We start from the raw sequence: 57,671 nt of genomic DNA on the forward strand, positions 1-57,671 counted from the left end.
CGATAGCGAGAAGGATACACCTGTAACCATGCCGAACACAGAAGTTAAGCTTCTTAGCGCCGATTGTAGTGAGGGGTTGCCCCTTGTGAGAGTAGGACGTCGCCACGCAAAGGTAAAAAGATGAACTAGAAATAGTTCATCTTTTTTTATTTTTATTAAGTTAAAGAACGGATTCAATTGCAGTAGTCATTTTCAATGGAGAAGTTTGTGGTGCAAATCGTTCAATTACTATTCCATTTCGATCAATCAAAAATTTAGTGAAATTCCATTTTATGGCTTTAGTGACCGTACCAGGAGCTTCATTTTTAAGATAAGTAAAAAGAGGATCTGTATTTTCTCCATTTACATCAATCAATTGATGCATAGGGAAGGTAACGCCATAAGTGGCTTTACAAACTTCTGCTGCTTCAGTCGCTGAAGCTAGTTCTTGTTTAAATTGATTCGAAGGAAAGCCTAATATAACCAAACCTTGTGACTGATAAGTTTGATAAAGTTTTTCTAATTGCTCGAATTGCGGTGCTAGGCCGCATTTTGTTGCAGTATTGACGATGATTATTGGTTTGCCGGCATATTTTTCCAATGAATAAACTGTGCCGTCTTCTAAAGCAACTTCAAAATTATAGATAGACATAAAATTTTCTCCTTTCTATTATATGATAAAAAGAGTGCTAAACTGAAAACTAGCTATTTGTTTTCTCGTTTAGTACTCTTTTCAGACAATAAATAGTTAATAAAACGACTACGAAGATAAGATAGCTTTATTGCTTCTCACCTTTACGTTCTTTTAGAAACTATGCTTCTACTTCAGACCATTCATCGCGTTTTGCTAAAAATTCACGAGCTAAGGCTTGTGCACCTTCTAATGTATGGCTAGCAGCCCAGCCGCATTGTGTTTCATTGCTTGCTGGTACTTCAGTAGCTTCAAGGACATCTTTCATTGTTGCTTCCAGAACATCTAAAATATCTTCGTAACTTTCATGATTCAATACAGTCAAGTAAAATCCTGTTTGGCATCCCATTGGTGACCAGTCTACGATATAATCTGCATGATTACGGATTAGTTCAGCAGTCAAGTGTTCCAATGAATGCAGACTTGGCATATCCATGTGTTCTTTATTTGGTTGTTTAAAGCGGACGTCGTATTTAATGATGACATCGCCATGTGCACCTGTTTTTCGATCGGCTACACGTACATAAGGTGCTTTGACTTTCGTATGGTCAAGATTAAAACTTTCGACATTCATTCTCATTTATAAGACTCCTATCTATTTGTTCATTTGTTTTGATGTTTTCCACTAAAGAATTATTTAGTGAAATTTACAAAAACGTCTTTCTACTTGATTCTAACACTTATCGTTTCCAAGGTGTAGCAATCTGAAATATTTTTTAGATTTTTCTGCTAAACCGTTTATGCGGACTTTCTAGTTCTTGATTGTGTCAAATGCCTGAGCTAAATCGTTTATGAGATCCTGACCATACTCAATTCCTACAGAAAGACGGATCAAGCCGTCCTTTATGCCAGCCTCTTCACGTTTTTCTTTTGGAATAGACGCATGAGTCATGACAGAGGGAATTTCTACTAAACTTTCTACGCCACCTAAACTTTCTGCTAAAGTAAATAGTTGGAGAGATTCAACAAAAGGAATAGCAGTTGCTTCATTTTTTAAAGTAAAAGAAACCATTCCGCTAAAGCCACTCATTTGTTGCTTAGCAATTCCATAAAGTTCATGATCGGGTAATCCTGGATAGTAGACCTTTTCTACTGCTGGATGAGAGAAAAGAAAATCAGCTACTGCAAAAGCATTTTTTTGATGTTCCTCCATACGAACACTTAGAGTCTTGATTCCACGCTGAAGTAACCAGCTATCTTGAGGACCAAGAACGGCACCGATAGCATTTTGATAAAATCCGATCTGCTCAGCCAGCTCTTTATGTCTAGTAGTCACTAGACCAGCTACTACATCGCTGTGTCCGCCTAGATATTTGGTGCCGCTGTGGACAACGATATCAGAACCAAGATCTAATGGTCTTTGAAAATAAGGAGTAGCAAATGTGTTGTCAGCAATAACTATCAATCCATGTCGATGAGCCAGAGTGGCACTTTTTTCTAAATCAGTAATCTTTAGAAGTGGATTGCTAGGTGTTTCAAGATAAAGTGCTTTTGTATTGGGTTGGATGGATTGTTCTATTTTATCAAGATTGCTCGTATCTATGATCGTGTACTCGAGACCATTTTTAGTAAGAACCTTGTCAAATAGACGGAATGTTCCTCCATAGACATCATCTCCTAATAAGATATGATCGCCAGCTTCAAAAAGAGAAAAAACGGCATGAATCCCAGAAAGACCAGAAGAAAAAGCGAATCCTCGAACACCCCCTTCCAAATCAGCAATCAGTTCTTCCAATGCAAAACGAGTAGGATTACCAGATCTTGAATATTCATATTGTTTAGGATGACCGACTCCATCTTGCCGATAAGTGGATGTTTGATAAATAGGTACACTGACAGCTCCTGTTGTGGAATCTTCACTGATGCCTCCGTGGATCAATTTTGTTTGAATGTGCATGTTTCTTTCCTCCTATAAGTAAATGTTTTTTGATAAATAGCGGTCTGCTGCGTCTGGAAAAATCGTAACGACACGATGACCAGGTGGTAAACGACGAATTTCTCTTAATGCTGCTGCAAAAGCCGCACCACTCGAACTTCCAACTAATAGTCCTTGTTCTCGTGCTAATTGCCTAGTATAGTTAAACCCTTCTATATCAGAGATTGTCTCGATCTGATCGATTGAAAGGGGAGAAAGAAACGGCGGAATGAATTCTACACCGATACCCTCAATTTCATGAGGGGCTGGATCTCCGCCATTTAACACAGAGCCCTCTGGTTCTACACCGATTATTCGAATGTCGGGATATTTTTCTTTCAAAAAGGTAGTAGTTCCAGCAAAGGTTCCACCGCTACCGATCCCCGCCACAAAACTATGGATATCTTCTTTGATTTCATGAAAGATTTCCGGCCCTAACGTATGATAGTAAGCAGCGGGGTTATCTTTATTTTCAAATTGAAGAGGCAGATAGCTGTTCGATATCTCTTCTGCAAGTTTTTTACTTTTGCTGATGGCACCGACGATTCCTTTCTCACTAGGAGAATGGATGATCTTTGCTCCCAATGCTTTCATCAATTGTTGTTTTTCTAAGCTGAACTTCTCTGGAACAACAAAAATCGTTCTTAACTGATGCGTGAGTGCGGCCAGAGCAATCCCAATCCCTGTGTTTCCGGCAGTCGGCTCGATGATCGTCGTTTTTTCATTGATTTTTCCTTGGGCAAGTCCTTCTTTGATTAAATAACTGCCCAATCGATCTTTGATACTTCCTCCTGGATTTAAATATTCCAGTTTTGCATAAATAGCAGAACCTTTAGGCATAGAATAGTGCTGATTGTCAAAGCGATAAAGCGGTGTAGAACCAATAGCTTCTGTAATTGTCGAGATAATCATATGGACCTCCTAAAAAAGATAATAAAAAAAGGAGCTGACTATTAAATCAGCTCCTTGAAAGACATAGAGAAAAATTGAGTAGACAAAAAGATAAGTTATCTGGTACTCATTCTATGAAGGGCAATTAATAGACATGACAAATAGTATGCTGCTTTTACGCACCATACAACAGCAACGATTCAATTGTTTTTGGTTGCTGACTGTCATGTGTATCCCTCCAAGTAAAATTTTTATTAACGATAGCATAAAAAAAAATAAAAGTCAAAGGCTTGAAAGGAAAAAATTTTCGATAGTATCGTTTACCCGTGTTTATTTTTTTTTGACAAATAGTCATGAAACCTTAAAAGATAGAGAATACTCTAGTTTTCTGACCGGTTGTCTGATACAATAAAGTTGATTATGATAAAGAAAAGAAGGAGCAAAAATAATGATCTCAGCAAGTGATTTAAGAGCCGGTATGACATTCGTTCAAGACGGTAAATTGATTAAAGTTCTGGATGCAAGCCACCATAAACCTGGTAAAGGAAATACAGTTATGCGTATGAAACTGAAAGATATCCGTTCAGGCGCAACATACGACACAACATTCAGACCAGAAGAAAAATTTGAAAAAGCACATATCGACACAAAACCTGTGCAATATTTGTACACGATGGACGATACAGCTTTCTTCATGGATTTGGAAACATATGAACAATATGAAATTCCTGTAGAAACAGTAGAAGAAGAAATGAAATATATTCTAGAAAACATGGAAGTAAAAATCCAATTCTTCGGTAGCGAAGTTATCGGTGTTCAATTACCAACAACTGTCGTGTTGCGTGTCGTGGAAACACAACCTTCAATCAAAGGTGCAACAGTTACTGGTTCAGGTAAACCAGCGACAATGGAAACTGGCTTAGTGGTCAATGTTCCTGACTTCATCGAAACAGATGAATTATTGGAAATCAATACAGCAGAAGGTTCTTATGTAAAACGTGCGTCAAAATAATGAGCTGACGAATTGATAAGAAGTTGAATAACATAGCTTGTCCTCTTGAAAAGTGGATCATCCGATCTGCCTTTCAAGAGGTTTTTTGTAGAATCAGCCGATTGAAAAATAAAAAAGTATTTGTTTTATTTACACTTTGAAATACAATTTAATTGAAAGATGTGATCTGTCGAATATTTTGAAAGAGAGGAATCTTTATGGGATTCATCCTATTACTGTTTTTTTATCTTTTGATTTTTTTGTTGTGGGAAATAATTGTAACGCTTGCATTTCCAGAAGTGGCTTTGTACATAATTGTTGTTTTGTTTTCGATGTTCCTTCCGAATGAAATAGGTGGGCGATATATTGAATTATTGGAATTTTTTCAGCCTATCATCCATTATTTTCAACGATTTACAGAAGCGCATCTATCTGTAAAATTATTTATTCTTTTAAGCATTCCACTGAGTTACCTGCTGTTGTCTAGTCTATTACAATTTTATGGTATTTATCCATTGCAGATCATAGGATCATGTATGACGATAGTTACTGTTTTTTATTTATTAAATGTTATTTTTCAATTAGCTTTGATTTGGAATATTTTGCTGACAGTTCCGGTCTCTCTCGTAGCAATTGGTATCCGTTTAGTTGTTTATCATTCTTTGAATAAGTATTTTCGTAAGTGTACGTATTTATTCACTTTTTTACTCAAAGAAAAAAATGAAAAGAAAGATACTTCTGAGCATACGCAACAATCATCTGATCAAAATAGGAACAACGAAAAAACTTCTTTAGTAATCAACGAGCCTTTTGAACTGGAAGCTTATTTTAGGCTGATCTTAGGTGTAGATGAACAGGCAACAAAAGAAGAGATCAAACATGCCTATCGACAAAAAGTCATGAAGTATCATCCAGATAAATCCGTAGAAGAAAATGCGAAAGAAAAGTACGAAGAGATTATCGAAGCCTATAAATATTTGAAATAGTTTCAAATTGCCATGTTTCCTTTTATTTTCCTACTGCTTGTATAACCAAGACAGCGTGTTCTTTCTCTTTATATTAAAATAATATTATAATTAAATTAGTTTAAAAAGAGAAAACGGAGGCTGAATAATGGAGAAGCATACGACGAAAGAGACACAGAAAGAAAATAGCAACGTAAAAAAACAATTGAACTTTGCGGATAATCATGAATTTATGTTAGCTAGCCAGAATTGTGTCGCTCCCTTTAACCATTTAGAGATTATTCAAGACGGAAAAGTTATATGGAGCCAGAAAGCTTATGCATTTTTAGAAGAGGAATGTCCAAACTGTGCGAATCCAAGTCTTTGGGAAAATGCGCGATGTAACCATCAAACGGGTCTCTTTCGTGTCACTGAGCAAATCTTTCAGTTACGGGGATTTGATATGGCCAACCTCACACTGGTTCTTACTCCAAACAATAAATGGATTGTCTTTGATACATTGATGAGTATCGAATGTTCAAGAGCATCGATTGAGTTTGCGGATCGCTGGTTTAATGAAAACGGGTATCCAGAAGTGGAGGGGAATCTTGCAGGAATCATTATCAGTCATTCCCATGTCGATCATTTTGGTGGCATACGCGGTTTGTTTAAAGACTTCAACGTAGATCCTTCTGTTCCGATTTATGTACCTGAAGGATTTACGGAAGCTGCTATTTCTGAGAACCTTATGGTAGGGAAGGCCATGGGAAGAAGAGCAGTCTTTCAATATGGCTCTTCCTTAGAAAAAAGTCCATTTGGTTCCTTATCTGTTGGGATTGGACAAGGACAATCTACAGGCACGATCAGTTTTGAGCTTCCTACTTGTGAGATCACTGAAAATAAAATAATCGCTATCGATGGATTAGATCTGGATTTCCAATTGACCCCTGGCACAGAAGCCCCTGCCGAAATGAATACGTATATTCCAGCATATCAAGCGCTTTGGATGGCAGAAAACTGCACTTGTACGATGCATAATCTTTATACTCTGCGAGGGGCACAGATACGAGATGGAAAAAGCTGGTCAAGATACCTTATCGAGGCACAACGGCGCTATGGACCAAAAGCAAAAGTATTGTTCCATGCGCATACTTGGCCGCGGTACGCCACTGAGGAGGAACCAGATGCTATTAACAGGTATTTACTAGACCAAGCACGGTTATATAAAGGAATTCATGATGAATCACTTAAAGCTGTCAATGCCGGGTATACCATAAACGAATTAGCAGAACAAGTCGCTTTGCCAGAAGAGCTGACAAACCAGTGGTATCTAAGACCATATTACGGAACGATTGCTCATAATAGCAAGGCGGTTTATCAAAAGTATATCGGTTGGTATGATTCAAATCCGGTGAATTTAAATCCGCTTCCTCCTGAACAGGAAGCGAAACAAATGGTAAAGTACATGGGTGGAGCAGAGGCCATCTTAGAAAAAGCACATGAAGATTATGAAAAAGGAAATTATCAATGGGCGGCAAAAGTTACGAATTTGGTCATTTACGCAGATCCTGAAAATAAAGAAGCAAGAGCGCTTTGCCGACGATCGTTGACACAATTGGGGTATCAATCGGAATCTGGGGCTTGGCGAAATGAGTACTTGACTGGAGCACTGGAATTAAAGGAAGATGTGGACTTGTTTTCAATTGAATCGGCTGATTCGTCAGAGTTATCGGCACAGATGAATGGAGAAATGTTGCTGGATTATTTAAGCATCCATACTATTTCGACCAAAAAACAACAGACGGGCATGGTAAAGTTCACAGATGATTGGCAACTTTCAAATGGTCAAATCCATTCATTGACAACGACTTATTTCATCGATTACTGGCAAGGAATTTTGACTTATTATCCTATTTCTTCAGACAAAGAGGAGGTCACGCTCATTTATGAAGGAAAAAGATTAACATTCCTCCAGCAAATGCTTGATTCCTCGGGTGAACCACGAAACTGGTCCATGTTTTTTAAAGCAGATACAAACAACTATTTCAATATCATGGAACCGTGAAAATAGTTGAAATAACTCATAAATTTAAGATATCCGAACGATATGGAAGTAAAAAGGGTTTATCATCGCTAAACAGCGATAAACCTCTGCTGGTATGCAGGAATATTCTTCTGATAGTTCGGATATTTTATTTTTTGTACCCATTTTTATTTTTGTTTTAAAAAAATGTTTCAAAATATACTAGACAATTCAGAAAATTTTGTATAATATTATTCCAATAAAATTCAAATCTTTATCAAATGAAATTCCAATAAAAACGGAAAAAATGTGAAAAGAGGAATGAAAAAATGGCAGAATTGATAATTGGCGGAGTCACAGCAAGCACATTAGCAGAAAAGTATCAGACACCTCTGTATGTGTATGACGAAGAAAAGATGAGACAAACGATGCTGTCATTCAAGCGAGGCTTTGTATCGAAGCATTTTGATACAAAAGTGCTTTACGCCTCTAAAGCATTCCAAACGATTGAGATGCTACGTTTAGTCCATGAATATGGATTTGGGCTGGATGTTGTCAGCGGTGGGGAAATCTATACCGCTTTGCAAGCTGATTTTCCTAGAGATGCTATTTATTTCCATGGTAATAACAAGACCCCAGAAGAACTGATCTATGCACTTGAAAATGAGTTGTTGCATGTTGTTGCCGATAACTTGATGGAAGTCGAGTTATTAGAAGAATTAAGCCAACGCTATTCTAAAAAAGTCGATGTCATGCTTCGGTTGAATGTCGGTGTAGAAGCCCATACTCATGAATATATCGTCACTGCACATATTGATTCAAAATTCGGCATGAGCTATGAAAGTAAAGAGTGTCAGCAAGCTCTCCAATTGATAAAAGAAAGCAGTTATCTAGAGTTAGAAGGTTTTCATGCCCATATTGGGTCACAAATTTTTGATGTTACTGCTTGGCTAGCTGAAATCGACAAATTGACGAGTTACTTAACCGATTTTGAGCAACCACTTTCCTTGAATCTCGGGGGAGGATTCGGGATTCGTTATACACAAAATGATCAGCCAATCCCAATCGAAGAGGCACTAAAAAAGCTGATTGAATATACGGAAGAAGCTTTGGACAAACGAAAACTGACGATTCGTCAACTACTGATCGAACCAGGAAGAAGTATTGTTGGGGAAGCTGGTACAACACTATACACGATTGGCTTCATCAAAAAGACACCACATAAAAAATATTACTTTGTAGATGGCGGGATGACAGATAATATCCGCCCAGCTCTTTATCAGGCAGCATACGATTGTGATTTAGCAGAAAAACTGTCGGAAGAAAAAACAGAAAAAGTGACGATTGCAGGAAAAATGTGTGAATCAGGAGATGTGGTAATCAAAGAAACTTATTTGCCGAAAGCAAAATCAGGTGATCTTTTAGCTGTTTATTCCACGGGGGCTTACGGATACTCGATGAGCAGCAACTACAATCGAGCGACACGACCAGCAGTTGTTTTTGTCAATAATGGTCAATCGAGACTGGTTGTTCGCAGACAAGCATTTTCTGATCTACTAAGGGGGGAAGTTTCTTATGATCCTTCATAAATATAATGGCTGTGGAAATGATTTTATCTTATTAGATTACACAGAGGATACGGATTATAGTCAATTAGCCGCTTCTTTATGCGCAAAAGAAAAATATGACACAGACGGATTGATCGCCGTAAAAACCGATCCGTTGGAAATGATCTATTACAACAAAGATGGTAGCCGTGCCCCTATGTGCGGAAATGGTATTCGCTGTTTTGCTCGATATGTGAATGATCAAAATAGGATGGATGAACAGGAATTCAACGTAGAGACGTTAGCAGGCACAAGAAAAATTACGGTGTTGGATCCCTCACCTTTTTATTGCAGCGTAGATATGGGAGTGCCAGATGATTCTCCAGAAAAAATCAAAGCTGCACAATCTTATCCAATAAAAAACCAGGAAATAGAGATTGGTGGCGAAAAAGTAACGATCACTAGTTTATTTTTAGGGACGATCCATACCGTTGTTTTTGTTGAAAATGCGCGTGAGGAAATCTGGAAAAAAAGAGGCGAACTGATCTGTCATCATCCTTTATTCAAAGAAAAAACCAATGTCAACTTTGTAGAAGTAGTCAATGAACAAGAATTGACCGTCCGTACCTATGAAAGAGGAGTAGGGTGGACACTTGCTTGCGGTACAGGTTGCTGTGCCTCTTATGCGGTTGCGAAGGAAACTGGGAAGATTTCAGCAGATCAGGTAGTCGTTCACTTGGAACAAGGAGACTTGATGATCTCTGGTGAGGATACGATACAAATGGCTGGTCCAGCAGTTCATGAATGGACAAGAATATTGGAGGAATGAAGATGATAAAAGGTTCGATCGTGGCGCTAATCACGCCGATGAATGAAGAGGGATCAGTAGATTATGCTGGTTTGGAAAAATTGATCCAATTCCATTTAGATGAACAAACAGACGGATTATTAGTTTTGGGTACAACAGGAGAATCTTCTACACTCACACAATCTGAGGAGGAGAAGATCCTTCAACTGACAGTAAAGAAAGTGGCTAGCCGTGTGCCGGTGATTGCAGGAGCTGGAACGAATAATACGAAAGAAACGATTGAAAAAGCGAAGCATTTTGCTTCTTTGGGCGCAGATGCACTTTTGGTCATCACTCCTTACTACAACAAAACAAGTGATGCAGGATTAGCTGCTCATTTCACAGCAATTGCAGAAGCTTCACCAATTCCGCTTATTTTATATAATGTCCCTTCTAGAACAGGCATGTCGATTCCAATCCATGTACTAGTAGATTTAGCAGAACATCCTAATATCATTGGTTTGAAAGAAGCCTCAGGAGATATGGCTTATGTGATGGATGCCGCTCGATTGATTAGCGAAAAATTCAGCCTTTACAGCGGAAATGATGATTTGATCCTGCCAGTAATGAGTGTAGGAGGGAGCGGTGTAATCAGTGTATGGGCAAATATCCAGCCTACAATAGTCCATGAGTTAGTAAAAGATACGATGGAGGGAAGATGGCAGCAAGCAAAAGAAAAACAATTAAATGCACTTGAGCTGATCCATGCCTTGTTCAGTGAGACCAATCCTATTCCTGTCAAAGCAGCTATGTCATTATTAAATTTACCTTCAGGACCTCTACGCCTGCCTTTAGTGTCCCTTTCGGAAGAGAAAAAGAAACAATTAGCTCAGCTTTTGCTAAGAGAAAGGACGGTTGAAAAATGAAAATCGGACTGATTGGCAGTGGACAGATGGGGAATAGAGTCGAAGAAGTTGCACAAGAAAGAGGAGATACGGTCCTTCTTTTACGGACGGCACCTAAAGAAGCAACTACGCTTGCTTTTACGGAACTGCCAGAACTGCTTATTGATTTTTCTCATCCAGATAATTTAGAGATGATCCTTTCGTATAGCTTGTCTTATCAACTTCCGTTAGTCATTGGCACGACAGGTTATACACAATCACAGCTCCAAGAAATGGAAGAACATGCCAAGCAGGTACCCGTGATGTATAGTGCTAATTTTTCGTTAGGCATCATGGTGATGAACCAACTGATCAAGCAAGCAGCTGCAATGTTGCAAGGCTGGCAGATCGAACTGATTGAAAAACATCATAGTCGTAAAAAAGATGCACCATCTGGTACCGCGAATATGCTGCTTCAAACAATCCAAGAAGTACAAAAGCTTCAGCCTGTATACAACTGGCAAGGACAAAAAAGAGAAGAAAATCAAATTGGTGTACACAGTATTCGTGCAGGTTCTTTACCTGGTGAACATGAGGTAATGTTTGCAGCTCCCGATGAAGTATTTACGGTCAAACATGAATCTTTTTCTAATCGAATCTTTGCTGCAGGTGCAGTAGAAGCAGCGGACTGGTTGAAAAATCAGCCACCAGGTTATTACAAATTAGAAGATTTATTAATGGATAAAGGGGTGTAAGAAACGTGGAAGCTCAAGAAATCATCCGCTACATCCAAACGGCATCTAAAAAGACGCCTGTGAAAGTCTATCTGAATGTAACCGAGCCAATCAAATTTAAAGACAGCAAAGTTTTTGGTGAAGGAAACAGCTTCGTTGTTTTTGGTGACTATGAGTCGATTGCTCCGGTTTTAGAAGCTGAAGCGGAAAAAATCATTGAAATCGAAATCGAAACTGCTGCAAGATACAGTGCAGTTCCTTTGCTGGATATCAAAAAAATCAATGCCCGTATCGAACCAGGTGCTATTATCAGAGATCAAGTGTCCATCGGCAACAATGCCGTGATCATGATGGGAGCGATTATCAATATCGGTGCAGTAATCGGTGAAAACACGATGATTGATATGGGTGCTGTCTTAGGTGGACGAGCGACAGTGGGCAAAAACTGCCATATTGGTGCAGGAGCTGTCTTAGCAGGTGTAATCGAACCCGCATCGGCTAAACCGGTTATCGTAGAAGATGGCGTGCTGGTAGGTGCGAATGCAGTGATTGTTGAAGGTGTCCATATCGGAAAAGATGCAGTCGTGGCAGCAGGAGCAGTGGTTTTAGAAGATGTGGCAGCAGGCACTGTTGTCGGTGGAATACCTGCACGTGTCTTGAAAATAAGTGATGATCAGACAAAAGAAAATACAGCATTGATTGCTGCGTTACGCGAATTATAGAGGAGATGGAGAAAAATGCGCGAAATAGATACCTGTATTGTGGGGGCAACCGGATTAGTCGGACAAACGATGCTCAAAGTGTTAGAAGAATATGATTTTCCAGTAGGACGATTGAAATTATTAGCGTCAAAACGTTCAGCTGGCAAAGTTTGTGTATTCAAGGGGAAGAAACACACTGTACAGGAATTGACAGAAACTTCATTTGAAGGATATGATTTAGCGCTATTTTCTGCAGGTGCTTCTGTATCCAAAGAGTTTGCGCCAATCGCAAGAAGTCAAGGATTATTTGTTATAGATAATTCCTCGGCATGGCGAGAAGATTCGGATATTCCATTGATCGTTCCAGAGGTCAATCTTGAAGACTATACATTGAATCGGCTGATTGCGAATCCAAATTGTTCAACCATTCAAGCGGTACTACCGCTTAAAGCTTTACAAGAAGCCTTTGGAATCCAACGAGTCAATTATTCGACCTATCAAGCAGTTTCTGGTTCTGGACAGAAAGGTATCCAAGATCTTTACCGCACGCAAAATGACGAGGAACCAGCTTTGTATCCTTATAATATTAGTCAAACAGTGATTCCAGAAATCGATCAGCCTTTGGAAAACGGCTATACCAAAGAAGAACAGAAAATGATAAATGAGACCCGTAAGATTCTGCATCAGCCTGATTTGCCAGTATCAGCAACCTGTGTACGTGTGCCAATCGAGAATGGACACGGAGTCTCGGTGGCCGTTCAGTTGCAAAAAGAGTTTACGATTGAAGAAGTTAAAGAGTGTCTCAGTCAGTTTCCAGGAATCCAATTAGAAGATGATCTAGCAGCACATAAATATCCAACGAGCATTCTTGCTAGAGGAACAGATACGGTTTATGCTGGGAGGATCAGAAAAGACACCTCTTTAGAGAACGGACTGTTGTTCTATACAACTGCCGATAACATACGCAAAGGAGCCGCTGCGAATGCCGTACAGATTGCTGCAGCTTTAATGCAGAAAATAGCGGAGGTGGCAAGATGAGTAATACGCTGAAAATAGCAAAATTCGGCGGAACATCGATGTCTCATGAAGAACAATTCAAAAAAGTCCGTACAATTGTTCTTTCAGATCCCAATCGTCAAGTGATCGTTGTTTCTGCTTTAGGCAAACGTACATCAGATGATGACAAAGTAACAGACTTACTTTATTTGATTTATGCCTACCTTCAGCATCATGTTGATTGGACACCCCTTTGGGAAAGGATCTGTGAACGTTTCATTCAAGTAAGAGACCTTCTTGACCTGCAGTTACCTATGGAAGAGGAACTGGCACGCATACAAAAACAACTGGAAGATGAAAAGATAACTGAAGATTATTTAGTAAGCAGAGGTGAATATCTGACTGCTCGACTGATGGCTGAGTATCTTGGTTACCAGTTCATTGATGCAAAGGACCTGCTGTTCTTTGACTATGATGGAAAAATCGATGAGGAAAAAACAGCACAGGAAATCACAAAAGCATTTAAAAGATATCCGAAAATGGTTGTTCCAGGATTTTACGGGGCAAACCCTGCAGGCAAAGAAAAATTATTGGGACGTGGGGGAAGCGACATTACTGGCGCGTTACTGGCGAAGATGCTACAAGCGGCGAGTTATGAGAATTGGACAGATGTTTCAGGAATCATGATGGCTGATCCGCGAATCATCGATCATCCTAAAATCATCGAGGAAATCTCTTTTAGAGAACTGAGAGAGATGGCTTATATGGGGGCTAATGTTCTTCATGAAGCAGCTGTTTTCCCAGTTCAAGAGGCGGATATCCCCATCCAAATAAAAAATACCAATGATCCTTTCGCTCAAGGAACAAAAATATCGAATCACGAAGTGGAAAAGGAAAATGGACTGACAGGAATAGCTGGACGCAAGGATTTTCTTTCGATCACTTTATTCAAACGTCATATGTCCGATGAAATCGGGTTTATCTGGAAAGCAATGAGCATTTTTGCTAAACATGAGATATCAATCGAACATATTCCTTCAGGGATCGACAATATCGGAGTGATCGTCTCAGCAGAAGCGATTGCCGATAAATTATTTCTCATCACAAAAGAATTAAAAGAAACACTTGGCGTGGAAGAAATCGTCGTGATCGAAGACTTAGCTTTGATCTCTGTCGTTGGCGGACCGCATAAAGAATTGATCGGTTTATCTGGAAAAGTGTTATCGATATTGAATAAATTAGAAATTCGCACATCGATCTTATCACAAGGAGCACAGGAGTTGAATCTAATCATCGGTGTACCGAATGATCAGTATGAAACCGTAGTGAAGGGTATCTATGAAGGGATGGTGAATACGGATGCTGAAAGAATATCGAATGGCACTCCATCAAATTCCTGAAATCGGATTTCATGAATTCAAAACAAAAAAATATTTATATGAACAAGTAAAAAATAGTGGAGCCGTTATCCATGAAATCGGCGAAACAGGACTGCTTCTTTATTTTGATAATCAACAAGAAGAAACGATTGCTTTTCGAACAGATATCGATGCACTGCCAGTCAAAGAAGAAACAAATCTCTCTTTTGCTTCTAAGCATGAAGGGTACATGCATGCATGTGGTCATGACGGACATATGGCGATGCTTTTAGGGTTGACCGACTTTATAACTGAACACATCGAGGAGCTTATTTATAATGTAGTACTGATCTATCAGCCATCAGAAGAAATTTCCGGCGGCGCACAAAGTGTTATTCAGTCAGGATTGTTAGATAAATATGAAGTACAAGCAATATTTGGCTTTCATCTATGGCCTGGACTAGCGAAAGGAGAAGTTTTTTCTCGACCAGGACCTTTGATGGCACAAAGCAGTGAAACAGACATCATCATCAAGGGCCAGTCCGCGCATATTGCTTCTAGTGAAAAAGGAATCGATAGTCTGGAGGCAGCTGTACGATTTTTGAAGAATGTTTATGATTTTGATCGGCAATTACCGGCAGAGTGGAATCATCTAATGAAATTTGGTCAAATCCAAGGTGGAACGATCCGGAATGTTTTAGCTGGAGAAGTTATTGTATCCGGAAGTATCCGTTCTTACAGTTCAGATATGCAAAATTATTTGAAGAGGGGATTAGCTCATTTAGCAGAACAGTTTCACTCTGCAGCTACTATTTCTTTCCGCTATAATGACGGCTATCCAGCTGTAATCAATCATAGAGGCTTATACGCAGCATTGTCGGATTCAAACAAACTACATGAATTAGAGGATCCAGTTCTTCAAGCCGAAGATTTTGGCATATATACGCAACAATATCCATGTGTATTTTTCTTTTTAGGTGTCGGTGATACCCCTGCTTTACATGATCCGACGTTCGATTTTGATATGGATGTTTTAGAAAATGGTGTAGAATGGTACAAAACGATTCTTTTTACAGAAAATCTTCTTGAAGAAATCGACAGCAGTTCAAAAGAGGAGCGAGTAAATAATGATGAATTTATCCAATCAATTTAATCCTAGGCTTTCTAGAATAGAAGTATCTAAAATACGGCAATTCGATCAGCAAATATCGTCGATACCAGATGTGATCAAGCTCACCTTGGGAGAACCGGATTTTCCGACTCCCGAACATGTCAAACAAGCCGGAATAGCAGCGATTGAAGAAGACTTTTCTCACTATACCGGAATGAGAGGACTGGAGGAACTGCGGGAAGCTGCTTGTATGTTTCAGCAGCAGCGTTATGGATTAACTTATGATCCGCAAACGGAAGTTTTGACGACGGTTGGTGCAACGGAAGCGATTGCCTCTGCATTGTTATCTGTTTTAGAAGAAGGAGACAAGGTTCTTATTCCAGCGCCTGCTTATTCAGGATATCAGCCATTAGTGGAACTAGCTGGTGCTGAATTGATCCCGATAGATACTTCTGACACAGGGTTTGTCTGTCAGCCGGAACAATTTGAACGAGCATTTGAACAATATGGATCAGCTATCAAAGCAGTCATTTTAAATTATCCTAACAATCCAACTGGGACGACATTGTCTGCAAGCCAGTTGGAGGCAATCGCTGAAGTTTTAAAAAAATATCCGGTATTTGTTATAAGTGATGAAGTATATGCTGAATTGACTTACACTGGAACGCATATGTCCATAGCTTCTTATCTTCCGGAACAAACAATCGTGATAAGCGGGCTATCCAAGTCACATGCGATGACTGGTTGGCGAGTGGGGTTTATTTTTGCTCAAAAAGCCCTTATTGACGAACTAATTAAAGTCCATCAATATCTGGTGACTGCGGCTACAACGATGTCGCAAAAAGCTGCGGCTGAAGCGCTAATAAATGGAGTAAAAGATAGCGAGAACATGAAAGAGCAATATCAAACACGAAGAGACTATCTGGTCCAGCAATTGGCGCCTTTAGGATTTGAAGTGACTCAGCCAAACGGTGCATTTTATTTATTTTGCAAACTCCCAGTTGTCATTCAAACCGACTCTTGGCAGTTTTGTGTAGACTTAGCGGAACAGGCAAAAGTTGCGTGTATCCCTGGCATTGCATTTGGCCCAGAAGGAGAAGGCTATATACGAATTTCTTATGCTAGCAGTATGGAAAACTTACATGAAGCGTGCAAACGGATCAAAGACTTTTTAACAGAACAGTGATTCATGAATTTTCTCAAAAAACAATCGGCATCTTTGCGGTATATTCTGCAAATTGCCGATTGTTTTTTAAATTTGGTTCAAATGAACGCGTTTCTTTTGATTCATAACTGATGTAATGTTAAGTTTAAATTGTTTAGAATGATTTTAAAAGAATATTCAAGGAGGTTTCATCAATGGAAAAAATCAAAGTTGTCATTGTAGGTGCATCTCATGGAGGGCATCAATCGATCTTGGAACTATTGACACGATACGGTGAAAATGTAGATATCACGCTATTTGAAGCAGGAGACTATGTTTCCTTCATGTCATGCGGTATGGAGCTGTATCTAGAAGACAAGGTAACAGATGTAAATGATGTACGTAATTTCAGACCAGAAAACTTTCCGCAATCCAATGTTCATATTTTAAATAATCACGAAGTAAAAACGATCGATGCAGATAAAAAAACAGTAACGGTTACTAGCGCATCAGATAACGAAACAAAAGAATATCCTTATGATAAATTGATCTTGAGTTCTGGTGTCAAACCAAACAATTTGCCAGTACCAGGGGCAGATTTAGAAAATGTCTACTTGATGCGTGGATACAATTGGGCAACCAAACTCAAAGAAAAATTAAATGATCCGGCTATTAAAAAAATCGCTGTCGTAGGTGCTGGTTACATTGGGATCGAAGCAGCAGAAGCAAGCCGAAAAGCTGGGAAAGAAGTCGTCTTGCTTGATGTGATCGACAGACCCTTAGGCACATATTTAGATGCTGAGATGACAGACATTTTAGAACAACACCTAAATGAAAACGGTATTGAAGTTTTGACAAACGTCAAAATCGAAGCCTTTACCGGAAACGGAAAAGTGGAAGCAATCAAAACAAGTGAAAAAGAAATCCCAGCAGATCTAGTCATCCAAGCTGCTGGTGTGAAGGCAAATACTGAATGGTTAAAAGGGATCGTCGACTTAGATGAACGTGGCTGGATCCAAACGAATGAATACTTGCAAACAAATCTTCCAGATGTGTATGCAGTAGGAGATGCTACACTTGCTTATTCTATCCCAGCACGCAAAAAAATGCCGATTGCTTTAGCGACTGTTGCACGTAGAGAAGCACGTTATGTAGTAAAACATCTTTTTGAAGAAGTACCAAATAAACCGTTCGGCGGAGTCGTAGGTTCCTCCGCATTAAGTGTCTTCGACTACCATTTTGCAGCAAGCGGATTGAATAGCTTCACTGCAGCAAAAGCAGGAGTAGATGTACGAGTGTCTTATTATGAAGATACGTTACGACCAAAATATGTACCAGAAGAACAAGGAAATCCAAAAGTGTCCATCCAATTATTCTCAGATCCAATGACCCATCAATTGCTAGGAGGAGCAGTATTATCTACCTATGATGTTACAGGTCAAGGAAATGTGTTGGCACTAGCGATCCAAAATAAACTGACTTTAGAAGAACTGGCAGAAGCCGACTTCTTCTTCCAACCAGGTTTTGACCGACAATGGAGCATGTTGAATCTAGCCGCTCAACAAGCACTAGGAGAAGAACCATTTGTAGAATAAGGAAACGAAATATTTGAAAAGAGGTTGTGACAGAAGTGGTCAGCTTCAAGAAATAAGTAGGAATTTACGAAAATTGTTTCTCAAATTTTTGTGAAATTTCGGCTTATTTTTCGAAGAAGCTACTTCTGGAACACCCTTTGTTCGGAATAAGGAACTGTGACACGACTCGTGTCACAGTCCTTTTTTTAGTGAAAGGATGCATTTCTTCCTTGTATATTCCATGCGTGTTTGAGAGAAAGCATATATAATTTAATTAACAGATAGTTAGGGGGAGAAAGAATGGTTTTTTCAATCACAATGAAACTGGTATTCGGATTGATCGGCTTGTTATTAGTGGTGCGTTTGCTTGGGAAGAAATCCATGTCGGAAATCACACCATTTGATTTAGTCTATACGCTTGTTTTAGGGGGGATCTTAGAAGAATCAACCTATGATGACAATGTCCATGTAGGCCATGTCCTATTTGCCATTGCGCTTTGGGCAGTAATGATTTATGGTATCGAACGTATCGTCCAAAAAAATGAAAAAGTCAATCGCTGGGTTAAAGGCGAGCCCTCTGTTTTAATCAAAGACGGCGTCATCAACATGACAGAGTTGGCAAATAACCATATCGAGATGGAGCAATTGCGAGCAATCTTAAGACAGCAGGAATGCTTTTCTCTTGAAAATGCCAAACATGTTATCCTAGAGAATGCCGGTCAAATGAGTGTATTGAAAAAATCAGATGATGACAAAGCTTTGTCGATCCTGCTAGTGGATGAAGGACAAATCCAGCATAAAGTACTTCAATCCAATCAACTAGATGAATCGTGGCTTCTGGAGAATTTAAAGAAAGAAGGCTATGCAGACGTAAAACAGCTGATTTATGTCGAATGGTCAGAAGAAAAAGGGTTCTACGTACTAAACAAAGAAGACGTGATGCATGAATCTTACCGGATAGATGGATAGAGAGAGGTTGTGAAATCAGCTCTTTGACTTGATACTCAAAACTAAGCGACTTTTTCGCAATCTCCACTAAACGATGTTCAATCAGCTAATAATAAGATCAAAACGCTGATTGAACAGCCTCTCATGTCACAAACCATTTTTTTGTTTCTTTTAACTCAATATGCCGTACGTCTTCCCAAACTATCGGCTGATGGTCGATCATAAAATAATCTTCATAGGCTTCACCAATGAAATGACCTTCAACCTCATCTAAGAGTCTTCCAAATTCATCTGTTAAATTGAGCTGGATGATTACTGCTTTACGAGATAAAAAAGCTTCTGTCAGTATACTATCGATTTCTTGTAATGTCATTTGTTGTTTAGGGATAGGTTGTTTGCGTGCTTCTTCTTCATTTTTTTTGATACCGTTGACTAGTTCTTCCATCGCAAAAGCGGTTCCCCATTTTAATCCAAATGGACGATCTCGATACTCGTTATAGTCAATGAATTTTTTTGCTGTCCGTCTCATCTTTTCCACCTTCTAATCCACTCATCCCACCTGCATGCCCACCAACGAGAGAGCTACGTGCGATGGCGCGTCCTCCTTGCAAGAGACTATGCGCATGGATGATTGATTTAAAGCCGTATTTTTTTCTGATCGTATCGACTACAAAATCAACTTTCGCTTCATTTATCTGCTTCTCAGGATCTTCAAAAAGGTTAAGCTGTAAACCTGTCGCGTATACGAGGTTGGAACAGTTCACACCTATACGCCGAATATCCTGACAGCGGTAATGCTGGTGGAAAATGGTCAATAAAGCCTCTGCTAGATCTCTGCTAGCATTTGTCGCTTCGATTTTTATTTGCTGGTGAAAACCGGTCTTACCATTTGGATCAAGATAACCTAAGGAGTATCCTACCCATAAGCTGACTACTTGTGCTTTTGCTGCAGATCGTCTCAAGCGGGTGCCGACTTGATCGGCCATTTCTTTGATAACAATCTCGATTTCTTCTTGCCTCGTATAATCTCTATCTAGAATTTGACTATTTCCGATACTTTTTGATTTCGGTATATATTCTTGCCCTAAAAAACTTCGATCGATTCCCCAAGCATGGGCATAAAGCTGAGTACCGATGATCCCTAACGTGCTTTTCAAGTGATAATAATCCGCGTGAGCTAAATCATAAACCGAATGTATACCCATTTGTTTCAGTCGTTTTGCTGTTCGTTTGCCGATTCCCCAAAAGTCAGTGATATCTGAGATTGTCCATAACTTTTCTGGGACATCTTCATAACGCCATTCAGCAATCATTTGTTTTCCGTCTTTTGAGCCATTATCTAAGGCTAGTTTAGCAAGTAGTGGGTTATCGCCGATTCCTATAGTCGTGTAGATTCCGGTCTGTTCAAATACATCTTTATGGATCAGTTTAGCCATGTCGTACGCATTCGTTTTACCAAAGAGTGCCATGCTATTTGTTACATCAAGGAAGCTTTCATCAACGGAATAGACATGATGGTTCGCTTCATCTGCATATTTTTTATAGATAGTATTGATTTCTCTGTTTTTTTCCATATAATAGGCCATCCTTGGAGCAACAATATATAAATCACTTGGATAGGGGAAGGGTAAATCTCTGGCACGACTGATATTGGTGATGCCGTACGCTTTTTTTGCTGCAGGACTGGAAGCCAAGATTAATCCGCTACCCCGTGTTTCTGTCGAATCAGACGGATAGGACATTACTACTAATTTAGTTGTAAGGGGATCAAGATCCTTTTCCACGCACTCTACGGAGGCGTAAAAAGATTTGCAGTCAATACATAAAATATCTCGTGAAGGTTCTTTTTCATAAACAAATACTGGATTTTGATTCGCCCACATAACAATCACCTCTTCTACATAATTAGAACACACGTTCCCTTTTTGTGTCAATAAAAAACAGCAATTTTCAAATGTGAGCCTTTTGCTCATGTTTGAAAATTGCTGAGAGGTTATTTGTATTTGTTTATTTAGCTGTGTTCATTGATTTTTCTATCAAACATGAACGGCTTCTGGATCAATCTTTGTTGTCCCATTTCCAATGTGTGCAACATAAAATTCTGGAGCATAGCCGACAACTTTCATATATTCATCATAGACATTGTTTTTGAAGGCAGGTATATTTTCTTCTTTGACAAGAGCAATCGCACAGCCGCCAAATCCAGCTCCTGTCATTCGTGCACCTAAGACACCTTCTTGTTTTTGAGCAGCGTCCACTAGTGTATCTAACTCGATCCCAGTCACTTCATAATCATAGCGAAGAGAGTGGTGAGAATCATTTAGCAGTTGTCCAAATGCTTCCAAGTTTCCAGCTTCTAATTCAGCTTTTGCTTTCAAAGTACGTTGATTTTCATAAACAGCATGACGAGCTCTGCGTATCAATGTATCATCACCGATTTGGTCAATAGTTGATTCAAATTCTTCTTCATCTAAGTCTCCTAAAGAAGAGATAGGCAAAGTTTTTTGCAGACGTGCCAAGGCTTCTTCGCATTCGCTGCGGCGTTCATTGTATTTTGAATCTGCCAATTCCCGACGTTTATTCGTATTCATGATGACGATTGCATAACCATCTAGTTTCACTGGGACCATTTCATATTTCAGCGTATTTGTATCTAACAAAATCGCATGATCTAGCTCACCGAAGCCGATGGCAAACTGATCCATGATACCTGAATTGACACCGATGAATTCATTTTCTACTTTTTTACCCGTTTGGACTAGTTCCAAACGATCTGTTTTTAAATCAAACAGATCTTCTAATACAACACCTACCAATAATTCTAATGAAGCGCTACTGGAAAGTCCTGCACCGTTAGGGATTGTTCCTTCCACCAACAACTCAAATCCATGATCAATTGGGTGTCCAGCTTCTTTTAATTTAAGGACCATTCCTTTTACGTAATTTGCCCAATTTGCTTTTTTATCATATTCTAGCTCGTCTAAAGTAAAACTGATGACACCGATATCATCAAAGTTTGTGGAATAAACTAATATTTTATTATCGTCTCTAGGTGCGGCGACACCTTGCGTTCCATAGGTGATAGAAGCAGGGAAGACATGACCGCCATTGTAATCTGTGTGCTCACCAATCAAATTGATGCGACCTGGCGAGAAGTATTGTGTCGTTTTTTTAGGGCCGAATGTTTCGGCAAATTTTGTGTTTAAGCTTCTTTTGATTTCCATGATGAGTTATTCCTCTCTTGTTTTGATTTTGAATTCTGTCACTGTTTCAAATGTTGATCCGGCTTTTAAATGAATCGAACCAAATGCTGAGAAGCGCTCTGCCCCTGGAGCTGTTTGAGTCTCAAATGTGATGCCGCCGTGATGTGCCAGTTTTCGACCACGCATTTCTGGTGTTTCTGGACCGAAATTTGCAGTGAAAATAACCATACTAGAAGCATCTGTAGCGATATCTACTTGGATTTTTTTATCCGGACTAGTCAAGCGAGCGGCTTCTTTATCCAAGCCAGATTCTTTTAAGAAAAATGGATGATCGATTCCGTCAACGAGTTCTTTTTGATCCAAATCACTAGCAAAAACGGACGCTAGTTTTTTAGGCGTTTGAAAATCGAAAGCATTTCCTGCAGTATTTTCTTTTACTCCTATAGGAATACTGTCTGCTCGTAAAGGAGCGTAAGCTTCACTATTGAGCCAAAGCTCATGTTGATCGATCGCTTGAGAAGCATCTCCCGTCAAGTTGAAGTAGACATGATTTGTCGGATTGAATAAAGTATCTTGATCGCTGATGCCGCGAGTGGTCACCCGCCAGATATTATCTTGTGTCAAAGTATAACGGACTTCCACATCCAATGTACCTGGAAAACCATGTTCTCCGTCGGGACTTGTAGTAGTAAAAATGACAGAAGCTTCATTTTCGCCATTCAAAATGACATAAGACCATTTTTTTAATTCAAATCCAGGAGAACCACCATGCAGATTATGCCCAGTTTTTGGATCTATAGCTAGTTGGTAAGTTTTTTCATTGAGAGAAAAGCGGCCATTTTCGATCCTCCCTGCGGTGCGACCGATAGATGCGCCGATATACGGGTCTTTTTCGATATATTCTTCAGCGGTGTCAAATCCCAAAACTAATTCTTGATCATTTGTTTTTAAACGAACGATCCTAGCACCTAAATCAGAGACAGAAAGTACTAGCTTGTTTTTATTCTCCAAGGTTATCAAATGATAACCTTGGCCGAAATCTTTTTCTGTAATCTTCATTTTCAAGATCCTTTCTTAATGTGAAGGAACTACTGCATCGTGAAGTTCATCTTCCATTGTATCAGCTGGAGCCAATTTGTTTTCTAATTCCTCAACGATTTGTGCATGTTTTTTCTCTGTCAATGTAATCTTCCAAGCAAAAATAATAGCGGAGAAAATCATCAAAGCAGCAGGAGCATAGAATGCATAAGCTTTGAAAGTCGTTACGCCATGAGCAGTGATATCAGCAGCAGTAGCATTACCAGTCATCCCAGAAGCGATAGCGACAAACCCTACGATCCCGTTAGACAAAGCACCAGCGATTTTATCTAGTAAAGGACGAATAGAGAGAGTAACGGCTTCATTACGGATACCATTTTTCCATTGGCCATATTCAACAGAGTCTGTGATTGTCATCAAAGCGGATAAGAAAATCAATTGTTGAGGGAAGTAGAACAATACTAACCCGATGATAACGATTGGCAAACTTGAACCTGCGATCGTAAAGAAAAAGTAGGAAGAAATCATCATTGCAATCCCGCCAAGGTAAACATAGCGACGAGAGATGACGCGTGTAAGCATTGGGAATAATGGGACAGCTATTAAACCAAGTAAGGCAGCAACTAGACCAACAATCCAAAATTCAGTTGGTTGGCCAAGTACATATTTGAAGAAGTAGAACAATACGGCAGTCGTTGCTACATTAGCAATCGCATAAGCGATATAAGCAAGGGCAAGCCACATCAATTGATCGTTTTGAGCAACTGCTTTGAACACATCTTTGATTCCGGCTTTTTCATTTTGTTGACGGATCGCAGTATCGACTTCTTTTGTTCCCAAGGCAGTGATAATCGCAGTACCGCCTGAAATAACAGCGGCAATCACACCGAACCAGAACCAACCTGAAGCGCCTTCAATATGTTTATGAGTAACAAGATAGGTAAAGAAAGTAACGATAGGGACAACGACTAGTGTAGTACCATTTGCACCTAGAGAAGAGCCGAAACGAGCAAACGTAGCAAATTTTTCACGTTCCTTTGTTTCCGTGCTCAAAGCAGGAATCATTGACCAAAAAGCGATATCCTTGAATGAATAAAAACTATCCAACAAGATGAAAACGATTGCAAATAATATGATAAATAAAGTCGTATTATGAGTAGCTAAGCCAAAGAAATTGGTAAAGATTGCTACCAAGAGTACAGAACTAACAATACCACCGATAACTAACCATGGTTTGAATTTGCCATATTTTGTACGGGTATTATCAATAACGCCACCAATTAAAGGATCAAAAATAATTTCAACTAAGCGAATACCTACAACTAAGCTTGTAACTGTAGCAATCATTTTTGCATTCGTTGCCTTATCTGTTCCTGCAAACATCTGGCTTGTCACGAATACCATAAAATAAGTGCTTAATGTAACATAGAATGTGTCGTGTCCAAAAGCGCCTAAAGCGTAGGACATACGTTGGATCATTTTGCTTTTCATAATCTGTATTCCTCTCCTGTTCAATATATAATACTAAGTAAACCGGTTACAACGAATAACAAAGATCTTTTAATGACTTAAACTTAACAAGAAATCGCTTCCTTTTTAATATATTTCTGTGACTTTTATTTAACTTTTTGTTGCATTATACTAAAGAAGTAAGGAGGGGAAGAAATGGAGCAATCGATTTTTTTAAAAAAGGAACATCAACAAGTAGAAAAAGAATTGTATTTTGATTTTTGCGGCTTCTCTAAAACGATGCCGTTTCATTCTTTTGGTCCTGCTATTCGCAATGATTACATCTTACACGTCGTGATGGAAGGCAAAGGATCTTATCATGTGAAAAATCAACAGTTTCAATTGAAAAAAGGAGATCTATTCTTGATTCGTCCAGGAGACTCGACATTTTACTTATCAGATGGAGAAGATCCATGGATGTATTGCTGGCTTTCTTTCGGTGGACATGCGGCAGAAGAAATCATCCGGCAGTCGCTTTTCAGAGAAGACCAGTACACGATGGTCTCTTCCGATATACAAAAATATATCGACATTATTTTAGAATGCATGAAAGATACGGAAGAAACCTTGGAAAATGAATTACAGTTAACAGCACTAACCTACCGTTTTTTATCAGTCCTTTTAAAAGACGGCGGAAAGATCAGCGGTGGCGTACAAAAAGTTCATTCCTCCTTAGCTGTTGAGACAGTCAAATACATCGAGGCACATTATGCGGAAAATTTATCTGTTGAGGAAATTGCCCAGCATTTAGCTGTCAACCGGAGTCACTTGTCACGAGTATTCAAAAATCATATGGGTACCAGTATCAAGGAATATTTGATCGGGGTACGGATTAATCGAGGGGCGTTTCTTCTTTCCCTGACGGATGAATCCGTGGAAAGCATTGCCTATCAAGTAGGGTTCAATAGTCTAGTCGTATTTAGCCGAATGTTCAAAAAAAGTACCGGAGAAACGGCTACGAACTATCGTAAACGGATGAAAAACGAAAATTTCAAGAATATTGCTTTGGATACTTTGAAAAAACAGTTGGAAAAACAAACTGCAGTCTCTTGGACGACCTAATTTGCTTGGACAAAAGGACAAGCATCGGCAAAAGAAACTTGTGGCGGTTATGCTACACTGTAAAACGAAGACTAAAAAAGGAGGAGAAGGGATGCGTACACTTATCATCATCAGCCATCCAACGATGGAGGAATCTCTGAATCAGCAATTTTTCAAAGAAGCTTCTTCCGGTTTATCCGTTACTTGGCATCATTTAGAATCAAGTTATCCAGATGGAAAGATAGATGTAAAGGCTGAGCTACAGCTTCTGGCACAGCATGATCGAATCATTTTCCAGTTTCCATTTTACTGGTATAGTTCCCCTGCTCATTTAAAAATTTGGCAAGATAATGTTTTGGAACAAGCAGCACATGTATTAGAAGGAAAAGAATTAGGAATCGTATTGACAACAGGTGTGGCGGAAAAGGAATACCAAGCTGGAGGGAAAGAAGAATATACGATCTCCGAATTTTTGAGACCATATCAGCGAATCGCAAACAAATTCCATATGACCTATCTTCCGCCATTCGTTTTAGCACAATTTATGTATTTATCCCAAGAAAAACGTTGGGAGAAGCTAATTGCTTATCAGCAGTATCTCTCATTGGAAGGGAAGCCATCGCTTACTCAACGGATTGACTGGTTTATTCAAAGAGTACAGGGAAATCAGAAAATGCAGGAAGAAGATTCGGACAAACAAACATATATCATAGAAGCACTGACTGACGCAAAAGAGCAAATCGAAGACTTGACCTTTACACTGCAAGAAATGAAAGGAACTTCATTATGACAAATGAATGGTTGATCCAACAATTAGATGAATTAAGTGAAAAATCAGAATATCAAGACCGTGCACTCTTATATGAGATAAAGAAACTGATGGCTGAGATAGATGAACGAACAACACAGTTGCAAGGAGAAATCGACGGACAATCTTGGAATCATCTCAACTGGTGAAATTTTCTTATAAATAACAAGGATAAAAATGTGCACAATGACAATTATTTGCTACAATAAGAATATGAAGCGTTTGATAACGCTGTTATACATAAAAATTGGTGGTGAAAAAAATGTATGATGAAAATGAGTGGGGAGAAAATGTTCGGATGACCCGAAGAAGACAGCAAAAACAGGCAGCACGTAAGCGGATGATCATGATTGGGGCAGCAGTTGCCGTTTTTTTGATCATAGTAGGAGGAATAGCGGGGCTGTATTTTCACGGGAAAAATTCGTCAGATGCAAAAAGCACGACCGTAACGGAAACAACGACAAAGAAAACAGATGCGAAACAAACAAGTGAGGCATCGACTGAAACAAAAGAAACACAAACCGCTGAAGAAAAAACAGCAGATGATTTGTCAGAGCAACTCCAAGCAATCGTCAATGATTATTCGAAAAAGATGGAAGAAAAGACGCCTGTGTTGATTGAAGAATACCAAACAGAAATCCAGGGAAATCAGGAGGGCATAGCTGGTTTATCCGCAGTTGCTAACCAAAAAGCACGTGAGCTCCAAGCTATCTCCGACGAAGGGATCGGGAAGTTACGTGCAGCGTATCAGTCAGCAGATAATAAAGACGGTGTAGCCTTAGATACCTTGATCAATCAGCTATCGGCTAACTATACGAATCATGTCGCTAAGATTTCCGACATATATTTGCAGACGAGCGCTTCTCTTCAAGCAGAGTCAACAAGCACACAAGAAACAGCATCTTCTGAGTCTGAGACGATAGAATCAACAGAAGCTTCTGGAATGCAAGCTCGAACAACGCAAGACACAACAGAAAACACTGAAACGACTACTAGCAGTACGACGTCACAGGCTGCGACAACTGTTGTTTTGGAAGGAGAAGGCCCAAATCAAATAGCCGAACGAACTGGCGTACCAGTAGAAACGATTTTGTCACTGAATGGGATGAGTATGGACGATTATTTCCTGACTCCCGGTGAGACACTAAAATTGAATTGATAAAAGCAATAAAAAGAACGAAGACTCCCTTGATGGAAGCTTCGTTCTTTTTATTTGGCGGTTCTTTTTTCACGTATAAAGTAATGGATCGTCATGTAAAGCAAGAAAACGAGACCAATGATCAAAGAAATCCTTGTTTCAGGATTGATAAACATGAAAATCAACACGATAGCTAAAAAAGCAAGTGTCGCATAATTCGTGTAAGGAGACAGCGGCATTTTAAAAGGATGATCATGCATTTTATCTGCGTGAGTCTTTTTGAAGCGAATCTCACTGATCAAAATCACCACCCAAGGAACCATACCAGGTAAAATACTTGAACTGTATACGAAGACAAAGATATTTTCGGACTGGTTGATGAACATTGGCAGAAGATAGTTTAAGATCAAACCAATCAAGATTCCGCCTGAGATGGCTACGACAGGGTAAAAAGGCGCACCATGACGAGATAATTTCAGAAACTTTTTAGACATCTTTCCATTCATCGCAAGTGTATAGACCATACGGCTTGCACTGAAAATGCCTGAATTGCAACCTGATAATGCCGCTGTAATCACGACAAAATTGATCAACCCTGCAGCAAATGTAATGCCGATTTTAGAAAAAGTTTGGACAAAAGGCGAGCCAATCTCACTCAATTGATTCCACGGATAAATACTCACGATGATAAAAATGGCACCAATATAAAAAATCAAGATTCGACCGATAGTGGATTGAACAGCTTCAATGATCGTCTTTTTAGGATTCTCTGCTTCGCCAGCAGTCATTCCGATCAGTTCGATCCCTTGATAGGAAGCAACGACGATCGATAACGCAAAGAAAAAGCCTTTGACACCGCCAGTGAAGAATCCACCGTTTTTCCAAAGATTTGAGATCCCTACCGCCTGGCCATGATTACCAAATCCAAATAAAATCACCCCAAGACCTGCAATGATCATCAAAATGATTGTTATGACTTTGATGATCGAAAACCAAAATTCTAATTCGCCAAACGCTTTGACAGAAATAAGATTTGCCAGCATAAGAAATAAGACGACAATGATGCCGGGAATAATTGCTGGCAGATTGGGCCACCAATAATTCATATAAGATCCTACAGCGATTACTTCACTTATCCCTACGACAATATATTGAAAAATATTACTCCAAGCGGTCAAGTAGCCAGCCACAGGATGGATGTACTCGCTCGCGTAGTTTGCAAAAGAACCAGTCGAAGGATCGACGTAAAGCATTTCGCCTAAAGCACGCATAATCAAATACAAAAAGAATCCTGCAATCGCATAAGCTCCCATCACTGAGGGTCCTGTCCAGCGTATGGTTGAGGAGGCACCCATAAACAGACCGACGCCGATCGTTCCACCTAGTGCGATCATTTGGATATGACGGGCACTAAGACTTCGAGTTAACTTTTCTTCTTCCATACAAAAACTCCTTTCGTTGTTGAGTCAACAGGAAAAATAATTAAACGTTTCAATAGATAGTTGTATTATTTTTAGGTTAACCTTATTGAACTCTTGATGTGATTCTACAGAAAATTTTCATAAAATGCGAGGAAAATTCGAAAAAAACTTTTTCATCTTTCTACTTGTAAATGCTTTCCTTTTTAGTTAAACTATATTTAAATAAAAAGTTAGGGAAACCTAAAAAGGAGTGTAGGATTTGGAACGAACGGCCATTGCAATTCAAGACCTTTCAGCCGCTTATCAAGGGAAAACTGTTTTGAAAACCATCAATTTAACAATAAAGCCACAAAAAATCACTGGTATCATCGGACCAAATGGCGCAGGAAAATCAACATTCATGAAAGCGTTGCTAGAGTTGATACCAGCTTCTACTGGTAAAGTCACTTTTTCAGGACAGCCAGTAAAATCAGTCCGTAAAAAAATAGCCTATGTGGAGCAGCGAAGCGAATTGGATCTTTCCTTTCCAATCGATGTGTTAGGCGTTGTACTTTTAGGGACATATCCATCTTTACGAATCGGACAGCGGCCCGGGAAAAAAGAAAAAGAACGAGCAAGACAAGCATTAAAAAAAGTAGGGATGGAAGACTATGCCAAAAGACAAATCAGCGAACTATCGGGTGGTCAGCTTCAGAGAGTTTTTATTGCACGAGCTCTAGCTCAAGGTGCAGAGTGGATCTTTTTAGATGAACCATTCGTAGGAATCGATGCATTGAGTGAACGAAAAATCTTTGACATCTTGCAAGAGTTGAAGAATTCAGGAAAAACGATTCTGATCGTCCATCATGATCTTCATAAAGTAGAAGAATATTTCGATGAAGTGGTTCTTTTAAATAAACAGCTGATCGCTTCTGGTCCAGTACAAGAAGTCTTTACATCAAAGAATCTTCAACTGGCCTATGGTGAGATCATCGGACATTTAGTAAAAGGAGGAGAGAAAAAATGATCCAATCTTTTATTGATGGATTGATGAATTATCAATTTCTACAATATGCTTTGGTCACTTCCATGCTTGTAGGACTGGCTTCTGGAGTCATCGGTTCCTTTATTATTTTACGTGGGATGTCTTTGATGGGAGATGCTATCTCTCACGCAGTTCTTCCAGGTGTAGCCATTTCTTATATGTTTGGTTTTAGTTACATTTTTGGAGCCACTGCTTTTGGGATGTTGACAGCAGCGGTGATTGGTTTCGTGACACAGCGGAGCCGATTGAAAAATGATACAGCGATCGGGATTGTCTTTAGTTCGTTTTTTGCATTGGGGATCATCTTGATTTCATATGCTCAAAGTGCGACAGACCTGTATCATATTTTATTTGGGAATGTCTTAGCTGTTAGGGAGAGCGATCTGCTGCTGACAGCACTAGTCAGCGGAATCGTCTTGATATTTGTTTTTTTCTTTTATAAAGAATTGAAGATCACATCATTCGATCCAACAATGGCAAAAGCTTATGGGCTGAATACGTCACTGATCCATTATCTTTTGATGTTCTTTTTGACATTAGTCGCTGTAGTTAGTTTGCAGACGGTGGGAACGATCTTGGTGATTGCCATGTTGATCACACCAGCTGCCACAGCTTACTTGTTGACGAACCATTTATTGAAAATGATTATCACGGCTGCAGGGATCGGTATGTTCAGTGCCGTTGTCGGCGTATTTTTCAGTTATAGTTACAATTGGCCATCAGGAGCCACGATTGTTTTAGCATGTACCGCATTTTTTATCCTTGCTTTTTTATTCTCACCAACAAAAGGAATTTTATTTCAGAAAGGAAGCAGATAGATGAAAACAAAGAAATCACTCTTTTTGATCCTGGCAATTAGTTTATTAGCGTTAGTTGGCTGCGGAAAGCAAACTTCAGATCAAGCAGACGAAGTAAGTAAAGAAAAGCTGTCAGTCGTGGCAACCAATTCGATCTTGGCAGATATGGCAAAAGAGGTCGGAACAGATAAAATAGATATCCACAGTATCGTACCAGTCGGAACAGATCCGCATGAATATGAAGTACTACCAGAAGACATCAAAAAGGCAAGCGACGCAGATGTCATTTTATACAACGGATTGAATCTTGAAACAGGTAACAGCTGGTTCGATAACTTGATGGAAACAGCTAAGAAAGAAGAAGGAAAAGATTATTTTGCAGTTAGCAAAAATGTAGAACCTCTTTATTTAACTAGCGGTGAAGAACATACAAAAGCGGATCCTCATGCTTGGCTAGACCTATCTAACGGAATAAAATATGTGCAGGAAATCGCACGTATATTCTCTGAAAAAGATGCAGAAAATGCGACACATTATAAGCGAAATGCAGAAACATATGTGGAAAAACTAAAAGAATTAGATACACAAGCGAAGGAAAGTTTTGCTTCTATCGAAGAGAACAAAAAATTATTAGTAACAAGTGAAGGAGCATTCAAATACTTTTCAAGGGCTTATGATTTGCCAGCAGCATATATATGGGAAATCAATACAGAAAGCCAAGGCACGCCTGACCAAATGAAAGCAATTATTGATCAGGTAAGAGAAAAAGAAGTGCCAGTTTTATTCGTGGAACCCAGTGTAGATCCAAGAAGTATGGAGCGAGTAGCAAAAGAAACGGGTTTGGAAATTTATGATAAATTGTTCACTGATTCTATAGCCAAAGAAGGAGAACAAGGAGATTCTTACTATCAGATGATGAAATGGAACATCGAAACAATCCATGAAGGTTTATCCCAAACAAAAGAGAGCTGAAAAACGCAAGGTCTGGCTTAAGGAGCGGACCTTGCGTTTTTTTACAAGAAACCGGAAAAAAATTATGATGTTTTTCGGCGTACAGATACCCTTTTTGAGAAAATTCCGTTATAGTTAGAGTAAGGAAGGAAGGTGTGGCTATGAATTTTACACGTAAAGATAAATATACGATTAAAGAAGAAGTATTTCGATTGATTAGCCAGCAAGAAAATACCGACAAGGATCAAGACCTTCAATTTCTTGAAGCAGAATTAGCTAAATTATTCATAGCAAATCAAAACGAGACAACAGAACCAGATGAAGAGCTGTACATAGGCAAATGGTTGTTTGATGAATTTCAGCCTTTAGATGAAAATACCGGTATCGGTTATTTTGTGTTCCTTTCTCCAGTCGGCTTCACACCTGGCGTATTAGTTAAACAAAACGACGAAATAACCGTCAAAGCATGGCCTGCTTTGTTTTCAGTAATCAAAGCAGAAGGAGTAATCAAAAAGATCCAGTCGGCCTATTATAAAAGTCAATTTATTGCCAACAGCAAATTAATGAATATGTTTTATAACCGTCTAGTAGAAATTGCCAGACCCGGGAAGATCCCGCAAACATTCACGTATACGCAGCAAAAAAATCTCTATGAAGAAGTACTGTATTCCCGTGATCTGTCTGAGTTTTCACCTTGGGAAGAGGTAAGACTCCATGAATTGTTAAGTACAAAACCAGTTTCTTTGAATTTTTTCAACGCATTGGATAACAAAAGAAAATTGATTTCGACAAATTATTGGGAAGTATTTGCTGCAAGAAAAAAATGGATGGAAGAAAAGAAGATTGCTGATCAGCAGATCCAGTTTGTCCAACTGAAAAAAGAAAAACTATATTATGGATTATACAGCCGTTAACAGCAAGCGAGGAAGACCATGACATTAAAAGAAGAAATCATACAAGAAAGCAAACGATTAGGAATTGACAAGATCGGGTTTACGACGGCGGAGCCTTTTGATTCATTAAAAGAATCGTTGGAAGAGCAAAAAGCAGCCGGCCACACTTCTGGTTTCGAACACCCAAATATCGATGAGCGTCTTTATCCAGAAATGACATTTGATCAGCCAAAATCAATCATTTCCATTGCTCTTGCGTATCCTACTAGAATCCATGAAGAAGTACCTAGGGATGAAAAACGAGGGCAATTTGCTCGTGCCTCATGGGGGATCGACTATCATGATATACTGAGAGACCGATTAAATCGATTGATCGAATTCATCCAAACAAGAGCAGAAAAATGGCAAAAAGAAGAGGAATGGCGTCTAGCTCCGCAAGTAGACACTGGGGAACTGATCGATGTCGCTGTAGCACAGCGAGCTGGATTAGGATTTATCGGCCGAAACGGATTGTTGATCACCGAAGAGTTCGGTTCATTTGTCTATCTTGGTGAGATCGTCACTAATATCGTATTTGAGCCGGATAAACCAGGAGAGTTTGGTTGCGGTGACTGTATGCGCTGTGTGACTGCTTGTCCGACGAAAGCATTGCTTGGTGATGGCAGAATGAATGCACAGCGATGTTTATCTTATCAAACGCAGACAAAAGGGATGATGCCCGAAGAATATCGGAAAAAAATGCGAAATGTCATTTATGGATGCGATATCTGCCAGTTAGTCTGCCCTTACAATCAAGGAAAAGATTTTCATTTTCATGAAGAGATGGAACCAAAAATAGATGAAGTATATCCAAAATTAAAGCCGATGCTGTCGATGTCGAATAAAGACTTCAAGCAGCAATTTGGGCATTTAGCCGGTTCGTGGCGTGGAAAAAAACCTTTGCAGAGAAACGCATTGATTGCTTTAGCTAATCTAGGAGATCGAACGGCATTGCCTGAGATTTCAGAATGTTTAACGGATGTCCGCCCTGTCATCAGAGGAACAGCAGCTTGGGCTATTGGACGTCTAGGAACAAAAGAGCCAGAAAAATGGCTTGATGTATTAGATGAAACATTAGCTAAAGAATCGGAAGAAGTCGTCATAAATGAACTAGAACATGCACAAAAATTATTGCGGAGAAAGTTAAAATAAAAAAATAGTAAGCATTATTCATTGTTTTTGTCCAGTAATTGTTGTAACAATTACTGGTTTTTTTGTATTTTTTACGTTTTTTTAAGAGGATTTGATAAAAATCAAACATTTTTTTGCTTTTTTTTATGGATTATTGCAGTAAATATTACAGAAAAGATGTTTTTCATTCAAAAATAAAAAAACATAGAAAAACGATTACTTTGCTTATATAACAACGATCTGATGGTTTTACATCAAAAAAGTTTTTGTTCAAATGTTACAAATATTAAATAATTCGTCATTTTGTCATTAAATGTCATGATTATTTTACCTATGAAATATTTCTAAATGATAAAGTTAATAGCGTCGAAAGAATAAAAAACGGAGAAAAAAGGAGTTTAATATGAATTCATTTAAGAAAATTGTTTTAGGTACAACTTTTGCTGCTGGTGCTACTGCAATGTTTGTAGGAACTACAAATGCTCACGCTGATGAAGTTTACACAGTAAAATCAGGTGATTCATTATCTAAGATTTCACAAAAATTTGCAGGAGACAACTCAATGATCGATGCAATTGCTGAAAAGAATTCAATTGCAGACATCAACCGCATTTATGTTGGTGAACAATTAACAATCCCAACTTCAAATGATTCTTCAGCAACAACAGAAAGCAACACAACAGAAAATACAGCATCTACAACTGAAACAGCAACGCAAGAACATACATACGTTGCACCTGTTGAAACAGTTGAAGTAGCTCCTGCTGCCCCAGCTGCTGCAACGGCGCCAACTTCAAGCTCTGCAAAAGAATGGATCGCACAAAAAGAATCAGGCGGTTCATACACAGCTACTAACGGACGTTACATTGGCCGTTACCAATTAGATGCTTCATACTTAAACGGCGACTATTCAGCTGCCAATCAAGAACGTGTAGCAGAACAATACGTAACATCTCGTTATGGTTCATGGGATGCTGCTAAAACATTCTGGTTAGCAAACGGTTGGTACTAAGCCGATAAAAGAAAAATGATGAAACCGAGAGTCTTGTTTATTCAAGTTCTCGGTTTTTTTTATGAAAAATAAATGATTTGTTTCCCTCTGCACAGCAGTACAAATAAAAACTCGGATAATGTATAATAAAGAAACCGCTTTTTTGTTTAGGGGAGGAGGAGGAGCGATGAGTACAAAAGAGAGTCTCGAATTAGAGGAAATCACAAGTGAAAATCCACTGTTATCCAGTATTCGATCCATTATTGAAACGGCATTCTACGGTAATAATGTTCAAGAAGTTTTTGACAGGAAGACAGCTTATCAACTAGCAAAAGGGAGTCCAGGAACGATCATCACAGATTTAACGGTCTCACATGCTGAAGAACTAGATTTACCAGCTGATGCTAGGACACTAGTATTCAATGATGGGAGTATTGTAGGAAGAACAGCAAGTGCTCGGCGTATCTTTGAGGACTTGGGCAAGGAGCAAAGTAAATACGAGAAGATCTTGAGAGAAGCCGTGTATCAAAGTCGAAAGCGACAATTTTATCATACAAAAGTAATCGTTGGTCTATCTGAAGAATTTTCTGTACAAAGTCATTTGTTGATTCCAGAAGGATTTGAGAACAATCTGTATTCTTATATACTGAATTTTCAGCCAGCGAATGCGAAGACCCTGGCTACTTATCAAAAATCTGCGTCCTTTGATGAGGGAGATCTTTATATCTTTTGTGATCCCGAATGGACGCATGAAGCCTTTCCCAATGGACTCGTTTTATTTGATTCTCTCCATAATACAGCTGCTGTGCTAGGATTACATTACTTTGGGGAATTAAAAAAAGCGACTTTGACGCTTGCTTGGGCATTGGGGAATCGCAATGGTTTTATTGCCTGCCATGGCGGGATGAAACAATATACTAGTAATGATCAGACTTATACGATGGCTGTATTTGGGTTGTCCGGTTCTGGAAAATCAACGATCACCTTAGCAAAACATTCGGAAGGGTACTCTGTTACGATCCTACATGACGATGCTTTTGTTATTTCTAGAAAAAATGGTTTTGCTACTGCCTTGGAACCTTCTTACTTTGATAAAACACAAGACTATCCGTCTGATGATCCGGCCATTTCTTCTTTCCTTACTTGTCAGAATGTGGGCGTGACATGTACGAGTAAGGGTGAAAAAGTCCTAGTGACAGGAGATATACGAAACGGAAATGGGCGGACAGTCAAATCACGTTATGCGACACCAGACCGAGTCGATCATCTTAGCGAAAAGATCGATGCTGTTTTTTGGATCATGAAAGATGATTCACTTCCGCCAATTATCAAGATCAATGACCCGGTTTTAGCAGCGTCTTTTGGTGCAACATTAGCAACAAAACGATCAGACGCGGAAAATATCACTACAAAAAGACAGCTAGATGAGCTAGTCATTGAACCATTTGCTAATCCTTTCCGTGTCTATCCTCTTAGGGAAGACTATCAAGCTTTTCGAGAGTTGTTTTTGAAACAGCAAACAGCCTGCTATGTCTTGAATACTGGATATTTCGATGATAAAAAAATCAAACCTGAAACGACATTGTCAATCGTTGAAAGAATCGTGCAACAAACGGCAGAATTCAAGTCGTTTGGTCCGTTTGAAGACATCCACTATTTACCTATACCAGATTTTCCTGTTTCTTTTGAGGATACGTCCTATAAAAATCTGGTGAAACAACGACTTGATAGTCGTTTACGATTCATTGAAGCTCAGATAGGAAAAGATCTCTTGCCAGATGAAGCAAAAGAAAGTTTGGAGAATTTGATTCAGAAATTGAACTAAAATAACAGCTTTTTCAAGAAGTAATCCATGCGCAATATCGCTCGGGATCCTTACTTGAAAAAGCTGTTTTTCTATGATGGATTTTTCGTAATATAGGTGGAGATGTCCTTTTGATAATCTTCCGTAGGCCAATGACCAGTATTTAAGAAGTTGGCTAATAGATAGCCGATATAAGGGCCTGTCGTCAAACCAGAAGAGCCTAGACCGCTAGCAGCCAGTAGACTTGGGTCATCTGGCAATACGCCGAAGAATGGGGAAAAATCTGACGTATAAGCACGGGTGCCTACACGGAACTCGTAGGACCAATTTTTTATCTGATCTGGATCAGCCAAGAACTGTTCTGCACTCTTAGTCAATCCCTCATAAGCTTCGCTAGTAGGAGCCAAATCCCATCCTTGATCGTTCTCATGGGTAGCACCTAAAAGGATCTTTCCATCCATGAAAGGAATGAAATCAGCTTCTCCGTCAAGCATAGCAACAGGCCAGTCTTGACTCATCTTATAAGATGTCTGAAATGCTAAGAGCTGCCCTTTTTGCGGACGTATATCTGCAGAATAGCCTAATTTTTTCAATAGAGGCTTAAGTGCAGGACCAGGTGTCAAGATTACGCGGTCAGCTGTGTATTCTCCAAACGGTCCCTTGACGAGCCAAGAATCGTTCTTCTTATGCAAGGTGACTTTTGCCTGGATCTGCTCGATTTGTTTTTGTACTAAACGCTGACCAAGATGTTCTAAATATGCTTTTCCATCCAGACGACCACCACCACTGATGCGTAGTGAAACTGCTGGCTTCAATAACGGAAGAGCTTGGGACGTCTGTTCAGGTGAAAGCCATTCGATATTTCCAATTTCTGGCGCTTCTTCTTTTCGTTTCTCCGCAAGAATAGCTAATTCAGCTAAATCTTGTTCAGGCCGAAGCAAAAGTGTCCCTGATTGTGCATAAATCGTTTGACCAAGTTGGAAATCTTTTATGAGTTTAGGGAAAAAAGCAGCGCCGTCTTTAGCCAGACGATACCATTGTTTGTTTCTGCGTTTTGACAACCAAGGGGAGATGATCCCAGCGCTTGCTTTCGTTGCCTGTCCTGTCCCTTCATCAAACAAAGCAACATCGAATGTTGATGTATCCAAGTAATTGGCTAGAGTCATACCAATGATCCCGCCACCGATAATGGCAATTTTTTCCATAAAAAAGCCTCCTTTTACAAACAACCATTTTCACACAAAAAAACGGCAGATGCAACACCTGCCGTATATGGAAACTACGCTTTTTTAGCAAAAAACAGAGAATAGACGAATCGAGCAAAGCTGATAAGAAGCAACAGCAATAAGACGCCCAACGCCGCTTTTGATCCTAATGTAGTAGACACTTCGTAATTATGGGAAGTATGATGCTGAACATAATTGATGATAACCGCTACTAATGAAGTAGCCACAGCACCAGAAAACTGTTGCAAGGTATTGAACATTGCATTCCCGTCTCCTTGCAGTTCTTCATTCAGCGCATTCATTCCAGTCGTCATCATATTGCTGTAAGACAAACCGATACCGACCATATAAAAAACATGACAGGCAATCAATACACCCAATGAAGCGTGTCCGATAAGCAGGAATAATGCTAACCAACCAATCAAAGAAAGGATCAGTCCAGCAAAAATTGGCTTCTTCGGTCCATATTGATCCAGCATTTTACCAGAAAAAGGAGAAAGCAAAGCACCAACCGCTGCACCGGGAAGCATGGCTAATCCAGCGACAAAAGGACTGCTTCCTTGAACGATCTGAAGGAAATTCGGTAAGACAAAAGACACACCAAGTAATAAAAACTGATAAACCAAGAAGCCAATCAAAAACAAACGGAATGTTTTATTTGAAAGAATGGACAGCCGAATCAGCGGATGTTCCACTTTTTTACTTCGATAGTAAAATAGGAACCAGCCGATCCCGCCGATGATCAAAGCAATCCAACTAGAAAGTGTTCCCAACGTACTCAAAAATGTCAGACTTCCACTAAACAAAAGAAAGATTCCTAAAACGCTCCACCAATCCAAATAACCACTTTTTTGTACTGCCATCTCGGGAATAGCAAACCAGCCGATAATCAAAGAAAGGAGCAAAATGGGCACAAGAAACAGGAAAATATGATTCCATGTAAAATGTGAAGTCATAATGCCTCCGTAAGTGGGTCCAATCGCTGGAGCAATGGCCGTTGTCAAAGTACCGACACCCATCATCGCGCCTCGTCGATTGAGGGGGGCAAATGTCAAGATAATATGGAACATCAACGGAAGAGCGATACCTGTTGCTGCCCCTTGGAGCAATCGACCAAACAATAGAACCATGAAGGTAGGAGAGAAGAAATCGATCATTATACCTGCCAAGAAAAGCAGATTTGAAGCTAAAAAGAGTTTTTTGAGACTAAAATTGCGATTCAAATAAGTAGACAGCGGAACAATGATCGAAATCATCAAAAGATAAATCGTTGTTACCCATTGGACTTGTGCGGTCGTTAAATCAAACTGTCTGATAAGAGTTGGGAAAGTTACATTCATGGCCGTCTCGATCAATACGCCCGCAAAAGACATCATCCCTGTTGCAATTACTGCAGGTACTAAAAGCAGCTGTTTTTGTTTTGTCATTTACATCACCTCTAAAAAATTTCGTAAAAAAAGAGAGTGATTTCTATTATAAAAATAGAAACCGCCTCTCTCTCGACACGCCGAAACGTGTTATCTGTACGATTTATTTACTTAACTTATTCTAGCACAAACTGAAAAATAGTGTCAACACGATTAGCCAAGTCACTTAAAAAGAGGTATGATAATAAATAACTAAATGGAATTTCGCGGAGGAAGAAAAATGGAAAAAATCGAATGGCGTAAAGACAAGAGCTATAGTATGAAAAAAGCCCGCAAATACTAGAGGTTCCTAAAAAACCATTCTTTAGCATCAGAGGGATCGGCGACCCGAATCAGGAAGGCTTTAAACAAAGAGTAGCCTGTCTATATGCAGTCAGCTATGCAATACGCATGTCGCCTAAAAAAAATTGGCTGATTCCTGATTATCAGATGTATACTGTCTATCCATTGGAAGGACAATGGGGACTGCAAGAAAAGTATTTGCATGAACCAGTGATGAAAAAAGAACATTTTTCTTATCAATTGATGATCCGACAGCCTGACTTTGTTACAGAAGCGATAGCCCAAGAAGCCATTCAGCGTTCTCTGAGCAAACTTCCGGAAGACTTGAGAGAACAAGTAGCATTCGGAAAGATGGAAGAAGGTCTTTGTGCCCAAATCTTACACATTGGTTCCTATGATGAAGAACCAGAATCCTTTGAGAAATTAGAAGCATTCATTGCAGAAGAAGGGTATCAAAGAACTTCTAAAGAACACAAAGAAATCTATATCAGCGATCCACGAAAATCTGCACCTGAAAAAATGAAGACGATTTTGCGTGTCAAAATAGAAAAAAGATAGCAACCTGAATAAAACCGAAAAATAAAAGTAAAAAATACCAAAATAAGAAGAAATATTACTTTTCTTTTGCTATAATCAATATTGAGAGGTGTCTAATATGAAAAAGAAACAGCGACAAGCATTGATCCGCCAAATGATTACAGAACAACCGATTGGGACACAGGAAGAGCTGCTTACACGGTTGCATGAAGCAGGTGCCGATGTGACTCAAGCTACGATTTCTCGAGACATCAGAGAAATGAAGTTAGTAAAAAGCCAAGATGAAAATAAAATAGTACGCTATACATTATTTAACCAACCATCTGTTTCTTTAAATGAAGAACGTTTGCGTACGGCAATTAGGCGTGAGGTTTTACGTATACAGTCTGTTCAATTCATGGTTATCGTATTGACTGAACGAAATGGCGCTGATGTGGTAACGAATTGGTTAGACGAAGTTGCTTATCCCGAAGTTGTTGGAACGATGGCAGGTGTAGATACATTCATTATTATTTGCCGCTCAGAAGAAGAAGCACAGCGATTTGCGGAAAAATTAGAAAAAATGAGGGAATAGATGAGGAGGACTTTTATATGGAAGATATGAAAGCGCTACAAAATGGATCGGATATTCGAGGGATTGCATTACCAGTTGAAGGTCATGAAGTCAATTTGACGACAGACAGGGTAGAAAAGATCGGCTGGGGACTAGCAAACTGGCTAAAGAAAAAGAAGAAATCAACTAATCCAACTAGAAAATGGACGATTGGGATTGGTCATGACAGTAGGATCAGCGGACCAGCACTAAAAGAGGCGTTGATCCAAAGTCTGAAAGAACAAGGGATACATGTCATTGATTTCGAATTGGCTACTACGCCAGCTATGTTTATGTCCACTCAATTTGAACAATTCTCATGCGACGCTGCGGTCATGCTGACTGCTAGCCATCTTCCCTATTATTACAACGGAATAAAATTTTTCACCTCAGAAGGAGGGGCAGAAAAAGAAGATATTGCTTATATCCTGTCACAGCAGCAAAAAATAAACAGTGAACAAGCAGGAAGTGTGGAAAATGCAGACCTTTTGACACCTTATGCGCAAGATTTAGTCACAAAAATCAAAAAAGGGATGGGAACACAAGATGACAAACCACTAAAAGGTTGGAAAATCATCGTGGATGCTGGAAATGGTGCTGGAGGATTTTTTGCTGAAAAAGTATTGAATAGCTTAGGCGCTGATACAACAGGATCTCAATTTTTGGAACCAGATGGTCGATTTCCTAATCACATCCCCAACCCTGATAACAAAGAAGCGATGGAAAGTATCAAGCAGGCTGTTTTAGCAAATGAAGCAGATCTTGGAATCATTTTTGACACAGATGTGGATCGTTCAGCTGTGGTCAGTGCTTCTGGAACAGTCATCAATCGAAATAATTTGATCGCAGTATTAAGTACGATCGTATTAAAAGAGCATCCAGGGACAAGGATCGTAACGAATTCGCCTACTTCTTCTCATCTACAAAAATTCATTGAAGAAAAAGGAGGTACCCAAATTCGTTATATTTCCGGCTATCGAAATGTAATCAATAAAGCATTAGAACTTAATCGTCTTGGGAAAGATACACAGCTAGCCATCGAAACAAGCGGTCACGCTGCATTCAAGGAAAATTATTTTCTGGATGATGGTGCATACGTCATCGCGAAGATCCTGATGCTTTTGCCAGAATTAAAAAGAAAAGGTATCACATTGGATGAACAAATCAAAGAGTTGAAACAGCCTGTAGAAGTACAAGAAATCCGACTAAAATTGTTCAGTGATGAACCACGCGAACAAGGAAACAAGATATTAGAAGAAATGAAGCGACTGTTGGAAGAAGAAAAAGGGATGAACTTCGACCCGGCAAATGAAGAAGGTATTCGATATAATCTGCAAGAACCTTATGGAAGCGGTTGGTTTTTGGTTCGCTTAAGCTTACATGAGCCGTTGTTAGTATTGCAGATAGAAAATGACGAGAGCGGAAAGAACCAGCTAGTGTTAGAAAAACTAGCAAACTTATTCGGACATTTTTCTGATCTTGAATCATTATCAGCAGAATAAACCAATCTTCTTGAAAGGTAGTTGCTTGGACAACAAAAAAAGTGGTAAGGTTAAACCGAGTGCTGGTAGGGTGGCCAGCAAAAGGAGGAAAAAAATGGTAACGAATATGGTTATTTTTTTAACAGTATTGGTCTATGGGGTCAACTTTCTGGTATATATGTATCTCAAAATCAATCATATAAAAGATTATTTAGAAAAGATTGCTATTTATTTTGGAACGAATATGACCCTGTTGTTCACGAGTGGCATCTTTTTGTTTTTTGGAAAAATAGTAGAAGACGGTATTCTGGTATTTGAATAAGCAGAATTTTTGTAGAAAGCGCCTTACTTGTCATACACTATAATTATAGCAAGTAGCAAATGGTCAATCGAAAGGAGCAGTACAATGAAAAAAGCATACGAAACAGCAATGATCAACCATGGCGGGCGCAATGGAGAGGTCGAGGCACCCAATGGCTCGATGCATATGAAAATCACTCCTCCGGGAATCCATGCAGAAGGAACAAATCCAGAACAATTATTTGCAGCAGGTTATGCTTCTTGTTTCAATGGGGCGGTACAACATATGATCAAAGAAGCAGGAATGACAGCAGAGTCCACAGTAAAAGCACGTGTCTCTCTTTATAATTTAGATGATGGCGGCTATCAGATCGGTGTAGTATTAGAAGTGCATATCGATGGCATCAGCGAAGAAGAAGCCCAAAAAATTGCAGAAGATGCGCATGAATTCTGCCCTTACTCCAAAGCAACTAGAGGAAATATCGATGTAGAAGTAACGATTGTTTAGAAGAATAAAGGAAATCGAACCAGACTAAAAACGTGAAAGGACCGCTTTTTGTCTGGTTTTTTTGACAAACAAAGCAGATGATTTGGAAAATAGACGATTATCGGTTATCATATTTTTGTACCAATCGGTAGGTAAAAAAGAAGCGAGGGAAAAAGGATGGAAAAATATCAAAATATTGTGATCGGTTTTGGAAAGGGCGGTAAGACTTTAGCGAAGGCGTTAGCTTCAAAAGGCGAATCGGTTTTAGTCGTTGAAAAGTCAACACGTATGTATGGCGGAACATGTATCAACATCGGCTGTATTCCTTCTAAATCATTGATATTCAATGGAGAAAGAGGAATCGATTTTACAGAGGCTGTTGCTCGGAAAGAAAAATTGACGGGCATGCTTCGCGCCAAAAATTATCATATGATCAGCGATGAGGCGACTGGGACAGTGATGGACGGTACCGCACGTTTTCTTTCTAACCATCAAATCGAAGTGACGAATAATGGTGAAAAAGTAATTGTTGAAGGCGAACGGATTTTCATCAATACTGGTTCTGAACCAATCATTTTACCAATCAAAGGATTGAATACAAGTCGCTACTTGATTGATTCTACGCAAGCAATGGATCAGGAACAATTACCGGAAAAATTAGTGATCATTGGGGCTGGATATATTGGTCTGGAATTTGCATCAATGTTCAATGAATACGGATCTAAAGTTATCGTTCTTGATGCCCATCCTGAATTTCTTCCTCGTGAAGATGAAGACATCGCACAAATGATTTTAGAAGATTTGACGAATGCAGGGATCGAGTTCCACTTAGGTGTGACTGTCGATGAAGTAGCAGACCAAGAATCAACAGCTGCCGTTACCTTTACAGAAGATGGTCAAAAAGTAACGATTGAAGCATCTAAAGTTTTAGCAGCAACTGGCCGAAAAGCTAATACAGCTTCTCTTGGATTAGAAAATACAGATGTTAAACTGACCGATCGCGGAGCAATCGCTGTAGATGAATACCTTCGTACAGATGCGGAAAACATTTGGGCGATTGGAGACGTCAAAGGCGGACTGCAGTTCACTTATATCTCTCTAGATGATTATCGAATTATCATGGATCAGTTGAAAGGCGAGAATACACGAACAACGAATAACCGGAAAGCTGTGTCTTACAGTGTATTTATCACTCCAACTTTATCCAATGTAGGATTAACAGAAAAACAAGCCAAAGCTCAAGGCGTCAATTACAAATTATTCAAGTATATGACAAGCGGTGTTCCTAAAGCACAAGTATTAGAAGATCCTAAAGGGGTATTCAAAGTTTTAGTTGATCCTGAAACTGACTTGATTCTAGGTGCAAGTATTTATGCGGAAGATTCTCATGAAGTCATCAACTTGATTTCGCTAGCTATGAATGGAAAACTTCCTTATACGTTATTGAGAGATCAAATCTATTCTCATCCAACAATGAGTGAAGCTCTAAATGATGTATTAAAATAAATAACGAATGGAGAATTTATCATGTTCAACAACAAAAATACAGCAGTAGTTCTAACTGACCCGCAAGTCGAGTTCTTGAAACCAGCAGGCGGTGGCTTTGGTTTGACAAAAGATATCTTAGAAAAATACAATACGATCGAAAATATGATTGAAATGGTGAAACAATCAAAAGAAAAAGGATACAAACTCTTTATTTCTCCTCATTATTTTTATCCACATGACCATAAATGGCAATTTGGCGGTGCAGGAGAACATATGATGCTTGAGCAGCAGATGTTTGCTAGAAAAAGTCAATATGAACCAGTGGAAGAAGGTTCAGGAGCCGATTTTATCGAAGAATTGAAACCATATTTGGATGAAAATACGATTATCAGCTCTCCTCATAAAATCTTTGGACCAGAAAGCAACGACTTAGCGCTTCAATTGAGAAAAAATGGAATCGACACAGTAATTCTTGGTGGAATGAATGGAAACTTGTGTAGCGATTCCCATATGCGTGAATTGGTAGAGAGTGGATTCAATGTTGTGGTAGCGACAGATGCAATTGGTGCTCCTGGCCAAGAAGCAATGGATGCAGCGTTGACGAATTTTGGTTTTATTGCAGATCAAGTGATGACAACAGAGGAAGTATTAGAGCAACTATCATAAGATAGGAACTGCTTTTGTCCTCGCAGTTCTTGAATCAATGAACATCTAGCTACAAGAGAACAGTTTTATAGTGAGGGCTGTGTCAGATAATTTGGCACAGTCTTTTTTTAAACGATTAGGAAGATAAAATGATGAATTTATTGTATAATATAGGACTATGAGAGATGAAAAAGGAGAATATCATTGAAAACAAAGGAAAAGATCTTGGAAGCGACCAAAGATCTTATTTATAAAAAAGGCTATCATGAAACGTCAATCCGGGATATTCTAGCAGCTTCTGATACGGGGAAAGGGCAATTTTATTATTACTTTTCTTCAAAAAAAGAAGTTTGTCTAGCGGTGATCCATGCGCATATGGACGTGTGGCAGACAGAGTTGTTTGAAGACATCTTAAATGCTGGAAAACAGCCAGAAGAAGCACTAGAAGAAATGTTGGATTGGATTTTCGCTGATCATGAGGCACAAATCACTTATCATGGCTGTCCTGTGGGGAATTTAATTATTGAGTTGAGTACAGTGGATGAAGAATTCCGTCTATTGCTACTAGAATTAGTCAATCAATGGGTCAAGTATACGAAACAAAATATCTTGGCACTTTCTGAAGAAAAACTGTCCGATGCAGAGGCAGACCGTCAAGCCAAAGCGTTGATTGCTGAAATCCAGGGTGGTATCTTATTGTTGAAAGTCACACAAGATCTATCACTACTTAGACAGAATTTCCAATTGATCAAAGAAAGATTGTTAACTTCGCAAAAGGTTCTTTAATAATTAGAGGTTGTGAAAAAGTCGCTTAGTTTCGAGTATGAAGAAAAATTTTGTGAAAATGGCTTTCTACATTTTTGCATAAATTTGGCTTAATACCGAGAAACTGGCTTTTGAACACCGTTTACCCAGAGGTCGTGAACCTGCCGTTTCACTCTGAGTCACAAGGAGCAATTTCAAAACACAGCTTCTCATGTTTGTTGAATATTGTGACTTGTGACCGAGGAGTTGGCATGAGAAAAACGTTTACTGGAGAGTTTGTCACAACTTTTTTAATTCTCTATTCATTGAAAGCGTTTTGTTGGTATGAACTTCTTGTTGCAGTGTATGATAGATAAAAAGAGGGGGAGATATTAGGATGTGTGGTCGTTATTTTTTTGATCTAGAGTCGGAGCTCCTTCAGAACTATTATCGAGAAGCCCAGAAGAAACAACCGGAACAGGCAGCAAAATTAGCAGCTGGAGAAATTTTTCCGTCAAATCTTGTTGTGACATTAAGAAAAAAGGAAGAAAACAATCTCACTCCGGAAATCATGAAGTGGGGATTTACCGGATTTAAAAAAGGACAATTGATGATCAATGCCCGGGCAGAGACAGTAGAAGAAAAAAAGACCTTTCATCAACCATTTTTGCAAAATCGTTGTGTTTTTCCAATGAGCGGCTTTTATGAGTGGAATGAAGAAAAAGACAAATTTATGTTTTCAAATAAGGAAAAAATAGTGTATATTGGCGGCTTTTATCGTAGCCATCACGATGAAAAAACGGCAGAATCAATCATAATGACTACTGAACCTAATCGCACAGTCGCACCAATCCATGACCGAATGCCTCTTGTCTTGACTGAAGAACAAATCGAACCTTGGGTAACAGATATTTCTTTTGCGCGAAAAATCATTACTCAGCAGATGCCTGAATTAGTAATGGAGAAGGTATAACAGATTCGATTTTTTAAAGAAAGATCGGCAAAAAACAAAAAAGACTTCAGCACAGATCCCAAAAACAAAGAGAACAGAAGAAATGCTCATAAGCTGCATATACTGCATCTATAGAGTCACAGTCGACCTTTCTAAGGTATAGCTTCTATTTGTTTTTTACTCGTGCTGCGAGTCTTTTTTTGTTTATACCTAACGATGTTTATCATTACGACTCTTTGAATTCTTGGAATCTAAAATTTAAACTTAACGACTGGTTGGCAGTTGTATATTCTCTGAATTTATAGATAAGAGGTTGCCATTTATCCACATTGATATGAGTTGGATCATGTAAAATCCCTTCTTCTACAAAAATAGCTACGATCTCACACTCTACAATAGCAAAGTCTTCTCTAGTTGAAATTCGTTGAACCAACGTTTCTATTTGAATCGGGCATTCTTTGATCCGAACAGTTGCAACTTCTTCACCTGTTAGTTTCGTGAACTTTCCCAATTGAAATTTGTCAGAGCAAAAGGAATAGCCAGCTTTTTGTTTATAATCGGGCATGATAGGATGGCCTGTCGTCTTTGCGATTTTCTCGATTTTTTCCCAAAGTGTTTGATCTGCAAGATTGAAGGTAGCGGCATGTCCCACTTTTAAATTTGTATACCCTTTACTGTGCATACTGATTCCAATGACAATCGTTTTGCCAAGTGTCCAAGTGGAGCTGATTGGCGTGAGGTTGTCATTACCAGTCATTTCATCCTTAGTCGTCATCAGCACGACGGGAAATCCGTAATAGAAACTTTCTTTTTCCATTTTTTTAAACATAATCCTCACCTCTGAATATAGTATACTAAGCTTATTCCTCGATGCTCATCGATGTGTGAAAGGAGAGAAAAAAATGGCTGGATTTCCTGATCTTCAGCAAACGACTAAACTCTTAGCAGATCATTCGCGACTTGAGATCCTTACTTTATTGATGGATGGAAGGTTCCATACCGTGCATGAACTAGCAAAGAAAGCAAAAATAAAAGATCATACAGCATCTTATCATATAAAAAAACTTCATTCTCTTGATTGGGTGATGTCTTATAGACAGGGAAGAAATGTCTATTATCGATTATCATCTCTGAAAATCGCTGATTTGTTAGAAAATCTTATGGTAGTTAGTCCGGTTAAACCGATCAAATCATTTAATGAAAACAAAGAATATAGTGAATTAAAAGCAGGAATATCTTGTTATCGGCATTTAGCCGGTGTGATAGGTGTAGTTTTTTTCAACTTTCTCCATCACAACAACTATCTTGTGATGGAAAACCATCATGTGGAACTTACAGAAGAAGGCGTTTGTTATTTCAAAGACTTAGGAATAGATATTGACGCACTGAAAAAACAATCTGGAGCACTTGTGAAGCCTTGCTTAGATTGGACAGAACGAACATTTCATTTAGGAGGAAATCTCGGGAACGCGTTTTTCCGATGGTGTAAAGAGAAAGAATATATCACATTGAATCCAGAAAACAGAGGTGTTCGCTTAACTGCTGAAGGGAATTTATTTTTCCAAAAATTTGAATCGAGCCAATAGGAAAGTCGTTTCTAATACAATAAAAAGGTTGTGACAAAAATCTTGTCACAACCTTTTTCCTACGTATGTTTTTTATTTCTTGAATGGAGGTGTCCCATACATTTTTGGTGTTACTGGTTCTAATTTTGGTGCAGCGCCTTCGATCTTAGGTTCTTTCAACCATTGATATTCGCCTTCGCCGTCCAATGCTTTGCCGCTAGCCCAAGAACCTTCACTACTTTGGTCTCCCTCTGAGAAGTTATAGAAGTCATAAGCAATGTCTTTTCGTTCTTTGTCACGTGGGAAAGTACTTGGGACTAAGATTGAACCTTCTTTTTCTTCTAATTCTTTCACTGCACATTCCCATAGGTTTTGATGATAGCTATCTCTTGCAAGGAGAACAGACAGCATATCTTTTACGCCACGATCATCGATCATTTCGTAAATACGTGCTACTTGAAGTCTTCCTTGTGATTCGGCATTTAAATTAGCTCTAAAATCTGCTAACAAGTTGCCACTCGCAATGATATAGGCACCGCTCCATGGATTGCCCACGCTGTCAGCAGGACGAGGTCCTAAGCCAGCTACGATCGCGTGCTGTGGATTCATTCCAGAGATAATGGCACCGATTGTTGGATCTTTTTGCATCGCTGCTTCTTGATCTTCAACAGGCGCACCCTCTAATAAACGAGCAACCATTGTCGCCAACATTTCTACGTGGCCGATTTCTTCTGTTGCAATGTCCATCAGCATATCTTTATATTTTTCTTCTCCTCGGCAGCTCCAACCTTGGAACAGGTACTGCATAGCTACACTCATCTCGCCATATTGGCCGCCGATCAGCTCCTGCAGATATTTCGCGATTAATGGATTCGGACGATCTGGTTTTGCCTCAAACTGCAATTCTTTCTGGTGTCTAAACATCAAAATTCCTCCTAATCTTTTTTTAATACATTCTCATTCTGCTACGAAAGATTAAAAAATTCAAAGAAAGCGCTCGCGAATTATATAAAGTGTTGGTATCATTAATAATTTTTCGATAATCACACCTTATAAATTGTTATTTTCAGAACAAAATGATATCGTTATATTAAAATCGACATCGGTTACATTAAAATTTGGAGGTAAAATATGAAAAAATTATTGTTTACAGGATTGTTGGCAAGTTCAGCATTGTTTTTATTAGGAGGATGCGGATCAAGTAATACAAGCGATGCCAGCTCAAGTGCAGCAAATTCTTCTGAAAAAACAAGTGATGGAAGAAAAAATATTGATTTCTGGTCCTTTTGGGGGTCGGGCGCACGAAAAGAAGCCATCGAAGAAATCATTGAGGATTTCAACCAATCACAAGACGAGATCCATGTAAATTATAAGTATCAGCCATGGGGGGATATTTGGACCAAATCTTTATCTGCAATAACGGCTGGAAATGCACCTGATGTTATTGTACAGGACATAAATTCCGTTGCGCAAAGAGCAGAAGCACAGCAAGCAACCAATCTCTCCGAGTATGTAGATAAAGATACTTCTAAGGATTTTTATCCCCAGCTTTGGGACACAGTAGAATATAAAGGTGATCCTTATGCCATCCCATTTAATACAGATACACAAGTCATTTTTTATAATAAAAAGTTATTTAAAGAAGCTGGGATCAGCGAACAAGATCTACCGACAACTTGGGATGAATTAGAAGAAACAGCACGTAAACTAGATAAAAAAGAAGGAAAAGAGTTTACGCGTATCGGTTTTTATCCATTATGGAATTTAGGTGCTGATGTATGGGCATTAAACGCAGACAACGGGACTAGTTGGTTTGATAAGGACGAAAAGGTCAAGATTGATACTAAAAACAAAGTGGAAGCCTTAGAATGGATTCAAGACTGGCAAGATTATTATGGAAAAAATACAATCAACAAATTAGAAGCAGAATTTGGTTCTGGTGTGTCTGATCCGTTTATTTCTGGATTAGTAGCTATGCGCGCCCAAAACATCAATTATTACTCTAGCTTGATGGAAAACGCACCGGATGATTTTGATTTTGGCGTGATGCAGCTTCCAGAAAAAGAGGAAGGTTCAGGTCATTGGTCATGGGGTGGCGGATTCGTCTTGGAAGTACCATACGGAGCAAAAGATCCTGAAGCCTCTTATGAATTCATCAAATATCTTTCTTCTCCAGAAGTACAAGAAAAATTCGGCGAAAAAAGTTTTGATATCATGGCAAGTAAAACAGCCAACGAGAATTTAGTGAATAATGACAACCTAACGGACAAAGGGAAAATGATCTATCAAATGGCGGACGAAAACTTTAAAAATACAGTGATCACACCAGTTCCTTTAGATGCACCTGATTATACGACATTAGTGAATGAACAGATCGACCAGATTCTTTTAGGAACAAAATCAGCAAAAGAAGGATTGGCAGATGCACAAAAAGCAGTAGAGAACTTAGTCAAGCAAAATCAATAATCCGTTTTTGACTGTCTAGGTACAGAGGAGGCAAGAAAATTTGAAGCGTTTATCTATCCGAAAGAAAAAAGAAGCAAGATGGGCCTATTTATTTATCTCGCCTTTTATTATCGGTTTTTTAATCTTTATGCTAGGGCCTATGCTTTTTTCAGTTATTGGTAGTTTCACCGATTATAATTTGACATCCAAGATGAATTTCATTGGTCTAGCAAATTTCAAAAGAATGTTCGTTCATGATGATTTATTTTGGAAATCGTTATACAACACCGTTTATTTCGTCATCTTCAATGTACCGCTGACGACGATTTTCAGTGTGTTTTTAGCCACAGTACTCAATCAAAAAATCAAAGGAATCAGTGTATTCCGTACAGTTTTCTATTTACCGGCAGTCTTATCAGGAGTAGCAGTCTACATCTTATGGATGCAGCTGCTTTCTCCATCTGCAGGATTGATCAACACATTTCTGGGCTGGTTCCATATCCCTGGACCAGCTTGGTTGTTTGATCCACAATGGACGAAACCTGCGTTGATTTTGATGAAAATATGGAGCTCTGGAGGAGCAATGCTACTTTACTTAGCTACATTACAAAATGTTCCTAGATCTTTATATGAATCAGCAGAAATCGATGGAGCAGGCGTTTGGGGAAAGTTCAAAAGTATTACTTTGCCATTAATCACTCCTATTATTTTTTACGATGTGATCACCTCTACGATCGGTTCTTTCCAAATTTTTCAAGAAGCTTATGTCATGACGAAAAATGGAACAGGTGGACCTGCAAATTCCTTGCTTTTTTATAATCTGCATATGTGGAACAAGGCGTTCGTCGCTTTTGATATGGGATATGCGATGGCTATGTCGATGATCCTATTTCTGATCGTTTTGGTTCTGACCTTCGTCAATTTGAAGCTTGCACCTAAATGGGTCTATTATTCTGGAGGTGACGGCAAATGATGGATTATTTTAAAAAAACCAGTGTGAATCGGCAATCAAAAAAGATGCTAAGCTATGTGCTTATGACGGTAATAGGAATTATTTTGCTCATTCCATTGCTTTGGATGGTATTTACTTCATTGAAACCGATGGAAGAAATCGTTCGTTATCCTCCGACCTTTTTCCCAGAAAAAATCGTATGGGAAAACTATCTGGATACGATTGCCGCATTTCCTTTTTGGCGCTATGCAAGAAATACGTTATTCATCACTGTGCTAGTAGTGATCGGTAATGTCCTTTCGAATTCTTTTATTGCTTATGGATTTGCGAAGCTTGATTTTCCTGGGAAAAAGCTGATGTTTGCTTTGGTTCTTTCTACGATGATGATCCCGGGGTTTGTAACGATGATTCCTCAATATGTATTATTCTCCAAGATCGGCTGGGTAGGTACTTATTTGCCCCTGATCGTTCCATCGTTCTTCGGCAATGCGTTCAATATATTTCTGATGCGTCAATTTTACTTATCGATCAATAATGAATTGATCGAAGCTGCTGAAATCGACGGAGCGAATCATTTGTATATTTGGAGTCATTTGATGCTTCCATTGACGAAACCTGCTTTGATCACGATTGCAATCAATTCCTTCAACGCGGCTTGGAATGATTTCTTAGGTCCTCTGTTATATATCCAAGATCAAGAAAAATACACGTTGCAGATTGGCTTGCAAGTTTTTCAGAACCAAGCGACGACACAATGGAATTATCTGATGGCAGGAGCAACACTTGTCTTGATCCCGACGATCTTGCTGTTCTTTTTTGCACAACGTTATTTCATTGAAGGAATGGATTTGACAGGAGGATCAAAAGGATGATGAATCGGTCGATTGGTAAAAGAGCCAATGATTATTTTTTAGAAATCATTGAATGGATTCCGCGTCTTATCCAGTTACAGCTACTGTGGTTCCTGTGCGTCTTGCCTGTTCTCACATTAGGAACAGCAAGTCGAACAGTTCTCTATATGATTTATTATTACAAAAAAAATGAAGAGAAAAAGCTCAGTTCATTATACTGGAAGAAGTTTCGTGAGAATCTTTCTCTTTACGGAAAGCAAGATAGTTTAGCAAGTAGTTATTTTCTTCTTTTATTCATCGATTATCGGATTTTCCATTATTTGGGTGGGAGAATTGGCTATACATTGATGTATACTACGTTGTTTTTGCTTCTATTAAGTGCTGTTCTTTTTAGTTACAAAATCTTGCTTCAACTGGAAAATCAAAAAGAAGTCTCTTGGATTGCAGCATTTTTCTTGTTTTTTAATGATTTTAAAAGTGCACTTTTCTATTTAGCAGGCACGTCGATACTTCTGATTGCATTATGGTTTGCAGGACCAGTCTACCTTGCTTTATTAGGTTTCAGCTTCTTGTTTTATTTTCAAGTCCTGCTTTTTATCCATCGTACGCAAGAAAAGGGTCTTAAAAAGGAGGAATAACATGCTGCGTTTGATTGCTAAAATCGATGATAGTATTATCAATAAGTTCGCTAAGCAACGAGAAACGGACAATCGGAAAATCAATTTCTTGAAATTTATCAGTAATATCTCTAATGGCGGTTTTATTTGGCTGCTCCTTGCTACGGTTTTAGTTTTAGTACCTGATACAAGAGAATATGGTCTAGCTATTCTTGTAGGCAGTCTAATCTATTTTTTTGTTGGTCTACTTCTCATTAAAAAAACGACAAAACGGAAAAGACCTTATGAAAAAAATCGTCGGCTTGTCCTTTACACAAGTAAACCGAAGACTTCTTCTTTTCCTTCAGGGCATACGGCACTTGCTTTTTTATCTGTAGCAGCGTTGTTCGAGTTAAGTCGTATTGCAGGAATACTAGCTTTTCTGTTTGCTTGTTTGATCGCTTATTCAAGAATTTTTTTACTTTTACATTATCCTACTGATGTTTTAGGAGGAGCTATTTTAGGAAGTGTTATCGGTATCTTGTGTGCTGCCGTTATCTGAATCAATTGCATGAATAAAGCATGAGTGCGTAAATACGCATTCGTGCTTTATTTTTTTGTTTTTCAGGGAAACAGTCGGAAATTATTTACCTGTCTTAATAACTTAAGTTCTGTTAAATGAGAGTGTTATAAAATTTTATAATCTAATTTTAATAATAATCGTTGTATAATTGGTGTTTTTTAACTAAAATGGATATTGTTTGATTTAAAGTTAAAATTAAATTAGATTATAATTAGATAGATGTTGTTTTTGGTGTTTGTTGTGAAAGAAGACACATGTTTTAGAAAGGAGTATAAGAATGTGAAAGGGGTAAAATTGAAGCTTTTGCAGTTAGCAGCTGTCAGTCTGTTATTTGGACCGTATTTCCAGTCTGTCTATCATATGACAGCATTGGATGTAGCTGCTGAGTCAACAGAAGTGAAGGAGGATGAGGTATTTCTAGATGAGGATTATGCAAAAATCGAAGGGAGGTATATCGAAAAAGAAGAAACGTTTGAATGGCATCTGGCTTTTGAAAAGAAAGAGAGTGCGAACGAAGGTAGGATACGTTTAGCAATCGATACAGCTGCTGCCGGTATCGGTACCGTAAAAAACGTTCGGGGAACAGGTCTCTCCTCTTACGATGAAGATGGAGAAGACTTAAAAGTCGAGACAATCGATGGTCAAGAATGGTATGTCGGAAAATTTTATTCGAAAGAAGCTGAGACCGGCACATTGGTTTTTGAAACAGAAAAGATTCCAGATGTGAATGAAGGGGAACTACCTCTTCAAGTGGTGGTCGATGAAAGAATAGCTAATCAAGAATTACAAGAAAATGAAACAGATACAGAGGATTCCGCTGAAAATCAACGTAGCGAAGAAAATGAAACGGAAGAGCTGGACGCACCAATCGTGCCCAGCGGTCAAGCACTCCAACGCATTCAACGCCGGTTATTCAACGGTATTTTAGAGCGTCTTGGACCAACAGCTACGCAAGATCCATATGAATATATCTATCCTAGCGGAATAGCTGAAAACGATCAGCACCGCTATCCACGATTTACAACGAATGATTATACGAAAGTATTAGGAAATTGGTCACAAAGTAATGAACGCTATCAGGGAGAAAAAGGCTCACCATATGATGGAGAGAACTTGATCGATGATAGTGATTACGCAATCGGGGGAGCGAACTGGAGAAATTACGACTATGCGGCTGATAATGGATCAACTGCAGGTGAAGAAGATGTAAATGTTCCGGCTCAAACCGTTCAGCTTTGGGGAGATGAACGGAATTTTGAAAACAGTTACTTGGATTATAACGGGGCATATATCAAAAAATGGGTAGAACCTGTTATATCAAACAACCCAACATCTGATCTACATCCTGAAGATGCAACGACACTTTATAACGTTTATCTAGATGTGATCGGAAGTGAGAAACAAGAAATCAGTCCAATCGATATCGTTTTTGTTCTAGATAAATCAGCCAGTATGAATGAAGGGACACTAGAAGGCGGAGGCCAGAGTAAAAATGCGGCGCTGATAGAATCGGTAAATGAAATTAGTGAAAATCTGCTATCCGACCCAAATATGGATATTCGGATCGGTATGGTGAATTTTTATCATAATAGTACAGTCATCAATAACCAGGAACAAATCAGTTCGGACATCTTTCCGTTGACAAATGACATCAATCGTTTAACGGGAAGTGAGAATACAGCACTGAATCGTACACCCATCGGAGGAACGCCGCTTACACTAGGACTTAAAAATGGCTATGAAACATTGTATGCGGATAATGGCGGAGAAAATAGAAATCCAGAAAAGATCCTGATCGTCGTAGGAGACGGAACACCCACCTTCAGTTATGCACCGATCCAAACAAGATCTCGCACAAGTATTTGGGGAGCTTGGAGCAGTTGGAGTGTCATGGGGGATAAGATTGCCATAGATCGTGGTGATTTGTTCAAAAACTTTGAAACCTTTTCTGGGAATACTTCTAATGCAGGATTTACTTATCCAGTTACCTACGCATCTGACTTTGACCGTCCTGTTAATGGGACAAATGTGGAATACCGTTACGGAGAAGTAAAAGAAGGTGATGATAAAGCAACTCACTGGGTTGGTACAGGAAGCGCAAGCAATGATACTAACGGTAGTCCAACTTCACAAGAAAAGTCGTCAGCCATCAATACTGTTGCGTATCATCATTGGCTGAAAAACAAGTACCAAGAGAACCCGCCAAGTATTTTCTCCATTGGGTTAGGAATCGACGGAAGTATTGCCGGTAGACAGCGGCTCGATGCAATCGGACGAAATGTATTAAAAAACATTGCTGATTTAAATGATGATGGCACAACACCGCGTTATTACGATGCGAACAACAAGAATGACATCATTACAGCCTTGGAGGATATCTCCTCTACTTTCAAAAAGACGATCCAGCAAGCCACACTTTATGATGAAACTGGATTTAATGTTTCACCGTTTGGGGCTGGAAGAGATGCTGATATTAAGTTTTATCATCTAGATCCAGGAGAAAATGGCATGAAGTACCAAGAGCCAGAAATATGGGATGAAACGCGTCATGGACAAGCACCGCCAGAAGTAGTGGCGACGCCGACAACGTATGTTGGGCGAGAAAACCAAGCCTATAAATTTTCTCCAATCTCGTTAGGTGAAGGGGAAATGGTCAGGATCAAGTATCAAGTAAAACTGGATGCAGGAGCACAAGACGGGAATTTCTATGCAGTGAACAATATGGCCTATATCCAAAACTTGGAGGATTATGAAAACGATGTTATGAACGGGCGAATGTATTTCCCGACCTCGTCTATTCGTTATGAGCATAAGGACCGGAATTTCCAAATAAGCAAAATGGGGCAAAATGGGGAACCTTTAGTAGGAATCGAATTTGCTCTATATGACCAGGACCCGGATAGCGGGGATGTGGAACCGATTGAAACGAGAACAACTACCAACGATGGACTCGCAATCTTTGAAACGAAGATCCCTGTGCTGGGGGATGAAACAGGTGCTGTTAGTGACATTTTCTGGATCAGAGAGATCGCTGGACCGCCCCGTTATCAGTTAGTGGATGAGACGTATCAATTCCAAATCAAAAAATACAGTTCCAGCGGAGATACAGCGCTTGGTCACTATGAGTTGGTAGCAGCAAATACTTCAGGAGTAAGAGTTGGTGGAGAAGAAGGTAGCGATCCTGATTCTTATTATGAAGGCGAATACCACAAACTTTCAATTGTTCAAAATGTCAATGAGGACGAAACGGATTATGAAGACTTGTATGTCAAATTGGAAATGCGGAATGAATTCAAGCCAGTCCACATGAACATCAATAAACTGATTGAAGGAAGCACTACGCCAATCAATGGGGCAGAGTTTGAACTTTATCAAACCGATGGAAGCGGACTTGAAATTGGAACGCCGGTAGCTAAAGGAATCTCTGGTGCGAATGAAGCAGACGAAGAGAAAGGAATGCTCACATTCTATTCAGTAAATGAAAATGGAGAATATTTGCACGTGGAGGGTGA

At 39.1% G+C, this 57,671-nt stretch carries 54 protein-coding genes, 1 rRNA gene and 1 pseudogene (1 of these 56 running past the window's edge); 42 read left to right on the forward strand and 14 right to left on the reverse strand.

The window, feature by feature from the left end:
* A 5S ribosomal RNA gene (rrf, locus tag KFO35_RS04415) occupies positions 1-108 on the forward strand; the annotation flags it as partial.
* Between the two features lie 52 nt (positions 109-160).
* Here rrf and KFO35_RS04420 read toward each other — a convergent pair.
* From KFO35_RS04420 to KFO35_RS04435, 4 genes are all read right to left on the reverse strand, one after another.
* Entirely contained in the window at positions 161-631 is a 471-nt protein-coding gene (locus KFO35_RS04420) for a glutathione peroxidase (RefSeq protein ID WP_002314490.1), read from the reverse strand.
* Positions 632-791: 160 nt separating this feature from the next.
* Complete coding sequence (locus KFO35_RS04425; RefSeq protein ID WP_002289439.1) at positions 792-1,250, reverse strand: S-ribosylhomocysteine lyase; 459 nt, start codon at positions 1,248-1,250, stop codon at positions 792-794.
* Positions 1,251-1,421: 171 nt separating this feature from the next.
* Positions 1,422-2,567, reverse strand: coding sequence for a cystathionine gamma-synthase (locus KFO35_RS04430; RefSeq protein WP_002292688.1), 1,146 nt, complete (start codon positions 2,565-2,567; stop codon positions 1,422-1,424).
* 12 nt (positions 2,568-2,579) lie between these two features.
* Positions 2,580-3,497, reverse strand: coding sequence for a PLP-dependent cysteine synthase family protein (locus tag KFO35_RS04435; protein WP_002314491.1), 918 nt, complete (start codon positions 3,495-3,497; stop codon positions 2,580-2,582).
* Between the two features lie 427 nt (positions 3,498-3,924).
* Here KFO35_RS04435 and efp point away from each other — a divergent pair, with 427 nt between their 5' ends.
* From efp to KFO35_RS04505, 14 genes are all read left to right on the forward strand, one after another.
* Positions 3,925-4,488, forward strand: coding sequence for an elongation factor P (gene efp, locus KFO35_RS04440; protein ID WP_156272205.1), 564 nt, complete (start codon positions 3,925-3,927; stop codon positions 4,486-4,488).
* Positions 4,489-4,685: 197 nt separating this feature from the next.
* Positions 4,686-5,453, forward strand: a complete 768-nt coding sequence (locus tag KFO35_RS04445) for a J domain-containing protein (RefSeq protein WP_070704762.1) — start codon at positions 4,686-4,688, stop codon at positions 5,451-5,453.
* A gap of 127 nt (positions 5,454-5,580) precedes the next feature.
* Entirely contained in the window at positions 5,581-7,476 is a 1,896-nt protein-coding gene (locus tag KFO35_RS04450; protein ID WP_002314494.1) for an alkyl/aryl-sulfatase, read from the forward strand.
* 287 nt (positions 7,477-7,763) lie between these two features.
* A complete protein-coding gene (gene lysA, locus KFO35_RS04455; RefSeq protein ID WP_070704759.1) occupies positions 7,764-9,023 on the forward strand; it encodes a diaminopimelate decarboxylase in 1,260 nt (419 codons plus the stop codon).
* Positions 9,010-9,810, forward strand: a complete 801-nt coding sequence (gene dapF, locus KFO35_RS04460; RefSeq protein ID WP_002314497.1) for a diaminopimelate epimerase — start codon at positions 9,010-9,012, stop codon at positions 9,808-9,810. The genes lysA and dapF overlap by 14 nt, the downstream gene beginning before the upstream one ends.
* 2 nt (positions 9,811-9,812) lie before the next feature.
* Positions 9,813-10,694, forward strand: a complete 882-nt coding sequence (dapA, locus tag KFO35_RS04465) for a 4-hydroxy-tetrahydrodipicolinate synthase (protein WP_002314498.1) — start codon at positions 9,813-9,815, stop codon at positions 10,692-10,694.
* Positions 10,691-11,407: a 4-hydroxy-tetrahydrodipicolinate reductase gene (dapB, locus tag KFO35_RS04470; protein ID WP_070704756.1), complete on the forward strand. Its 717-nt coding sequence runs from the start codon at positions 10,691-10,693 to the stop codon at positions 11,405-11,407. Before dapA ends, dapB begins: the two co-directional genes overlap by 4 nt.
* Before the next feature lie 5 nt (positions 11,408-11,412).
* Complete coding sequence (dapD, locus tag KFO35_RS04475; protein ID WP_002314500.1) at positions 11,413-12,108, forward strand: 2,3,4,5-tetrahydropyridine-2,6-dicarboxylate N-acetyltransferase; 696 nt, start codon at positions 11,413-11,415, stop codon at positions 12,106-12,108.
* Between the two features lie 15 nt (positions 12,109-12,123).
* A complete protein-coding gene (locus KFO35_RS04480; protein ID WP_002314501.1) occupies positions 12,124-13,125 on the forward strand; it encodes an aspartate-semialdehyde dehydrogenase in 1,002 nt (333 codons plus the stop codon).
* Positions 13,126-13,133: 8 nt separating this feature from the next.
* Complete coding sequence (locus tag KFO35_RS04485) at positions 13,134-14,483, forward strand: aspartate kinase (protein WP_002314502.1); 1,350 nt, start codon at positions 13,134-13,136, stop codon at positions 14,481-14,483.
* Positions 14,443-15,594, forward strand: coding sequence for a M20 family metallopeptidase (locus KFO35_RS04490; RefSeq protein ID WP_002291404.1), 1,152 nt, complete (start codon positions 14,443-14,445; stop codon positions 15,592-15,594). Before KFO35_RS04485 ends, KFO35_RS04490 begins: the two co-directional genes overlap by 41 nt.
* Positions 15,569-16,738: a pyridoxal phosphate-dependent aminotransferase gene (locus tag KFO35_RS04495; protein ID WP_002314503.1), complete on the forward strand. Its 1,170-nt coding sequence runs from the start codon at positions 15,569-15,571 to the stop codon at positions 16,736-16,738. The genes KFO35_RS04490 and KFO35_RS04495 overlap by 26 nt, the downstream gene beginning before the upstream one ends.
* Before the next feature lie 173 nt (positions 16,739-16,911).
* Positions 16,912-18,291, forward strand: a complete 1,380-nt coding sequence (locus KFO35_RS04500) for an FAD-dependent oxidoreductase (protein ID WP_002314504.1) — start codon at positions 16,912-16,914, stop codon at positions 18,289-18,291.
* A 279-nt stretch (positions 18,292-18,570) separates the two neighbouring features.
* A complete protein-coding gene (locus KFO35_RS04505; protein WP_002308119.1) occupies positions 18,571-19,239 on the forward strand; it encodes a DUF421 domain-containing protein in 669 nt (222 codons plus the stop codon).
* Positions 19,240-19,360: 121 nt separating this feature from the next.
* On the opposite strand, the gene KFO35_RS04510 is transcribed toward KFO35_RS04505, so the two are convergent.
* The 5 genes from KFO35_RS04510 to KFO35_RS04530 all read right to left on the reverse strand — a co-directional run bounded on the left by KFO35_RS04510 (position 19,361) and on the right by KFO35_RS04530 (position 24,950).
* A complete protein-coding gene (locus KFO35_RS04510) occupies positions 19,361-19,747 on the reverse strand; it encodes a hypothetical protein (RefSeq protein ID WP_002314505.1) in 387 nt (128 codons plus the stop codon).
* Entirely contained in the window at positions 19,719-21,101 is a 1,383-nt protein-coding gene (locus tag KFO35_RS04515; RefSeq protein WP_002291409.1) for a Y-family DNA polymerase, read from the reverse strand. Before KFO35_RS04515 ends, KFO35_RS04510 begins: the two co-directional genes overlap by 29 nt.
* 153 nt (positions 21,102-21,254) lie before the next feature.
* Complete coding sequence (locus KFO35_RS04520; protein ID WP_002314506.1) at positions 21,255-22,442, reverse strand: galactokinase; 1,188 nt, start codon at positions 22,440-22,442, stop codon at positions 21,255-21,257.
* A gap of 6 nt (positions 22,443-22,448) precedes the next feature.
* On the reverse strand, positions 22,449-23,480 hold the full coding sequence (locus KFO35_RS04525; RefSeq protein WP_002314507.1) for an aldose epimerase family protein: 1,032 nt from the start codon (positions 23,478-23,480) through the stop codon (positions 22,449-22,451).
* 15 nt (positions 23,481-23,495) lie between these two features.
* Positions 23,496-24,950, reverse strand: a complete 1,455-nt coding sequence (locus KFO35_RS04530) for a glycoside-pentoside-hexuronide (GPH):cation symporter (protein WP_002336053.1) — start codon at positions 24,948-24,950, stop codon at positions 23,496-23,498.
* A gap of 174 nt (positions 24,951-25,124) precedes the next feature.
* Here KFO35_RS04530 and KFO35_RS04535 point away from each other — a divergent pair, with 174 nt between their 5' ends.
* The 4 genes from KFO35_RS04535 (at position 25,125) to KFO35_RS04550 (ending at position 27,976) form a co-directional block, all read left to right on the forward strand.
* Entirely contained in the window at positions 25,125-26,030 is a 906-nt protein-coding gene (locus tag KFO35_RS04535; protein ID WP_002312019.1) for an AraC family transcriptional regulator, read from the forward strand.
* A 91-nt stretch (positions 26,031-26,121) separates the two neighbouring features.
* The gene (locus tag KFO35_RS04540; protein ID WP_002314509.1) at positions 26,122-26,799 is read left to right on the forward strand and encodes an NAD(P)H-dependent oxidoreductase; all 678 of its coding nucleotides are present in this window, start codon (positions 26,122-26,124) and stop codon (positions 26,797-26,799) included.
* Positions 26,796-26,966, forward strand: a complete 171-nt coding sequence (locus KFO35_RS04545) for a hypothetical protein (protein ID WP_002314510.1) — start codon at positions 26,796-26,798, stop codon at positions 26,964-26,966. The genes KFO35_RS04540 and KFO35_RS04545 overlap by 4 nt, the downstream gene beginning before the upstream one ends.
* A 113-nt stretch (positions 26,967-27,079) precedes the next feature.
* Positions 27,080-27,976, forward strand: coding sequence for a LysM peptidoglycan-binding domain-containing protein (locus KFO35_RS04550; protein ID WP_002314511.1), 897 nt, complete (start codon positions 27,080-27,082; stop codon positions 27,974-27,976).
* 50 nt (positions 27,977-28,026) lie between these two features.
* Here KFO35_RS04550 and KFO35_RS04555 read toward each other — a convergent pair whose 3' ends face one another.
* Positions 28,027-29,397 carry an amino acid permease gene (locus KFO35_RS04555; RefSeq protein WP_002314512.1) on the reverse strand — a complete coding sequence of 457 codons (1,371 nt, stop codon included), beginning with the start codon at positions 29,395-29,397 and terminating at the stop codon, positions 28,027-28,029.
* Between the two features lie 238 nt (positions 29,398-29,635).
* Here KFO35_RS04555 and KFO35_RS04560 point away from each other — a divergent pair, with 238 nt between their 5' ends.
* The 7 genes from KFO35_RS04560 to KFO35_RS04590 all read left to right on the forward strand — a co-directional run bounded on the left by KFO35_RS04560 (position 29,636) and on the right by KFO35_RS04590 (position 37,027).
* Entirely contained in the window at positions 29,636-30,382 is a 747-nt protein-coding gene (locus tag KFO35_RS04560) for a metal ABC transporter ATP-binding protein (RefSeq protein ID WP_002314513.1), read from the forward strand.
* On the forward strand, positions 30,379-31,218 hold the full coding sequence (locus tag KFO35_RS04565; protein WP_002308137.1) for a metal ABC transporter permease: 840 nt from the start codon (positions 30,379-30,381) through the stop codon (positions 31,216-31,218). Before KFO35_RS04560 ends, KFO35_RS04565 begins: the two co-directional genes overlap by 4 nt.
* Positions 31,219-32,169, forward strand: a complete 951-nt coding sequence (gene efaA / locus KFO35_RS04570) for an Mn/Fe ABC transporter substrate-binding lipoprotein EfaA (protein ID WP_156272207.1) — start codon at positions 31,219-31,221, stop codon at positions 32,167-32,169. It begins immediately after the preceding gene.
* A gap of 140 nt (positions 32,170-32,309) precedes the next feature.
* Positions 32,310-33,062 carry a hypothetical protein gene (locus KFO35_RS04575; RefSeq protein ID WP_002286840.1) on the forward strand — a complete coding sequence of 251 codons (753 nt, stop codon included), beginning with the start codon at positions 32,310-32,312 and terminating at the stop codon, positions 33,060-33,062.
* Positions 33,063-33,080: 18 nt separating this feature from the next.
* Entirely contained in the window at positions 33,081-34,232 is a 1,152-nt protein-coding gene (gene queG, locus KFO35_RS04580; RefSeq protein ID WP_002314515.1) for a tRNA epoxyqueuosine(34) reductase QueG, read from the forward strand.
* Between the two features lie 382 nt (positions 34,233-34,614).
* Complete coding sequence (gene apf / locus KFO35_RS04585) at positions 34,615-35,223, forward strand: aggregation-promoting factor (RefSeq protein WP_002314516.1); 609 nt, start codon at positions 34,615-34,617, stop codon at positions 35,221-35,223.
* A 166-nt stretch (positions 35,224-35,389) separates the two neighbouring features.
* Complete coding sequence (locus KFO35_RS04590) at positions 35,390-37,027, forward strand: phosphoenolpyruvate carboxykinase (ATP) (protein WP_002314517.1); 1,638 nt, start codon at positions 35,390-35,392, stop codon at positions 37,025-37,027.
* Between the two features lie 71 nt (positions 37,028-37,098).
* On the opposite strand, the gene KFO35_RS04595 is transcribed toward KFO35_RS04590, so the two are convergent.
* Entirely contained in the window at positions 37,099-38,211 is a 1,113-nt protein-coding gene (locus KFO35_RS04595; RefSeq protein ID WP_156272209.1) for an NAD(P)/FAD-dependent oxidoreductase, read from the reverse strand.
* Positions 38,212-38,285: 74 nt separating this feature from the next.
* Positions 38,286-39,659: an MFS transporter gene (locus KFO35_RS04600; RefSeq protein WP_002314519.1), complete on the reverse strand. Its 1,374-nt coding sequence runs from the start codon at positions 39,657-39,659 to the stop codon at positions 38,286-38,288.
* 220 nt (positions 39,660-39,879) lie between these two features.
* On the opposite strand from KFO35_RS04600, the pseudogene KFO35_RS04605 reads away from it, so the two are divergent.
* From KFO35_RS04605 to KFO35_RS04645, 9 genes and pseudogenes are all read left to right on the forward strand, one after another.
* A pseudogene (locus tag KFO35_RS04605) lies at positions 39,880-40,499 on the forward strand (GyrI-like domain-containing protein).
* A 97-nt stretch (positions 40,500-40,596) separates the two neighbouring features.
* Complete coding sequence (locus KFO35_RS04610) at positions 40,597-41,052, forward strand: arginine repressor (RefSeq protein WP_002314521.1); 456 nt, start codon at positions 40,597-40,599, stop codon at positions 41,050-41,052.
* Positions 41,053-41,069: 17 nt separating this feature from the next.
* Entirely contained in the window at positions 41,070-42,572 is a 1,503-nt protein-coding gene (locus tag KFO35_RS04615; protein ID WP_002314522.1) for a phosphohexomutase domain-containing protein, read from the forward strand.
* A gap of 94 nt (positions 42,573-42,666) precedes the next feature.
* Positions 42,667-42,873 (forward strand): hypothetical protein, encoded by a 207-nt coding sequence (locus KFO35_RS04620; protein WP_002308156.1) that lies wholly within the window; start codon positions 42,667-42,669, stop codon positions 42,871-42,873.
* Positions 42,874-42,957: 84 nt separating this feature from the next.
* Positions 42,958-43,359, forward strand: coding sequence for an organic hydroperoxide resistance protein (locus tag KFO35_RS04625; protein ID WP_002286825.1), 402 nt, complete (start codon positions 42,958-42,960; stop codon positions 43,357-43,359).
* Positions 43,360-43,515: 156 nt separating this feature from the next.
* Entirely contained in the window at positions 43,516-44,844 is a 1,329-nt protein-coding gene (locus KFO35_RS04630; protein WP_002314523.1) for an FAD-dependent oxidoreductase, read from the forward strand.
* 21 nt (positions 44,845-44,865) lie between these two features.
* Positions 44,866-45,492: a cysteine hydrolase family protein gene (locus KFO35_RS04635; protein WP_002314524.1), complete on the forward strand. Its 627-nt coding sequence runs from the start codon at positions 44,866-44,868 to the stop codon at positions 45,490-45,492.
* Between the two features lie 183 nt (positions 45,493-45,675).
* Positions 45,676-46,257 (forward strand): TetR/AcrR family transcriptional regulator, encoded by a 582-nt coding sequence (locus tag KFO35_RS04640; RefSeq protein ID WP_156272211.1) that lies wholly within the window; start codon positions 45,676-45,678, stop codon positions 46,255-46,257.
* A 355-nt stretch (positions 46,258-46,612) separates the two neighbouring features.
* Positions 46,613-47,188: an SOS response-associated peptidase gene (locus KFO35_RS04645; protein ID WP_002314527.1), complete on the forward strand. Its 576-nt coding sequence runs from the start codon at positions 46,613-46,615 to the stop codon at positions 47,186-47,188.
* Positions 47,189-47,393: 205 nt separating this feature from the next.
* Here the strand turns inward: KFO35_RS04645 and KFO35_RS04650 are convergent, their stop codons facing one another.
* Entirely contained in the window at positions 47,394-47,996 is a 603-nt protein-coding gene (locus tag KFO35_RS04650; RefSeq protein WP_033704968.1) for a flavin reductase family protein, read from the reverse strand.
* A 73-nt stretch (positions 47,997-48,069) separates the two neighbouring features.
* Here KFO35_RS04650 and KFO35_RS04655 point away from each other — a divergent pair, with 73 nt between their 5' ends.
* The gene (locus KFO35_RS04655; RefSeq protein WP_002314529.1) at positions 48,070-48,753 is read left to right on the forward strand and encodes an ArsR/SmtB family transcription factor; all 684 of its coding nucleotides are present in this window, start codon (positions 48,070-48,072) and stop codon (positions 48,751-48,753) included.
* A 72-nt stretch (positions 48,754-48,825) separates the two neighbouring features.
* Here the strand turns inward: KFO35_RS04655 and KFO35_RS04660 are convergent, their stop codons facing one another.
* On the reverse strand, positions 48,826-49,656 hold the full coding sequence (locus tag KFO35_RS04660) for a manganese catalase (protein ID WP_002286789.1): 831 nt from the start codon (positions 49,654-49,656) through the stop codon (positions 48,826-48,828).
* 207 nt (positions 49,657-49,863) lie between these two features.
* Between KFO35_RS04660 and KFO35_RS04665 the strand changes: the two genes are divergently transcribed.
* The 6 genes from KFO35_RS04665 to KFO35_RS04690 form a co-directional block, all read left to right on the forward strand.
* A complete protein-coding gene (locus KFO35_RS04665; protein ID WP_002342901.1) occupies positions 49,864-51,198 on the forward strand; it encodes an ABC transporter substrate-binding protein in 1,335 nt (444 codons plus the stop codon).
* A gap of 40 nt (positions 51,199-51,238) precedes the next feature.
* On the forward strand, positions 51,239-52,150 hold the full coding sequence (locus KFO35_RS04670; RefSeq protein WP_002291248.1) for a carbohydrate ABC transporter permease: 912 nt from the start codon (positions 51,239-51,241) through the stop codon (positions 52,148-52,150).
* Complete coding sequence (locus KFO35_RS04675) at positions 52,147-53,001, forward strand: carbohydrate ABC transporter permease (protein WP_002308183.1); 855 nt, start codon at positions 52,147-52,149, stop codon at positions 52,999-53,001. The genes KFO35_RS04670 and KFO35_RS04675 overlap by 4 nt, the downstream gene beginning before the upstream one ends.
* A complete protein-coding gene (locus KFO35_RS04680; protein WP_070703790.1) occupies positions 52,998-53,618 on the forward strand; it encodes a YesL family protein in 621 nt (206 codons plus the stop codon). The genes KFO35_RS04675 and KFO35_RS04680 overlap by 4 nt, the downstream gene beginning before the upstream one ends.
* A gap of 1 nt (position 53,619) precedes the next feature.
* Positions 53,620-54,138 carry a phosphatase PAP2 family protein gene (locus KFO35_RS04685; protein WP_002314531.1) on the forward strand — a complete coding sequence of 173 codons (519 nt, stop codon included), beginning with the start codon at positions 53,620-53,622 and terminating at the stop codon, positions 54,136-54,138.
* Between the two features lie 300 nt (positions 54,139-54,438).
* Positions 54,439-57,671 carry the 5' portion of a VWA domain-containing protein gene (locus KFO35_RS04690; RefSeq protein ID WP_167513740.1) on the forward strand. Its footprint extends 1,276 nt past the window's final position, so only the first 3,233 of its 4,509 coding nucleotides appear in the window; it begins with the start codon at positions 54,439-54,441; the stop codon falls past the right edge of the window.

The organism is Enterococcus lactis, from assembly GCF_015751045.1.
Taxonomy (GTDB): domain Bacteria; phylum Bacillota; class Bacilli; order Lactobacillales; family Enterococcaceae; genus Enterococcus_B; species Enterococcus_B lactis.

Coding starts and splice junctions, on each gene's coding strand:
- KFO35_RS04420 (WP_002314490.1), bottom strand. CDS start 631: ATGTCTATCTATAATTTTGAAGTTGCTTTAGAAGACGGCACAGTTTAT.
- KFO35_RS04425 (WP_002289439.1), bottom strand. CDS start 1,250: ATGAGAATGAATGTCGAAAGTTTTAATCTTGACCATACGAAAGTCAAA.
- KFO35_RS04430 (WP_002292688.1), bottom strand. CDS start 2,567: ATGCACATTCAAACAAAATTGATCCACGGAGGCATCAGTGAAGATTCC.
- KFO35_RS04435 (WP_002314491.1), bottom strand. CDS start 3,497: ATGATTATCTCGACAATTACAGAAGCTATTGGTTCTACACCGCTTTAT.
- efp (WP_156272205.1), top strand. CDS start 3,925: ATGATCTCAGCAAGTGATTTAAGAGCCGGTATGACATTCGTTCAAGAC.
- KFO35_RS04445 (WP_070704762.1), top strand. CDS start 4,686: ATGGGATTCATCCTATTACTGTTTTTTTATCTTTTGATTTTTTTGTTG.
- KFO35_RS04450 (WP_002314494.1), top strand. CDS start 5,581: ATGGAGAAGCATACGACGAAAGAGACACAGAAAGAAAATAGCAACGTA.
- lysA (WP_070704759.1), top strand. CDS start 7,764: ATGGCAGAATTGATAATTGGCGGAGTCACAGCAAGCACATTAGCAGAA.
- dapF (WP_002314497.1), top strand. CDS start 9,010: ATGATCCTTCATAAATATAATGGCTGTGGAAATGATTTTATCTTATTA.
- dapA (WP_002314498.1), top strand. CDS start 9,813: ATGATAAAAGGTTCGATCGTGGCGCTAATCACGCCGATGAATGAAGAG.
- dapB (WP_070704756.1), top strand. CDS start 10,691: ATGAAAATCGGACTGATTGGCAGTGGACAGATGGGGAATAGAGTCGAA.
- KFO35_RS04480 (WP_002314501.1), top strand. CDS start 12,124: ATGCGCGAAATAGATACCTGTATTGTGGGGGCAACCGGATTAGTCGGA.
- KFO35_RS04490 (WP_002291404.1), top strand. CDS start 14,443: ATGCTGAAAGAATATCGAATGGCACTCCATCAAATTCCTGAAATCGGA.
- KFO35_RS04495 (WP_002314503.1), top strand. CDS start 15,569: ATGATGAATTTATCCAATCAATTTAATCCTAGGCTTTCTAGAATAGAA.
- KFO35_RS04500 (WP_002314504.1), top strand. CDS start 16,912: ATGGAAAAAATCAAAGTTGTCATTGTAGGTGCATCTCATGGAGGGCAT.
- KFO35_RS04505 (WP_002308119.1), top strand. CDS start 18,571: ATGGTTTTTTCAATCACAATGAAACTGGTATTCGGATTGATCGGCTTG.
- KFO35_RS04510 (WP_002314505.1), bottom strand. CDS start 19,747: ATGAGACGGACAGCAAAAAAATTCATTGACTATAACGAGTATCGAGAT.
- KFO35_RS04515 (WP_002291409.1), bottom strand. CDS start 21,101: ATGTGGGCGAATCAAAATCCAGTATTTGTTTATGAAAAAGAACCTTCA.
- KFO35_RS04520 (WP_002314506.1), bottom strand. CDS start 22,442: ATGGAAATCAAAAGAAGCTTAAACACAAAATTTGCCGAAACATTCGGC.
- KFO35_RS04525 (WP_002314507.1), bottom strand. CDS start 23,480: ATGAAGATTACAGAAAAAGATTTCGGCCAAGGTTATCATTTGATAACC.
- KFO35_RS04530 (WP_002336053.1), bottom strand. CDS start 24,950: ATGAAAAGCAAAATGATCCAACGTATGTCCTACGCTTTAGGCGCTTTT.
- KFO35_RS04535 (WP_002312019.1), top strand. CDS start 25,125: ATGGAGCAATCGATTTTTTTAAAAAAGGAACATCAACAAGTAGAAAAA.
- KFO35_RS04540 (WP_002314509.1), top strand. CDS start 26,122: ATGCGTACACTTATCATCATCAGCCATCCAACGATGGAGGAATCTCTG.
- KFO35_RS04545 (WP_002314510.1), top strand. CDS start 26,796: ATGACAAATGAATGGTTGATCCAACAATTAGATGAATTAAGTGAAAAA.
- KFO35_RS04550 (WP_002314511.1), top strand. CDS start 27,080: ATGTATGATGAAAATGAGTGGGGAGAAAATGTTCGGATGACCCGAAGA.
- KFO35_RS04555 (WP_002314512.1), bottom strand. CDS start 29,397: ATGGAAGAAGAAAAGTTAACTCGAAGTCTTAGTGCCCGTCATATCCAA.
- KFO35_RS04565 (WP_002308137.1), top strand. CDS start 30,379: ATGATCCAATCTTTTATTGATGGATTGATGAATTATCAATTTCTACAA.
- efaA (WP_156272207.1), top strand. CDS start 31,219: ATGAAAACAAAGAAATCACTCTTTTTGATCCTGGCAATTAGTTTATTA.
- KFO35_RS04575 (WP_002286840.1), top strand. CDS start 32,310: ATGAATTTTACACGTAAAGATAAATATACGATTAAAGAAGAAGTATTT.
- queG (WP_002314515.1), top strand. CDS start 33,081: ATGACATTAAAAGAAGAAATCATACAAGAAAGCAAACGATTAGGAATT.
- apf (WP_002314516.1), top strand. CDS start 34,615: ATGAATTCATTTAAGAAAATTGTTTTAGGTACAACTTTTGCTGCTGGT.
- KFO35_RS04590 (WP_002314517.1), top strand. CDS start 35,390: ATGAGTACAAAAGAGAGTCTCGAATTAGAGGAAATCACAAGTGAAAAT.
- KFO35_RS04595 (WP_156272209.1), bottom strand. CDS start 38,211: ATGGAAAAAATTGCCATTATCGGTGGCGGGATCATTGGTATGACTCTA.
- KFO35_RS04600 (WP_002314519.1), bottom strand. CDS start 39,659: ATGACAAAACAAAAACAGCTGCTTTTAGTACCTGCAGTAATTGCAACA.
- KFO35_RS04610 (WP_002314521.1), top strand. CDS start 40,597: ATGAAAAAGAAACAGCGACAAGCATTGATCCGCCAAATGATTACAGAA.
- KFO35_RS04615 (WP_002314522.1), top strand. CDS start 41,070: ATGGAAGATATGAAAGCGCTACAAAATGGATCGGATATTCGAGGGATT.
- KFO35_RS04620 (WP_002308156.1), top strand. CDS start 42,667: ATGGTAACGAATATGGTTATTTTTTTAACAGTATTGGTCTATGGGGTC.
- KFO35_RS04625 (WP_002286825.1), top strand. CDS start 42,958: ATGAAAAAAGCATACGAAACAGCAATGATCAACCATGGCGGGCGCAAT.
- KFO35_RS04630 (WP_002314523.1), top strand. CDS start 43,516: ATGGAAAAATATCAAAATATTGTGATCGGTTTTGGAAAGGGCGGTAAG.
- KFO35_RS04635 (WP_002314524.1), top strand. CDS start 44,866: ATGTTCAACAACAAAAATACAGCAGTAGTTCTAACTGACCCGCAAGTC.
- KFO35_RS04645 (WP_002314527.1), top strand. CDS start 46,613: ATGTGTGGTCGTTATTTTTTTGATCTAGAGTCGGAGCTCCTTCAGAAC.
- KFO35_RS04650 (WP_033704968.1), bottom strand. CDS start 47,996: ATGTTTAAAAAAATGGAAAAAGAAAGTTTCTATTACGGATTTCCCGTC.
- KFO35_RS04655 (WP_002314529.1), top strand. CDS start 48,070: ATGGCTGGATTTCCTGATCTTCAGCAAACGACTAAACTCTTAGCAGAT.
- KFO35_RS04660 (WP_002286789.1), bottom strand. CDS start 49,656: ATGTTTAGACACCAGAAAGAATTGCAGTTTGAGGCAAAACCAGATCGT.
- KFO35_RS04665 (WP_002342901.1), top strand. CDS start 49,864: ATGAAAAAATTATTGTTTACAGGATTGTTGGCAAGTTCAGCATTGTTT.
- KFO35_RS04675 (WP_002308183.1), top strand. CDS start 52,147: ATGATGGATTATTTTAAAAAAACCAGTGTGAATCGGCAATCAAAAAAG.
- KFO35_RS04680 (WP_070703790.1), top strand. CDS start 52,998: ATGATGAATCGGTCGATTGGTAAAAGAGCCAATGATTATTTTTTAGAA.
- KFO35_RS04685 (WP_002314531.1), top strand. CDS start 53,620: ATGCTGCGTTTGATTGCTAAAATCGATGATAGTATTATCAATAAGTTC.